At 66.1% G+C, this 57,671-nt stretch carries 51 protein-coding genes (2 of these 51 cut by a window edge); 42 read left to right on the top strand and 9 right to left on the bottom strand.

Features of this window, described 5'->3' with window-relative positions; all coding sequences use genetic code 11:
• A protein-coding gene (pknB, locus tag E3O06_RS15270; protein ID WP_134504229.1) for a Stk1 family PASTA domain-containing Ser/Thr kinase crosses the window boundary here: on the bottom strand, positions 1–1,155 show its 5' portion. It extends 813 nt beyond the left edge of the window; 1,155 of the gene's 1,968 nt are visible here — the first part of the coding sequence; the start codon lies at positions 1,153–1,155; the stop codon falls past the left edge of the window.
• 105 nt (positions 1,156–1,260) lie between these two features.
• Positions 1,261–2,589 carry a lytic transglycosylase gene (locus E3O06_RS15275; RefSeq protein WP_134504230.1) on the bottom strand — a complete coding sequence of 443 codons (1,329 nt, stop codon included), beginning with the start codon at positions 2,587–2,589 and terminating at the stop codon, positions 1,261–1,263.
• Positions 2,590–2,798: 209 nt separating this feature from the next.
• Here E3O06_RS15275 and E3O06_RS15280 point away from each other — a divergent pair, with 209 nt between their 5' ends.
• Entirely contained in the window at positions 2,799–3,131 is a 333-nt protein-coding gene (locus tag E3O06_RS15280; protein WP_369827365.1) for an Rv2175c family DNA-binding protein, read from the top strand.
• A 49-nt stretch (positions 3,132–3,180) separates the two neighbouring features.
• Here E3O06_RS15280 and E3O06_RS15285 read toward each other — a convergent pair whose 3' ends face one another.
• Positions 3,181–4,359 (bottom strand): polyprenyl synthetase family protein, encoded by a 1,179-nt coding sequence (locus E3O06_RS15285; RefSeq protein WP_134504232.1) that lies wholly within the window; start codon positions 4,357–4,359, stop codon positions 3,181–3,183.
• A 119-nt stretch (positions 4,360–4,478) separates the two neighbouring features.
• On the opposite strand from E3O06_RS15285, the gene E3O06_RS15290 reads away from it, so the two are divergent.
• From E3O06_RS15290 to E3O06_RS15395, 22 genes are all read left to right on the top strand, one after another.
• Entirely contained in the window at positions 4,479–4,856 is a 378-nt protein-coding gene (locus E3O06_RS15290; protein ID WP_134504233.1) for a DUF3040 domain-containing protein, read from the top strand.
• Positions 4,857–5,144: 288 nt separating this feature from the next.
• Positions 5,145–5,576, top strand: coding sequence for a division/cell wall cluster transcriptional repressor MraZ (gene mraZ / locus E3O06_RS15295; RefSeq protein ID WP_092110083.1), 432 nt, complete (start codon positions 5,145–5,147; stop codon positions 5,574–5,576).
• A gap of 99 nt (positions 5,577–5,675) precedes the next feature.
• Positions 5,676–6,632 carry a 16S rRNA (cytosine(1402)-N(4))-methyltransferase RsmH gene (rsmH, locus tag E3O06_RS15300; protein WP_134504234.1) on the top strand — a complete coding sequence of 319 codons (957 nt, stop codon included), beginning with the start codon at positions 5,676–5,678 and terminating at the stop codon, positions 6,630–6,632.
• Positions 6,629–7,198, top strand: a complete 570-nt coding sequence (gene ftsL / locus E3O06_RS15305) for a cell division protein FtsL (RefSeq protein ID WP_134504235.1) — start codon at positions 6,629–6,631, stop codon at positions 7,196–7,198. The genes rsmH and ftsL overlap by 4 nt, the downstream gene beginning before the upstream one ends.
• 27 nt (positions 7,199–7,225) lie before the next feature.
• A complete protein-coding gene (locus E3O06_RS15310; protein WP_134504236.1) occupies positions 7,226–9,049 on the top strand; it encodes a peptidoglycan D,D-transpeptidase FtsI family protein in 1,824 nt (607 codons plus the stop codon).
• A gap of 15 nt (positions 9,050–9,064) precedes the next feature.
• Positions 9,065–10,609 (top strand): Mur ligase family protein, encoded by a 1,545-nt coding sequence (locus E3O06_RS15315; protein ID WP_134504237.1) that lies wholly within the window; start codon positions 9,065–9,067, stop codon positions 10,607–10,609.
• Positions 10,610–12,019, top strand: coding sequence for a UDP-N-acetylmuramoyl-tripeptide--D-alanyl-D-alanine ligase (locus E3O06_RS15320; RefSeq protein WP_134504238.1), 1,410 nt, complete (start codon positions 10,610–10,612; stop codon positions 12,017–12,019).
• Positions 12,016–13,107, top strand: a complete 1,092-nt coding sequence (mraY, locus tag E3O06_RS15325) for a phospho-N-acetylmuramoyl-pentapeptide-transferase (RefSeq protein WP_134504239.1) — start codon at positions 12,016–12,018, stop codon at positions 13,105–13,107. The genes E3O06_RS15320 and mraY overlap by 4 nt, the downstream gene beginning before the upstream one ends.
• A complete protein-coding gene (gene murD, locus E3O06_RS15330) occupies positions 13,092–14,603 on the top strand; it encodes a UDP-N-acetylmuramoyl-L-alanine--D-glutamate ligase (RefSeq protein ID WP_134504240.1) in 1,512 nt (503 codons plus the stop codon). Before mraY ends, murD begins: the two co-directional genes overlap by 16 nt.
• A gap of 5 nt (positions 14,604–14,608) precedes the next feature.
• Positions 14,609–16,018: a putative lipid II flippase FtsW gene (ftsW, locus tag E3O06_RS15335; protein ID WP_134504241.1), complete on the top strand. Its 1,410-nt coding sequence runs from the start codon at positions 14,609–14,611 to the stop codon at positions 16,016–16,018.
• Entirely contained in the window at positions 16,015–17,109 is a 1,095-nt protein-coding gene (locus E3O06_RS15340) for a UDP-N-acetylglucosamine--N-acetylmuramyl-(pentapeptide) pyrophosphoryl-undecaprenol N-acetylglucosamine transferase (RefSeq protein ID WP_134504242.1), read from the top strand. The genes ftsW and E3O06_RS15340 overlap by 4 nt, the downstream gene beginning before the upstream one ends.
• A gap of 84 nt (positions 17,110–17,193) precedes the next feature.
• On the top strand, positions 17,194–18,603 hold the full coding sequence (gene murC, locus E3O06_RS15345; RefSeq protein ID WP_134504243.1) for a UDP-N-acetylmuramate--L-alanine ligase: 1,410 nt from the start codon (positions 17,194–17,196) through the stop codon (positions 18,601–18,603).
• 7 nt (positions 18,604–18,610) lie between these two features.
• Positions 18,611–19,735 (top strand): cell division protein FtsQ/DivIB, encoded by a 1,125-nt coding sequence (locus E3O06_RS15350; protein ID WP_134504244.1) that lies wholly within the window; start codon positions 18,611–18,613, stop codon positions 19,733–19,735.
• A gap of 255 nt (positions 19,736–19,990) precedes the next feature.
• Positions 19,991–21,196, top strand: coding sequence for a cell division protein FtsZ (ftsZ, locus tag E3O06_RS15355; protein ID WP_134504245.1), 1,206 nt, complete (start codon positions 19,991–19,993; stop codon positions 21,194–21,196).
• A gap of 80 nt (positions 21,197–21,276) precedes the next feature.
• Positions 21,277–21,990, top strand: a complete 714-nt coding sequence (locus tag E3O06_RS15360; protein ID WP_134504246.1) for a YggS family pyridoxal phosphate-dependent enzyme — start codon at positions 21,277–21,279, stop codon at positions 21,988–21,990.
• Between the two features lie 32 nt (positions 21,991–22,022).
• Entirely contained in the window at positions 22,023–22,577 is a 555-nt protein-coding gene (locus E3O06_RS15365; protein ID WP_134504247.1) for a cell division protein SepF, read from the top strand.
• Positions 22,578–22,585: 8 nt separating this feature from the next.
• Positions 22,586–22,879, top strand: coding sequence for a YggT family protein (locus tag E3O06_RS15370; RefSeq protein ID WP_241980259.1), 294 nt, complete (start codon positions 22,586–22,588; stop codon positions 22,877–22,879).
• Between the two features lie 157 nt (positions 22,880–23,036).
• Positions 23,037–23,651 carry a DivIVA domain-containing protein gene (locus tag E3O06_RS15375; protein ID WP_134504248.1) on the top strand — a complete coding sequence of 205 codons (615 nt, stop codon included), beginning with the start codon at positions 23,037–23,039 and terminating at the stop codon, positions 23,649–23,651.
• Positions 23,641–24,339, top strand: a complete 699-nt coding sequence (gene lspA / locus E3O06_RS15380) for a signal peptidase II (RefSeq protein WP_134504249.1) — start codon at positions 23,641–23,643, stop codon at positions 24,337–24,339. Before E3O06_RS15375 ends, lspA begins: the two co-directional genes overlap by 11 nt.
• The gene (locus E3O06_RS15385) at positions 24,336–25,286 is read left to right on the top strand and encodes an RluA family pseudouridine synthase (protein ID WP_241980261.1); all 951 of its coding nucleotides are present in this window, start codon (positions 24,336–24,338) and stop codon (positions 25,284–25,286) included. Before lspA ends, E3O06_RS15385 begins: the two co-directional genes overlap by 4 nt.
• A gap of 108 nt (positions 25,287–25,394) precedes the next feature.
• Positions 25,395–28,862 (top strand): DNA polymerase III subunit alpha, encoded by a 3,468-nt coding sequence (dnaE, locus tag E3O06_RS15390; protein ID WP_134504340.1) that lies wholly within the window; start codon positions 25,395–25,397, stop codon positions 28,860–28,862.
• Positions 28,863–28,915: 53 nt separating this feature from the next.
• Positions 28,916–29,716, top strand: a complete 801-nt coding sequence (locus E3O06_RS15395; RefSeq protein ID WP_134504250.1) for a lysophospholipid acyltransferase family protein — start codon at positions 28,916–28,918, stop codon at positions 29,714–29,716.
• Here the strand turns inward: E3O06_RS15395 and E3O06_RS15400 are convergent.
• A complete protein-coding gene (locus tag E3O06_RS15400) occupies positions 29,713–30,279 on the bottom strand; it encodes a flavin reductase family protein (RefSeq protein WP_134504251.1) in 567 nt (188 codons plus the stop codon). The genes E3O06_RS15395 and E3O06_RS15400 overlap by 4 nt on opposite strands.
• An 81-nt stretch (positions 30,280–30,360) precedes the next feature.
• Here E3O06_RS15400 and hisD point away from each other — a divergent pair, with 81 nt between their 5' ends.
• From hisD to E3O06_RS15435, 7 genes are all read left to right on the top strand, one after another.
• The gene (hisD, locus tag E3O06_RS15405) at positions 30,361–31,674 is read left to right on the top strand and encodes a histidinol dehydrogenase (protein WP_134504252.1); all 1,314 of its coding nucleotides are present in this window, start codon (positions 30,361–30,363) and stop codon (positions 31,672–31,674) included.
• Positions 31,675–31,686: 12 nt separating this feature from the next.
• Positions 31,687–32,205, top strand: coding sequence for a transcriptional regulator NrdR (nrdR, locus tag E3O06_RS15410; protein ID WP_134504253.1), 519 nt, complete (start codon positions 31,687–31,689; stop codon positions 32,203–32,205).
• A gap of 6 nt (positions 32,206–32,211) precedes the next feature.
• Complete coding sequence (locus E3O06_RS15415) at positions 32,212–33,249, top strand: quinone-dependent dihydroorotate dehydrogenase (protein ID WP_134504254.1); 1,038 nt, start codon at positions 32,212–32,214, stop codon at positions 33,247–33,249.
• Positions 33,250–33,467: 218 nt separating this feature from the next.
• A complete protein-coding gene (locus E3O06_RS15420; protein ID WP_134504255.1) occupies positions 33,468–34,553 on the top strand; it encodes an ABC transporter substrate-binding protein in 1,086 nt (361 codons plus the stop codon).
• Positions 34,554–34,662: 109 nt separating this feature from the next.
• Positions 34,663–35,508, top strand: a complete 846-nt coding sequence (locus E3O06_RS15425; protein ID WP_134504256.1) for an ABC transporter ATP-binding protein — start codon at positions 34,663–34,665, stop codon at positions 35,506–35,508.
• The gene (locus tag E3O06_RS15430) at positions 35,505–36,317 is read left to right on the top strand and encodes an ABC transporter permease (RefSeq protein WP_241980263.1); all 813 of its coding nucleotides are present in this window, start codon (positions 35,505–35,507) and stop codon (positions 36,315–36,317) included. Before E3O06_RS15425 ends, E3O06_RS15430 begins: the two co-directional genes overlap by 4 nt.
• A complete protein-coding gene (locus E3O06_RS15435) occupies positions 36,314–37,123 on the top strand; it encodes an ABC transporter permease (RefSeq protein ID WP_134504257.1) in 810 nt (269 codons plus the stop codon). Before E3O06_RS15430 ends, E3O06_RS15435 begins: the two co-directional genes overlap by 4 nt.
• A gap of 26 nt (positions 37,124–37,149) precedes the next feature.
• Here E3O06_RS15435 and E3O06_RS15440 read toward each other — a convergent pair whose 3' ends face one another.
• Entirely contained in the window at positions 37,150–38,172 is a 1,023-nt protein-coding gene (locus tag E3O06_RS15440) for an App1 family protein (protein WP_134504342.1), read from the bottom strand.
• Positions 38,173–38,320: 148 nt separating this feature from the next.
• On the opposite strand from E3O06_RS15440, the gene E3O06_RS15445 reads away from it, so the two are divergent.
• The 5 genes from E3O06_RS15445 to E3O06_RS15465 all read left to right on the top strand — a co-directional run bounded on the left by E3O06_RS15445 (position 38,321) and on the right by E3O06_RS15465 (position 42,425).
• A complete protein-coding gene (locus tag E3O06_RS15445) occupies positions 38,321–38,998 on the top strand; it encodes a TetR/AcrR family transcriptional regulator (RefSeq protein ID WP_134504258.1) in 678 nt (225 codons plus the stop codon).
• 179 nt (positions 38,999–39,177) lie between these two features.
• Positions 39,178–40,083 carry an ABC transporter ATP-binding protein gene (locus E3O06_RS15450; protein ID WP_134504259.1) on the top strand — a complete coding sequence of 302 codons (906 nt, stop codon included), beginning with the start codon at positions 39,178–39,180 and terminating at the stop codon, positions 40,081–40,083.
• Positions 40,080–40,766 (top strand): ABC transporter permease, encoded by a 687-nt coding sequence (locus E3O06_RS15455; RefSeq protein WP_134504260.1) that lies wholly within the window; start codon positions 40,080–40,082, stop codon positions 40,764–40,766. Before E3O06_RS15450 ends, E3O06_RS15455 begins: the two co-directional genes overlap by 4 nt.
• Entirely contained in the window at positions 40,763–41,518 is a 756-nt protein-coding gene (locus E3O06_RS15460) for an ABC transporter permease (protein WP_134504261.1), read from the top strand. The genes E3O06_RS15455 and E3O06_RS15460 overlap by 4 nt, the downstream gene beginning before the upstream one ends.
• Complete coding sequence (locus E3O06_RS15465) at positions 41,502–42,425, top strand: ABC transporter substrate-binding protein (RefSeq protein ID WP_134504262.1); 924 nt, start codon at positions 41,502–41,504, stop codon at positions 42,423–42,425. The genes E3O06_RS15460 and E3O06_RS15465 overlap by 17 nt, the downstream gene beginning before the upstream one ends.
• Before the next feature lie 358 nt (positions 42,426–42,783).
• On the opposite strand, the gene E3O06_RS15470 is transcribed toward E3O06_RS15465, so the two are convergent.
• From E3O06_RS15470 to E3O06_RS15480, 3 genes are all read right to left on the bottom strand, one after another.
• Complete coding sequence (locus E3O06_RS15470; RefSeq protein ID WP_134504263.1) at positions 42,784–44,736, bottom strand: patatin-like phospholipase family protein; 1,953 nt, start codon at positions 44,734–44,736, stop codon at positions 42,784–42,786.
• Positions 44,737–45,108: 372 nt separating this feature from the next.
• Positions 45,109–46,098 (bottom strand): M56 family metallopeptidase, encoded by a 990-nt coding sequence (locus E3O06_RS15475; RefSeq protein ID WP_134504264.1) that lies wholly within the window; start codon positions 46,096–46,098, stop codon positions 45,109–45,111.
• 25 nt (positions 46,099–46,123) lie between these two features.
• The gene (locus E3O06_RS15480; RefSeq protein WP_134504265.1) at positions 46,124–46,510 is read right to left on the bottom strand and encodes a BlaI/MecI/CopY family transcriptional regulator; all 387 of its coding nucleotides are present in this window, start codon (positions 46,508–46,510) and stop codon (positions 46,124–46,126) included.
• Between the two features lie 108 nt (positions 46,511–46,618).
• On the opposite strand from E3O06_RS15480, the gene E3O06_RS15485 reads away from it, so the two are divergent.
• Genes E3O06_RS15485 through cydC form a run of 4 tightly spaced genes read left to right on the top strand, consistent with a single transcriptional unit; the run spans position 46,619 to position 52,500 of the window.
• Positions 46,619–48,034 (top strand): cytochrome ubiquinol oxidase subunit I, encoded by a 1,416-nt coding sequence (locus E3O06_RS15485; RefSeq protein WP_134504266.1) that lies wholly within the window; start codon positions 46,619–46,621, stop codon positions 48,032–48,034.
• Between the two features lie 21 nt (positions 48,035–48,055).
• Positions 48,056–49,060 carry a cytochrome d ubiquinol oxidase subunit II gene (cydB, locus tag E3O06_RS15490; RefSeq protein ID WP_134504267.1) on the top strand — a complete coding sequence of 335 codons (1,005 nt, stop codon included), beginning with the start codon at positions 48,056–48,058 and terminating at the stop codon, positions 49,058–49,060.
• Positions 49,061–49,064: 4 nt separating this feature from the next.
• Positions 49,065–50,801, top strand: a complete 1,737-nt coding sequence (gene cydD, locus E3O06_RS15495) for a thiol reductant ABC exporter subunit CydD (protein ID WP_134504268.1) — start codon at positions 49,065–49,067, stop codon at positions 50,799–50,801.
• A complete protein-coding gene (gene cydC, locus E3O06_RS15500) occupies positions 50,794–52,500 on the top strand; it encodes a thiol reductant ABC exporter subunit CydC (RefSeq protein WP_134504269.1) in 1,707 nt (568 codons plus the stop codon). Before cydD ends, cydC begins: the two co-directional genes overlap by 8 nt.
• A gap of 1 nt (position 52,501) precedes the next feature.
• Here the strand turns inward: cydC and E3O06_RS15505 are convergent, their stop codons facing one another.
• Positions 52,502–53,137, bottom strand: coding sequence for a DedA family protein (locus E3O06_RS15505; RefSeq protein WP_134504270.1), 636 nt, complete (start codon positions 53,135–53,137; stop codon positions 52,502–52,504).
• Positions 53,138–53,226: 89 nt separating this feature from the next.
• Between E3O06_RS15505 and E3O06_RS15510 the strand changes: the two genes are divergently transcribed.
• The 3 genes from E3O06_RS15510 to E3O06_RS15520 all read left to right on the top strand — a co-directional run.
• Complete coding sequence (locus E3O06_RS15510) at positions 53,227–54,660, top strand: anthranilate synthase component I family protein (RefSeq protein WP_134504271.1); 1,434 nt, start codon at positions 53,227–53,229, stop codon at positions 54,658–54,660.
• A gap of 81 nt (positions 54,661–54,741) precedes the next feature.
• A complete protein-coding gene (leuS, locus tag E3O06_RS15515) occupies positions 54,742–57,369 on the top strand; it encodes a leucine--tRNA ligase (RefSeq protein ID WP_134504272.1) in 2,628 nt (875 codons plus the stop codon).
• A 113-nt stretch (positions 57,370–57,482) separates the two neighbouring features.
• Positions 57,483–57,671, top strand: partial view of a helix-hairpin-helix domain-containing protein gene (locus tag E3O06_RS15520; RefSeq protein WP_134504273.1) — the 5' end (the start) only. Its footprint extends 507 nt past the window's final position; 189 of the gene's 696 nt are visible here — the first part of the coding sequence; its start codon is at positions 57,483–57,485; its stop codon lies off the right edge, out of view.

Raw genomic sequence — 57,671 nt, forward strand, 5'->3', positions numbered from 1 at the left:
TCCGGGGCCGGAACCGAAATACCAGCCGGTTCCGCCGACCGCCGCCGCGATGAGGATGACGAGGGCGAACAGCCAGAACCCGCGGCGCTTGCGCTTGTCCGCCTTCTTGCTCAGCAGATCGCCGCTGTCGGGCGGGCCGACCGGACCGGTGCCGACCGGGTGCAGGCCCAGCAGGGTCGCGGCGGGAGGTTTTGTGGGAGCGAGCTTGGCGCCGAGAACCTGTGTCTCGGCATCCGCCAGGGCGTTGACGCCGGTGCGCATACTCGCGGGCAGCACCATGGTGGACTGCAGCGCCAGTTCCTGAGTGCCGCCGCGCACGAGGGCGCTCACATCGTGCAGCTGGTCGAGCATGACCTTGGCGTCCCGGGGACGGTCTTCGGGGTCGCGCGCGGTGGCCCAGAGCACGAGTTCGTCGAGTTCGCGCGGAATGGCGGGGACCCTGCTGCTCGGCATCGGCACGGTGTCGTTGGCGTGCTGGTAGGCGATCTGCATGGGAGCTTCGCCCACGTAGGGCTGCTCGCCGGTGAGCATTTCGAACGTCATGATGCCGAGGGCGTAGATGTCGCTGCGCGCATCGGCGATGCCGCGCGTGACGAGCTCGGGGGAGAGATAGGCGATGGTGCCGAGCAGGGCCTGGCCGGTCGCCGTGTTGTTGTTGACCGCGCGCGCCAGGCCGAAGTCGCTGATCTTGATACGGCCGTCGTCGGCGAGCAGCACGTTCTCGGGTTTGACGTCGCGGTGCACGATGCCGGCTTTATGAGCGGCGGCGAGGCCGCTGAGCACGGCTTCGAGAATGTCGAGGGTCTGCTCCGAGGTGAGCCTGCCGTAATCCTTGAGCAGGTCGCGCAGAGTGATGCCCGGCAGGTATTCCATGACGAGGTAGGCCATGTCGGCGTCCTGGCCCTGGTCGAACACGTTCACAACGTTGGGGTGGGCCAGTCGAGCCGCCGATCGGGCTTCCTGAATGAAGCGAATCTTGAATGCGTTGTCGTCGGCGAGATGGCCGTGCATGATCTTGATCGCGACCCGGCGTTCGAGCCGTAGGTCGGTGGCGAGGTAGACCGTGGCCATGCCCCCACGCGCGATGCGCGAGCGCACTTGATACCGGCCGTCGATTAGACGGCCGATCATCGGGTCGGTCGAGGGAACGCTCACTCCTTGATTCTACGGAATTCGGTGACGGCACCGGCGCGCGGCGCGCAGGAACCGTCCCGGTCGGGGGTCACAGGGCCCGGTCACGCGGTCGGGCCCGCACCGGGACTAGCCGATCTGGCTGAGCCAGGCCCGCGCCGACGCTTCCCACTTGGCGTAGTAGTCGGGGTAGGCCGAAATCTGAACAGCCTGCGCCGCCTGGGTCACGGTCATCGACTCCCAGCCGGGGATGTCGAGCAGGCCCCTGGTCACATCCGGGTTCGGGTTGCTCGCGCCGCCGAAGAAGGCGAGGCTGGCCCGCACCGGGTCCATTACCTGCTCCGGAGTGCCCCAGCCCGCGCTCGGGCGCTGCTGGAACAGACCGAGGGAATCCCGGTCGCCGTAGTCCACGTTGCGCAGCCCAGATTCCTGGGCCGCAGCGGCCAGCGCCACGATGAGACCGTCATCATTCACCCCCGCGCCTCGCCCGACCGACACAATGATCTGGGCGTTCAGGCGCATTTCTTCCGACATGGGGGTGACGACACCGGCCGTGGCCGCGGTGATCGGTGCGGATGCCGCCACGACGGATGCCGGTGGCGCGGTCACCGGCAGGGTCAAAACCTGCCCGGGGTAGATGATGCTCGACCAGCCCAGACCATTGGCGTCGAGCACGGCCTGCACGCTCACCCCGGCGGCGTTCGCCACGGCGGTGATGGTCTCGCCCGAAGCGATCGTGTGCGTGGCCGCTACTGCGGCTACCGGCGCCACGTATACTGCCGCCTCCAACGCGGGCGCCGCAGCGAGGAGAACAACCTGGCCCGGATAGATGACGCTGCTTCCGTCCAGCGCGTTGGCTCCGAGAACATCAGTGGTCTTCAGCCCGTGGGCGGCCGCGATGCCGCTGATGGTGTCGCCGCTCTGAACGACATAGCTGCCAGCGGATGCCGCCGGCCCGGCCGGGGCAGCGGCCGGCGGTGCCGCCTGGGTCAGGGTCAAAACCTGGCCCGCAAAGATCAGGGCGCGGGAATCGAGACCGTTCAGCGCCAGCACGGCCGCCGTCGACAGGCCGAACCGGGCGGCAATGCCGCTCACGGTGTCGCCGTCCACGACCGCGTACTGGGCCGGCGCAACCTGCACGGCGGCAACCGCGGCCACCGACAGAACGGGAGTCGTCTCGGCGAGCTTCGATTTGAGGGGCTTCTTCGCCAGGGCCTGAGCTTGGGCGGGTGCGGCCAGATTGAGGCTGATCGCGAGGGTGCTGACGAGCACGATGGGTACGGTCAGCAGCGCCGGGCGGGAACGCAGATCGCCGGGCTTCTTCGCCCGCTGCCTCGTAGCGTCAGTACCAATACCAGCAGCACCAACAACAACGGCGGCGACGTCGCCAGGAACGGTCTCACTTCGCCCGGCGGACGCCGCAGCATCCGTCGTTTTCGTATTCACCTTGGTCGACATGGTGCTCCGTTCATTGTTCGCACACGGCCGATCCGTACCTCAAGTTCGTACAGCATCGGGTGGAGTGCAGCAATCCCCACTGCGAGGTTTTCACAATTTTAAGGGGGAGTCAATTGAACGGGCAGCATGAATAGGAACTGATCACGATAAAAATCGCCCGGAGGTTTTGCCGCGGCCCTAAATCATGGGAAGCTAAAAGGGTGACTGACGTGTCTTCAGAGCCCGAGTGGCTGACTATTCCTGCCCTTGTCAACCTGCTCGGAATGAGCCAGAGCCGCGTGCGGCACCTGATCGACGACAAGTACCTGCTGGCCATCCGGCGGGACAACGTCGTATCGGTCCCTTCCCTCTTTCTGCGTGACGGCGCTCCGGTGCCCGAACTCCGCGGCACCCTGTTCGTGCTGGCCGACGACGGCTTCACCGACATGCAGGCCATGACCTGGCTGCTCGAGGTCGACGACAGCCTCGGCGTTCCCCCGATTGAAGCCCTCCGCGCCGGACGTAAGGCCGAAGTTCGACGGGTTGCCCAGGCCCTCGCCTGACCATCCTGACCGACCGTTCCCGCCCGAACAGGCAGCCCGCCGCACCCGTTCAGAACGCCCGGCGCGTGACCCGTTCGGTCAGGTCCAGCAGCTTTTGCCTGGCCTCAGCGCTGATCGGCGCGGACTCTAGCGCCGCGACGGCCTCGACCACCTGCGATTCAATGAGCGCTTCCACCCGCTCGACAGCACCGCTGGCGCTGATGACCTGCTGCAACGCACGAATCTGCCCCGCGTCGAGGGTGGGGTCGCCGAGCTGAGCGTCGAGCGACGCGCGGTCGGCGTCGCCCTGCCGCTCCCGCGCTAGGGCGATCAATACCGTGCGCTTACCCTCGGTGAGGTCGTCACCGCTCGGTTTGCCGGTCACAGCGGAGTCGCCGAACACGCCGAGCAGATCGTCGCGCAGCTGGTAGGCCATGCCGAGAGGCAGGCCGAACGCGCGCAGTGCGTTGAGCTGGGCGGTCGAAGCGCCGGCCAGTGCTGCCCCGATCACGAGCGGGGCCTGAACGCTGTACTTGGCCGATTTGTAGACGATCACCCGCAGGGCCCGGTCCAGCAGTTCAGCTTCCGGCTGGGCCAGCCAGGCGCGCTCCTCCAGAATATCGAGGTATTGACCGGCCGTGACCTCGGTGCGCATGTGATTAAACTCCAGCCGGGCCCGCCGGGCCGCGGACTGGTCGGCAAGCTCCCAGAGTCCCTCATCAAGCAGCTCATCGCTCCAGCCGAGCAGCAGATCACCGAGCAGAATCGCCGACGCCCGACCGAAGGAGACCGGATCGCCGGCCCAGCCCTCACTCTCGTGCAGACGTTCGAACAGTTTGTGGGCGCTCGGCGCACCGCGTCGGGTGTCGGAATTGTCGATGATGTCGTCGTGCACGAGCGCCGCAGCGTGAAAAATCTCCAGCGCGCTGGCCGCCGACACCACCGCTGCCAGCCCGTCCGCGGTGGGTGCCGGGGCAGCGGATGCGCCACCCTCGTCGGTCGAGACAGCCGCCGGTTCGCTCCCTGCCGGCCGGCCCCGGTTCGGGCCGGAATCCGGCGGTAGAACGCTCTGGGCACCCCAGTAACAAAACTGGGCCCGAAACCGCTTTCCACCGCTGAGAAACTGCCGTGAGTAGTCGATCAGGGGAGCCAGATCGGGGCTGATCAGGGTCACAATTGGTTCGCGGGACATGAGGTACTCGTCGATGCGAGATTGAACCAGATCGACCAGGCGTTTGCTTTCGGGCACCCGTATAGCCTAGCCATCACCGCGGGGTTAGAATTAGCTAGTCAGATATAAGCAATTCGAGCTTGTCCGGCTCGATTTTGTCAACCCACCCGCTCGATCCCGTAACTGGAGGGAATGAGATGCCGCTTTCGGAACAGGAGCAGCGACTCCTTGAAGAGATGGAGCGCAGTCTCTATCACAACGATGCTGACTTTGTCTCCAGCGTTGGAGTGTCGAGGCTTCGCCCGAACTATCGTTCCATCGCTATCGGCGTACTGCTCGCCGTCGCCGGCATTGTCGCCCTCATTGCGGGTGTCGCCATCGCGCAGTTATGGCTGGGCATCCTCGGTTTCATCGTCATGTTCGGCGGTGTGCTCATCGCCGTGACGCCCGGCAAGTCCATTCGATCCGTTTCCGGACCGTCCGCTCCCGGTCGCCGCCCGGCGCAGGCCAGGTCGAACCAAGGCTTCATGGATCGTCTCAACGATCGTTGGGATCGACGGCAGGACGGTCAGTAGCTCAACCGTCAGTCCGAAACCCCGCCCCTCCATCGGGCTCCCATAATTCAAGAGAAATGCTGTCTCGCAGGGCCGATCATCAGATCGGCCCTTTTTTTATGCCCGAAAACCGGCCGGAAGCATCCGGTCATGGGAAATATGCTCCATTTCCCTCCACTGGTAAACCCCAGTAAATTAGGGGACAAATAGCGGTCAATTGCAAATTATGCCGCTAAATCTTAGGTTGGTGGTTGAAGGTGGAGTAAAGTGGAGTAACACCTGAATCTGGCCGGAAGAAAGGGGTGACGCGTGTTCCTTGGCACCTACGCCCCCCGGCTCGACGAAAAAGGTCGCATCATTCTTCCCGCGAAGTTTCGGGACGAACTCTCCACCGGCGTGGTGATGACGCGGGGGCAGGAACACTGCATCTACGTGTTCAGCACCCGCGAATTCGAAACCCTGCACGACAAGATCCGCCAGGCCCCGGTCACGAGCAAGCAGGCTCGCGACTACCTCCGGGTGTTCCTGTCCGGGGCCAGTTCCGAAACGCCGGACAAACAAAACCGCGTCACCATCCCCGGCAACCTGCGCAGCTATGCGGGGCTTGACCGGGAACTGACCGTCATCGGTGCTGGCAGCCGGGTCGAGATTTGGGACAGCGAAGCGTGGGCCACATACCTCGCCGAGCAGGAAACCTCGTACGCCAACACGACGGAGGAGGTGATTCCGGGACTCTTCTAGCCCCTGATGTCTGACTCCCAGCCGTTTTTGCCCTGACACACTTCCCCGGTGCCAGGACGAAATGGAGGGGAATCAGGCCTCACGGACTATCCCGGCATTATGGCCAGCAACGAAATCCACACCCCGGTACTGCTCGAACGCTGCGTCGAGCTGCTCGCACCCGCGCTCGAACAGCCCGGCGCCGTGCTCGTCGACGCGACGCTCGGCATGGGCGGCCACGCCGAAGCGATCCTGTCGCGCTTTCCCGATCTCATCCTCGTCGGCCTCGACCGCGACACCGAGGCCCTCGCCATCGCCGAGGAACGACTCAAGGGTTTCGGCGACCGGGTGCATCTCGTGCACACCGTCTATGACGGCATCGGAACGGCCCTCGACGGCCTCGGCATCACCGAAGTCGCCGGCGTGCTGTTCGACCTCGGCGTCTCCTCGCTGCAGATCGACCGCGTCGAACGAGGCTTCTCCTATTCCAAGGATGCCCCGCTCGACATGCGCATGGACGGCACCGCCGGCCTGACCGCCGAGAGCATCCTCGCCGATTACAGCGAACGCGACCTCAAGCGCATCTTCCAGGACTACGGAGAAGAGAAACTTTCCGCCCGCTACGCCAAAGCCATCGTCGAAGCCCGCGAGACGACTCCCTTCGTGCGGTCGGCCCAACTCGTCGAGGTCATCACCAAGGCCACCCCGGTCGCCATCCAGCGGCTCGGCCACCCGGCCAAGCGGGTGTTCCAGGCGCTGCGCATCGAGGTCAACCAGGAACTGGCCGTGCTCGAACGTGCCATTCCCGCCGCCCTCGAACGGGTCGCCGTCGGCGGCCGCATCGTCGTCATGGCGTACCAGTCGCTCGAGGACCGCATCGTCAAGCGGGCCCTCGCCGCCGCATCCGGCTCCACGGCTCCCGCCGGGCTTCCGGTGGAACTGCCCGAACACAAACCGCTCTTTTCCCTGCTGTTGCGCGGTGCCGAACTGGCCTCCGACGAAGAAAAAGCACTCAACCCCCGCGCGACGCCGGTTCGGCTGCGCGCCGCTGTTCGACTGAGAAGGGCCGCCGCATGAGCGACAACCTGGCACGCGTGTCAATTGGGATCGACCGTGAAGCCTTCGACACTCCGGCACGGGAACGTCGTGGGTTTCGCCTCGTCGCGCCGGCCCCGAGCCGCCGGGCCCGCCCGCGCATCTTCTACGCTCTCACTGCGGTGGCCGGCGTGGCCGCCATCATCGTCGCCCAGCTGCTGCTCAGCGTCGGAATCTCCCAGGGCGCTTACGAGATTTCCAGCCTGCAGTCGAGCCAGTCCGAGCTCGGCCGCACGGCCGCGAGCGTGAGCGAAGACCTGGTTCGGGTGTCGTCCCCGCAAAGCCTCGCCGCCAACGCCGAGGGACTCGGCATGGTCAGCAATTCCAACCCCGTCTACCTGCGCCTCTCCGATGGCGCCGTCTTGGGCGCTCCGGCCTCGGCGTCGGGTTCGCAGGCCGGAGCGGCCAGCCTCGTCCCCAATGCCCTGCTGACCGGCAGTACCCTGCTCGCGCAGCTTCCGGAGGACGTGGCGTCGACGAAGGGTGCCGTGACGATCACGAGCGCCCCGGTGGTTCCTGCGGGACTCGCGGCGCCCACTACCCGATAGTTTCCCCGAGTCGACCATGATGGGCAGATGAGCGTGCGCAACAGCAGTGCCCGAAAGGCCGGAGCCCGAAACAACCCGACCAATTCCCGGTCCAGCCGTCGGCGCACCTTCTTCACCGTGGTTGTGCTGTTTGCGGTGATCGGAGTATTCCTGGTGCGGCTCGTGGACATCCAGGTGGTGCAGGCCGATTCGCTCACCGCCGACTCCGTGGGGAACCGCTCGGTCGGCCAGGTCGTCTACGGCTCCCGGGGTGAGATCGTCGACGCCAACGGTGTCGTGTTGGCCGGAACGGTCATGCGCTACAACATCACCATGTCTCCGGTGAACGCGACGCCCTTCAAGCGCACCGTCGACGGCAAGAAGGTCGAAGTGTCGGTGGCTGACGCCGCCGCCGAAATCGGCGCTGTTACCGGCCAGACCGGTGACGCCATTTTGCTGACCATTTCCACCGCCCTCGAGGCCAACGCGGAGGCCAACTTCGCCTACATCGCCCAAAAGGTCGACGTCGGCGTGCTGCGCGCCGTGCAGGAGCTGCACATTCCGTGGACGTACTCCGAGAACAGCCCGAGTCGGGTCTACCCGAACGGGGCCGTCGCCGGCAACATGCTCGGGTATCTGTCTGGGGACGGCGTGCCGCAGGCCGGCCTCGAATCCGGGCAGGACGCCTGCCTGGCCTCCACCAACGGCTCGGAAACCTACGAAAAGGGTGCCGACGGCGTGCGCATCCCCGGCAGTAGCGTCACGAGCACCGCAGCGGTCGACGGCGGCGACGTCGTCACCACCATCGACTCCGATCTCAACTGGTTCGTGCAGCAGACCCTCGCTGCGCGGGCGCAGGAGACCGGCGCGGCCTGGGCTACCGCGGTCGTGCAGGACGCCAAGACCGGCAAGCTCCTCGCCGTCGCCGACTATCCCTCGGTCGACCCGAACAACGTCGGCGGCACCGAGAACCCGGAGGACCGCGGCTCGCGCGCGTTCACCCAGTCCTTCGAACCGGGCTCGACCTTCAAAGCGCTCACCGCGGCATCCGTTCTCGACGCCGGCGTCGCCACGCTCGACACCGGTGTCGTCTCGCCCTACCGCTACCTGCCGTCCAACGGCGCCAACATCAACGACAGTCACTCCCACCCCGACCAGAACATGACGATGACCGGTGTGCTGATCGACTCCAGCAACACCGGTATGTCCAAGTTCGGGGAGATGCTCACGGATCAGCAGCGCTACGACTACATGAAGGCCTTCGGCGTCGGCACCGCCACCGAGACCGGATTTCCCCGTGAAGACGGCGGAATTCTGCACCCCGTCGACGAGTGGGACAACCAGACCAGCTACGCGACCATGTTCGGGCAGGGCCTGACCACGACCGCCCTGCAGGTCTCGAGTATTTACCAGACCATCGCGAACGACGGCGTGCGGATGCCGGTGCAGCTGGTCGAAGGCTGCCGTCAGGCCGACGGCACGATGACGAACGTGCCCGATGCGACCGGAACGCGGGTGCTGTCGGAGAGCGCGGCGAACGACACGAGCAACGTACTCGAGATGGTTTACCAGAAGAGCTGGGTATCGAGCAAGTGGAACATTCCGGGCTACCGCGTCGCGGCCAAGACCGGAACCGCGCAGATGCCGGACGGCAAGGGAGGGTACTCCAACGGGTATCTGGTTTCGGTGTCCGGCTTCGCCCCGGCCGACGATCCGCAGTATGTCGTCTCGGTCAGCATCGCCGACCCTGTTAAACTGAACACGTCTGCCGCACCGGCTCCGGTCTTCCAGGAGATCATGAGCCAGGTGTTGAAAAAGTACCGGGCGGTTCCCTCCGGCGCGACTGCGCCTGACCTCCCTTCCACCTGGTAAGAAAGCGAGCTCTGCGTGTCTGAATTGGCGCCGTCGGCTCTCCGTCCCGAGCACCCCGTTCCGCGGTCGTTGTCGGGATTGGTTGCCGAATTTGATCTAGAACTACGTGGAGACATCGACGGTCTCGAAGTCACCGGTGTGAGCCTGAGCTCGCGCACGGTGCAGCCCGGCGACCTCTACGTCGGCGTTCCCGGCCAGCACCTGCACGGCGCGACCTTCGCTGCAGCGGCCGCCGAGGCGGGAGCCGTCGCCATCCTGACCGACGAGGCCGGCGCGCTACTCGCCGCAGCCAGCGGTCTGCCGGTGCTCGTGACACCGGATGCCCGCGCCGCGCTCGGCGCTGTCGCCGCCTGGATCTACCGCACCGCGGACAATCCGGCGACCCTGTTCGCCGTCACCGGCACGAACGGCAAGACCAGCGTCGTCTACCTGCTCTTCGGCATCCTGAACCAGCTCGGCGTCGTCTCCGGGCTGACCTCCACCGCCGAACGCCGCATTGGCGACCTCGCTGTCACGAGTGCGCTGACCACGCCGGAGGCCAGCGAACTGCACGCCCTGCTGGCCCGCATGAACGAGGCCGAGGTGCGCGCCGTCGGCATCGAGGTTTCGGCGCAGGCGCTCAGCCGGTACCGGGTCGACGGGCTCGTCTTCGACGTCGCCGCGTTCACCAACCTCAGCCACGATCACCTCGACGACTACGCGGCAATGGACGACTATTTCCACGCCAAGCTCGAGCTGTTCCAGCCAGACCGGTCGCACCGCGGCGTCGTCACCGTCGACACCGACTGGGGCCGACGCCTCGCCGACGAATGCCGCATCCCGGTGACGACCATCACCAACCGGGCCGACGTAGAGGCGGACTGGCGGATGACTGTGGTCGGCGAATCCGCCAGCCACACCGACTTCGTGCTCGACGGACCCGACGGTCGCCGCCTGCACACCCGGGTGCCGTTGCTGGGCTGGTACATGGCCGCCAATGCCGCCCTGGCCATCGTCATGCTCGTCGAAAGCGGATTCGACCTCGACGCGATCGCACACACGCTCGGCCGGGACGGCGGCATTGTCGCTTTCATCCCCGGGCGCGCCGAGCGCATTTCCGGCGATCGGGGCCCGCTCGTCTACATCGACTACGGCCACAGCCCGGACGCCTTTCTCAACACGCTCGCGGCCCTGCGCAAATTCACGCCGGGCAAGCTGATCATGCTGTTCGGCGCCGACGGCGACCGCGACACCACGAAACGCGCCGATATGGGCCGGATCGCCGCCCAAGGCAGCGATATCGTGGTCGTGACCGACTTTCACCCACGATTTGAAGATGCCGCGAGCATCCGTGCCGTACTGCTCGAAGCAGCGCGCGCCGCCGTGCCAGACGGCGAGTTTTACGAGGTGGCCAACCCGCGTGCGGCATTCCGCACGGCGTTGTCACTCGCACACGAAGGAGACACCATTCTGTACGCCGGCCCAGGCCACGAGGACTACCACGAGGTACAAGGCGTGAAATTGCCGTATTCGGCCAGGGATGACTCCCGCCAGGCACTGCGCGACGCGGGGTGGCTGTAAATGATCGCCCTCTCCCTGGCCGAGGTCAGCCAGGCCGTCGACGGTGCGCTGCACCTCACCGACGGCGCTGCGGTCACCGACCTCGTCGACGGTTCGGTGCAGACCGACTCCCGGCTGATCGAACCCGGCTCCATCTTCGTCGCCAAGCCCGGAGAACTCACCGACGGGCACCTGTTCGCGCCCGTTGCCGCCGAACGTGGTGCCGCGCTGCTCATCGTGGAACGACTGCTCGACCTGCCGGTGACCCAGATCGTCGTCACCGACGCGGTCGCAGCCCTCGGCGGCCTGGCCGCCGCGGTCGTCGCGCGGGTTCGTGCCGCCGGGGCGCTCAAAATCGTGGCCGTCACCGGGTCCAACGGCAAGACCACGACCAAGAACCTGCTGCGCAGCATGCTCGAACGGGTCGGTCCCACCGTCGCCCCGCGCGGCTCGTTCAACAACCAGGTCGGCGCGCCGATGACGATGCTCGAGGTGACTGACGACACCCGGTTCCTCGTGATCGAGATGGGCGCCAGCAGCGAGGGCGCCATCGCGCACCTCGTGCGCCTGGCTCGCCCCGACGTCGGCATTGTGCTCACCATCGGTCTCGCCCACGCCGGCGAGTTCGGCGACCTCGACGCCACCGTGCGGGCCAAATCCGAGATGGTCACCGACCTGCTCGAAACGGATGTCGCGGTACTCAACGCAGACGATCCACGCGTCGCGCAGATGGCAGCGCTCACCCCCGCCCGCATCGTGCGGTTCGGCGAGTATGGCCAGGTCGACGTGCGCGCGAGCGACCTGCACTCCGGTCGCACCGGCACGACCTTCACCCTGCACCTCGCGAACGGGCAGAGCGCCCCGGTCGTGTTCCCCGTGCTCGGCGAGCACCACGTCATGAACGCGCTGGCCGCCGCCGCCGCCGCCGAGGTGCTCGGGGTGTCCCTGACGGACATCGTCGCGGCGCTCGAAGCGACCACCCGGGCCGAACGCTGGCGCATGGAGGTGCTCGGTGGCAAAGACGATGTCACCGTCATCAACGACGCCTACAACGCGAGCCCCGACTCGATGAGCGCCGCGCTCAAGACACTCGCTCAGATCGGCACCCCAGGGCGGCGCACCATCGCGGTACTCGGCGAGATGGCCGAACTCGGGGAACTGGCCGGTGAGGAGCACGATCGCATCGGGCTGCTCGCCGTGCGCCTGAACATCTCCCAGATGATCGTCGTGGGCCAGAAGGCTCGCCGCATGCACATCAGCACCATCAACGAGGGATCGTGGGACGGTGAATCGGCCTATGTCGACACGCCGGACGAAGCCTTCGAACTGGTGCGCAGCAGCGTGCATCCGGGGGATACGGTGCTCGTGAAATCATCCAACTCCGCGGGCCTGCGATTCCTCGGCGATCGACTGGGAGACTTGTTCTCGTGAGAGTCCTTCTGCTGTCCGGCGCGTTCTCCCTCGCGTTCACCCTGTTCCTGACGCCGCTGTTCATTCGACTGTTCAAGAAGTTCGGCTGGGGCCAGTTCATTCGCGACGACGGCCCCAAGAGCCACCACGCCAAGCGCGGCACCGCCACCATGGGCGGAATCATCATCATCCTCGGCGTTCTGATCAGCTATTTCACCGCCATGCTGATTGAACAACGACCGTTCACGCCGTCGCCGCTTCTCGTGCTGTTCATGATGGTCGGCCTCGGCCTGGTCGGATTTCTCGACGACTTTCTCAAGACCCGCAACCAGCGCAGCCTCGGCCTCGGCGGCTGGTCCAAGGTGCTCGGACAGGTCATCGTCGCCGGCGCCTTCGGTATCCTGTCGCTGCAATTCGTCGACCGCAACGGCCAGACTCCCGCCTCGACCAGCATCTCGTTCATTCGGGACCTGCCGCTCGATTTTATGAAACTCGGCACCTTCATCGGTATCGCCGTCTTCCTGCTCTGGATCTGCCTGATCGTCGCCGCGACGTCGAACGGCGTCAACGTCGCCGACGGTCTCGACGGCCTCGCCACCGGGGCATCCATTTTCGCCATCGGTTCCTTCGTCGTGATCGGCTTCTGGCAATCCAACCAGAGCTGCTTCGGGGGAGCGGATGCCGCCGACCAGTACAAGTGCTACCTCGGCCCCGACTCCTTCGACCTCGCAATCGTCGCCGCGACCATCGTCGGCGGCCTGATCGGGTTCCTCTGGTGGAACACCTCACCGGCGAAGATCTTTCTCGGCGACACCGGCTCGCTCGCCCTTGGCGGGGCGCTGGCCGCCCTGGCCATCCTCAGCCGCACCGAACTGCTCCTCGTGCTCATCGGCGGCCTGTTCGTGATGGAAGCCGGATCGGTGATCGTACAGCGCGCGTACTTCAAAATCACCCACGGTAAACGCATCTTCCTGATGAGCCCCATTCACCACCACTTCGAGCTCAAGGGCTGGGCCGAAGTCACCGTCGTCGTGCGGTTCTGGATCATCGGCGGCCTGCTCGTGGCCGCCGGCGTCGGCTCGTTCTACCTTGAATGGCTGTCACGCTAGTGAGTATTGATTCTGGTACAAACGACCGCTTGGATCACCTAACCAGCTGGCATGCGGATTGGAGCGGCCTGCGCGTGGCCGTCCTCGGCCTCGGCGTGACCGGCTTCGCCGCCGCCGACACCCTCGCCGAACTCGGCGCGGACGTGCTCGTGCTGGCGTCGCCCGGTCCCGACGAACGATTCGACCTGCTCGGGGTGCTTGGGGTGCCGTTCGTGCAGGCTGACCTGCGCGAGGTACCTGCGGAGCTCGCGGCGCAGCATCCGGAACTGATCATCGTCTCGCCCGGCTTCCACCCCGACCATCCGCTGCTTGCCTGGGCGAACGAACACAACGTGCCGGTCTGGGGCGACATCGAACTGGCCTGGCGGTTGCGGGACAAGGTCGGCGCTCCGGCCGAGTGGATGCTGGTGACCGGCACCAACGGCAAGACCACCACCGTGCAGCTCACCGCCACCATGCTCGCCGCGCACGGCAGTCGCGTCGCCCCCTGCGGCAACATCGGCGTGCCCGTGCTCGACGCCATTCGTGACCCGCAGGGCTGGGATGTGCTCGTCGTCGAACTCTCGAGCTACCAACTGCACCACCTGCCGCACAGTGGGCCCGGCGCCCTGGCACCGTGGGCCAGCCTCTGCCTCAACGTCGCCGACGACCACCTCGACTGGCACGGTTCCGCTGCCGCCTATCGCGCCGCCAAAGCCAAGGTTTACCTGAACACCGCGGTCGTCTGCGTCTACAACACAGCGGATGCCGCGACCCTCGCGATGGTGCAGGAGGCCGACGTGCAGGATGGAGCCCGCGCGATCGGTTTCGGCCTCGGCGTGCCCGGACCGAGCGAGCTGGGCATCGTCGACGGCATCGTCTGCGACCGGGCCTTTCTCGAGGACCGGTTCGAACGCGCCCTCGAACTGACCACGGTGCCTCACCTCGTCGCCGCCGGGCTCGGCGCCCCGCACGTGATCCTGGACGTGCTGGCCGCGAGCGCCCTCGCCCGGTCCTACGGCGTGTTGCCGGCGACCATCCACACGGCGCTGGAAACCTTCCACCTCGACGCGCACCGCATCGAAACCGTCGCCGTCGGTGACGGCGTGGAATGGGTCGACGATTCCAAGGCCACCAACCCGCACGCCGCCGACGCGTCCCTGGCCGCCTACGAGTCCGTGGTCTGGCTGGTCGGCGGGCTGCTCAAGGGCGTCGACATCGACCAGCTCGTGCACAAGCACGTCGGACGCCTGCGCGGCGCGATCATCATCGGTGTCGATCGTCTGGTATTGCGTGAGGCATTCGCGCGACACGCCCCCGACCTGACCGTGTTCGAGATCGACCCGGACGACACTGAACAGGTGATGACCCGGGCGGTGCGGCTCGCCGCCGAACTCGCTCGGGCCGGCGACACCGTGCTGCTCGCACCGGCGGCCGCTTCGATGGACCAGTTCGAGAGTTACGCGGAACGCGGCCGGCTTTTCAATCAGGCAGTACACGATCTTCTAGGCAGGTGACGCGGATGGTACAGGTGCCGCGCAACCCCGCTTCCCGCAACCCCGCCTCGCGCACCAGGCCGGCCGCACACAACCCGGAGAGCACGTCGCCTCGCGCCTCGCGCCCCACCCCCGGGGCGCGCCAGACCTCCGGGGCGCGCCAGACGCCGGGCGGGCGCCAGGCCGCACGCCCGTCGCGGGCGTCCGAGCAAGCGGCGGTGACGGAAGAGCCGGGCGGACCATCCGTTCGAATCAACCTCGGCCGGGTTTTCAAGGCGGAGGGCGGCAACTACTTCCTACTGCTCGGCACCACCCTGTTCCTGGTCATTTTCGGCCTCGTCATGGTGCTGTCCTCGTCGTCGGTCGATTCGTTTCTGGCCGACATGGGCTTCTTCGGCGGCCTGCTGAGGCAGGGAATGTTCGCCCTGATCGGCATCCCGCTCATGCTCGTCGTCAGCCGGCTGCCGCTCGCGTTCTGGCGGCGCGTAGCCTGGCCGTCGATGCTGGTCACCTGTTTTCTGCAGTTTCTGGTCGTGGGAACCGGGCTCGGCCGCGGTACCGGCGGTAACACCAACTGGCTGAACATCGCTGGTATCCAGTTTCAGCCGTCCGAGGGCATCAAGGTAGCCCTGATCATCTGGCTCGGCATGATCTTGTCGCAGAAGCAGCACCAACTCGATGACTGGAAGCACGTGTTCATTCCGGTCTTCGGAGTCGGCGGCGGCGCGGTGCTGCTGGTCATGATCGGAGGGGACCTCGGAACCGCCATGATCATGGCCAGCATCCTGTTCGGCGCGCTGTTCTTCGTCGGCGTCAAGCTGCGTCTTCTCGCCGTGCCGCTGCTGGTCGGCGTGGGCGCCGCCGTCGTTCTGGCCATCGTGAGCCCCAACCGGCTGACCCGCATCATGAGCTTCATCAACGAGGGGTGCACCGAGTTGAGCGGCGAGATCTCCTCGAGCTGCTGGCAGCCGCTGCACGGCACCTGGGCGCTGGCCAACGGGGGAGTGCTCGGCGTTGGCCTTGGCAACTCCAAGGCCAAATGGTCCTGGCTGCCAGCCGCCGACAACGACTACATCTTCGCCATTATCGGCGAAGAGCTCGGCCTGATCGGCTGCATCGTGGTGCTCGGCATGTTCATCCTGCTGGCCTTCGCTTTTCTTCGCATCATGAGAACGGCCACGACCGTGCAGGCGAAGGTCTCAACCGCCGCCGTCATGGTCTGGATCATCGGCCAGGCCTTCGTCAACATCGGCGTCGTGCTCGGAGTGTTCCCTGTGCTGGGCGTTCCGTTGCCGCTCATCTCGGCCGGTGGCACCGCCCTGCTCACCACCCTCGTCGCGATCGGTATTGTGCTTTCCTTCGCGCGCGGCGATCGCTCAAGCGACCCGAAGAGCGATTTTCACGATACCGAACTCAGTGAGGCAGACCGGGCATGACCACGTACCTTCTGGCGGGCGGCGGAACAGCCGGCCACGTCAACCCCCTGCTCGCTGTCGCCGACCGCATCCGCGCCACCGAAGCGGATGCGACGGTGCTGGTTCTCGGGACGGCCGAGGGCCTCGAAGCGCGCCTAGTGCCGACCCGCGGCTACGAGCTCATCGTCGTACCCCGGGTTCCGTTTCCGCGCCGACCGAACCGGGCCGCCCTGCGCTTCCTGCCGCGCTTCACCGCTGCGGTGAGTGCGGTCGCCGACGTTCTCCGCACGCGCCAGGTCGACGTGGTCGTGGGCTTCGGGGGCTACGTCTCGACTCCGGCCTACCTCGCCGCCCGGCGGGCCGGGGTGCCGATCGTCATCCACGAGGCCAATGCCAGGCCGGGGCTGGCCAACAAACTCGGCGCCCGCCTGACCCGGCACGTCGGCGTCGCGTTCGACGGCACGCCGATTCGGCACGCCCGGTTCGTCGGCATGCCGCTGCGGCCCGAAATCGAAGAACTCGACCGGTCGGCCAGGCGCGTCGAAGCGCTGGGATTTTTCACTCTGGCGCCGGACCGCCCCGTGCTGCTCGTGACCGGCGGGTCGCTCGGAGCCCGCCGGCTGAACTCCACGATGGTCGACGCGGCGCCCGCTCTCGTCGCTGCGGGCTGGCAGGTGCTGCACATCACCGGGCTCAAGGCTGAGGTCGTCGACCCCGGCCTGCCCGACTACCACCTGGTCGCCTACTGCGACCGGATGGACCTCGCCCTGGCCGCGGCCGATTTCGCCGTGACCCGGGCGGGAGCGGCGACGGTGAGCGAACTGTGCGCCCTCGGCATTCCGGCCGTGTACGTGCCCTACCCGGTCGGCAACGGCGAACAACGCTTCAACGCCTCGCCGGTGCTGGCGGCCGGAGGGGGCGTGCTGATCGACGACAAGGACTTCGTCCCGGCCTGGGTTCAGGGTGAGCTGGTGACCCTGTTGGGTGACCGGGCGCAGCTGGCGGCGATGGGGCAGGGGGCGGCATCCGTTGGAGCACGCGACGGGACGGCCCGCATGCTCGACCTGATCCACGGTGCGCTCGCGTCGCCGCGCGAGCGGCCGCACGCGTAACGTAGTGCCCGTACGAATTGTTTCATTAGCTGCATAGCTACTAGCGGCACAACCATCAGCTGCAACCGAGAAGAGCGCACCACCGTGATTAAACCAGACCTCACCCTGACCATTCCCGACCAGCTCGGGGTGGTGCACTTCGTGGGCATCGGTGGATCCGGCATGAGCGGCATCGCTCGCCTGTTCCTGAACCGCGGCTACACCGTTACCGGCTCCGACGCAAAGGAATCACCCAACGTCACGGCGCTGCGTGAGCTCGGCGCGACCGTGTTCATCGGGCACGACGCGGCAAACGTCGGTTCGGCCGACACGCTCGTCGTCACCGGCGCCCTCTGGCAGGACAACCCCGAGTACGTTCTCGCCAATGAGCGCGGACTGCCGGTGCTGCACCGCGCGCAGGCCCTCGCCTGGCTCATTCGCGACCAGCGCCTCGTTGCGGTAGCCGGCGCGCACGGAAAGACCACCTCGACCGGCATGATCGTCACGGGGCTGCTCGGCCTCGGCCAGGACCCGAGCTTCGTCAACGGCGGTGTGATCGAATCGCTCGGGGTCAGCTCCGCGAGCGGCGCCGACGATCTGTTCGTGGTCGAAGCCGACGAATCCGACGGCTCCTTTCTGCTCTACCGCACGGCGGTTGCGCTGGTCACGAACGTCGACCCCGACCACCTCGACCACTACGGCTCGCTCGAAGCTTTTGAGGCCGCCTTCGTCGAATTCAGCAGCAAGGCGAGTGAACTCGTCGTCATCTCCTCCGACGACGTCGGCGCGGTACGGGTCACCGCAACAATTGCGACAGCGGATGCCGCAGCCCGCGTGATCACGTTTGGTGAGCACCCGGATTCCACCGTGCGCGTGCACTCCATCACCACGACCGGGCCGGTGAGCTTCAGCGTCGCCTGGCAGGGCCAGGATTACAGCACCACCCTGCGCATCCCCGGCAAACACAACGCCATCAACGCGGCCGGCGCCTTCGCCGTGCTGGTCGGGCTCGGCTTCGACCCCGCAGCCAGCCTCGACGCCATCGCCGGTTTCGGCGGCACCCAGCGCCGGTTCGAGCTGCACGGCACTGTCGGCGGCGTCAGCGTCTACGACGACTATGCCCACCACCCGACCGAGGTCGCCGCAGCCCTCGCGGCGGCCCGCACCGTCGTGGGTGAGGGCCGCATCATCGCGGTACACCAGCCGCACCTGTACAGCCGCACCCGTCTGTTCGCCCAGGAATTCGCGGAGACCCTCGAGGCCTTCGCCGACCAGACCATTGTGCTCGGTGTCTACGGCGCCCGCGAAGACCCCGAGCCCGGCGTGACCGGCGCCCTCGTCTCGGAGCGGTTCCGCGATCCGTCGCACGTTGCCTACGTGCCCGACTGGCAGGATGCCGCCGACTACCTCGCCAGCATCGCCCGCGACGGGGACTTCGTCGTGACCCTCGGTTGCGGCGACGTGAATCGCATCGTGCCCCAGCTTCTCGCCTCGCTCGAAAAGGTACGCGGATGAGGCGGCGGTGAGGCGGCCGGCCGGCTTCGACCGCCCCGCGCGGCCGACACCCGAGCCGGCGCCGACCCCGAAACCCGCGGCGAAAGCGCCGCGCGCCAAGCCGACGACCGCCGCGTCTGACGCAGCAGCGCCGGTCCGGCCGCCGAAGAAGACGACTCCGGCACCGTCGAAGCCCACGGGCCGGCGCCGCGGTACGGCCGACCGTGCACGCACGCCGAAAGCCTTCGATCCTTCGGACACGACTACGGAACCGATCGTGCTCGCCGGGGGAGGCGCATCCGCTTCGCCGATCACAATGGTTCCCACGTCAGCTGCTGCTCGAGCCCGGCCGGACAAGCCCGATGAGCCGTCCGGCGGCACGGCGGGAGCACGAGCGGCCCGGTCGGTGCTGCGAGCGGCTCAGCGTGCCCGCAAGCGTTTTGAACGGGCCGAGGTACGGCGGTTCACCGGGCGCGCCCGGCGGCGGCGCACCGCGTGGATCCTCGGCCTCAGCTCGATCGTGCTCGCCTTCGGGTTCATCATCGGCGCGGCCTACTCGCCCCTGATGGCCCTGCGCACGATCGAGGTCGTCGGTACCAGCCGCATTCCGGCCACGGATGTCTCGGCGGCACTCGCCGATCAGCTCGGAACCCCCCTGCCGCTCGTCGATGCCGACGTGGTCAAGGGTGCACTGTCGCAGTTCACGCTCATCCAGAGCTATGTCACCGAAAGTCGCCCGCCCGGCACGCTCGTGGTGCGCATCATCGAGCGGGTCCCCGTGGGGGTGCTGGCCGGCCCGACCGGATTCGACCTGGTCGATGCCGCCGGTGTTGTCATAGAAACAACGCCGGAACGCACCGTGGGCTACCCATTGATCGACGCGCCGGACGGCATCGACAGCGCGGGGTTCAAAGCCGCTGCCGCGGTGCTCGCCGTGCTGCCGGACGGCATCCGCGCTCAATTGGACACGGTGACCGCCGTCACCACCGACGACGTCACCCTGAGCCTGCTCGGCGGCGAACGGGTGGTCTGGGGCAGCCCGGAGAAATCCGAGTACAAGGCCGTCGTGCTCGCCGCCCTGCTCGTGGGGCACCCGGCGGGCACCGTCAACGAGTACGACGTCTCATCACCGGACAGCGCCGTACTGCGCTAGTCGTGCCACACGCTGTCGGTAGCCGCTACGGTAGCTGGCGGAGCGGCCACCCGTTTCGGGCGCGGTCGCGGGCAGGGCGAATGCGTGAGGGCGCGGGAGGCGCTCGCGGCACCCGATTCGGTGAGTTCTTCGCGACACGCGGGCGCGCCTCCCCAGCCACGCGCCGCGCCCGCATACTTTCGTAATCAGGAATTGCATACTCAGCATAACTTTAAACTTCGACTAGAGGTTTAGGGTTCCACCCGGAGGCCGGACGTGTCAAACAATCAAAATTATCTAGCCGTCATCAAGGTAGTCGGCATCGGCGGTGGTGGCGTCAACGCCGTCAACCGCATGATCGAACTGGGCCTCCGCGGTGTCGAGTTCATCGCCATCAATACGGATGCCCAGGCCCTGCTCATGAGCGACGCCGACGTCAAGCTCGACGTCGGTCGCGACCTCACCCGCGGCCTCGGTGCCGGCGCTGACCCCGAGGTGGGTCGCCGCGCCGCCGAGGATCACGCCGAGGAGATCGAGGAGGCCCTGGCCGGGGCTGACATGGTTTTCGTCACCGCCGGAGAGGGTGGCGGTACCGGAACCGGTGGCGCCCCCGTCGTCGCCCGCATCGCCAAGTCGATCGGCGCCCTCACCATCGGTGTTGTCACCAAGCCGTTCGGCTTCGAGGGCAAGCGTCGCCAGGCGCAGGCCGAGACCGGTGTTGCCTCGCTCAAGAACGAGGTTGACACCCTCATCGTCGTGCCCAACGACCGCCTGCTGGAAATCAGCGACCGCGGCATCAGCATGCTCGAAGCCTTCGCGACCGCCGACCAGGTTCTCCTCGCCGGTGTGCAGGGCATCACCGACCTGATCACCACCCCCGGCCTGATCAACCTCGACTTCGCCGATGTCAAGTCGGTCATGCAGGGTGCCGGATCGGCCCTCATGGGTATCGGCTCCGCACGTGGCGCCGACCGCGCGATCAAGGCCGCCGAACTCGCCGTGGCTTCGCCGCTGCTCGAAGCCTCCATTGACGGCGCCCACGGCGTGCTCCTGTCGATCCAGGGCGGATCCAACCTCGGCATCTTCGAGATCAACGATGCGGCCCGCCTCGTGCAGGAAGCCGTCCACCCCGAAGCCAACATCATCTTCGGTGCCGTCATCGACGACACCCTCGGTGACGAGGTGCGGGTCACCGTCATCGCCGCCGGCTTCGACGGCGGCGAGCCCGGTGCCAAAGCGGTCGAGGTGCGACGTGCCGACCTCGTCGCGGCGGGAATCGCGGCCGGTGCCGGAACGGCCGTGGCCGGAGCATCCGCCGGCAGCGCGACCGGAACCCCGGCGACCGACTCGGGCAGCTACAGCGATGGCGAGCTCGCGGCCTCCGTCTGGGGCGGCACGGACTCCGCCAACGGCGTCACCGTGGCCGACCCGGCCTTTGAAGAAGAGGCCGACGACCTGGACATCCCCGACTTCCTCAAGTAAGTCACTCTAAATTCCGGGGCCGATCTATTCGGCCCCGGACCCCTTGCGTCAATCGCACGACACGGAACGAACAGAGCAGCATGAGCACGGTATTTCCCGAAGCGGCACCGGCCGATCTGGCCACCCGGCTGGGCAGCGTGCGCGCCGGCATCAGCGACGCCGCACGTGCGGCCGGTCGTGACCCGGCCGACATCACCACCATCGTGGTCACCAAATTTCACCCCCTCGCTCTGATTGAAGAGCTCTACGCCCTCGGCGTTCGCAACGTGGGGGAGAACCGGCACCAGGAAGCGCAGGCCAAGGCTGCCGAGCTGGTCGATCTCGACCTGGTCTGGCATTTCGTCGGACAGGTGCAGGGCAAGAAGGCCCGCCAAGTGCGGGCCTATGCCGACGTCATCCACTCGGTTGATCGTGCATCGCTCGTCACCGCGCTGGGCTCGGACGAATCGAACATTGACTGTTTCATCCAGGTCAATCTCACCGATGATGCGGCGCGCGGCGGTGTGGGTCCGCTGGACCTGCCGGCTCTCGTCGACAAGGTACTGGCCACTCCCGGGCTGCGCCTGCTCGGCCTCATGGCCGTGGCTCCGATCAGCGTTAGCGAAGGGCCGGAAGAGCCGCGGCGGGCCTTCGCCCGGGTGCGCGAGCTCAGCGCGCAGATTCGTCTGCAGGCCCCGGCCGCCACCGCACTGTCTATGGGCATGAGCCAGGACTACGCGGCGGCCGTGCTCGAAGGGGCGACACACCTAAGAATTGGCACCGCAATCACCGGCAATCGCCCGGTGCTCGGTTAATCTCGAAGTAGCAAACCAACACGGAGGTCGACATGTCCAACCCGCTCAAGAAAACCATGGTCTACCTGGGTCTGGCAGACGAAGAGCTGGAGTACCAGGCACCCGCCGGTACCAGTGCTTCCAACAGCGGCGCTTCCAGTAACGGTTCTTCCAGCAACAGCGGTGCCGCTAATCACGTCAGTGCCGTTCCGGCACGCGGCCACGACAATGCCCACTTCAGCGCGGCCCAGAGCCACGCTGGGCGAGCGCCGGTGACCCCCCTGCGCAAGACTTCGACCCCCCAAGATGTGGCTGCGTCCGAAATGAATGAAATCCTCACGGTTCACCCGCGCGCCTACAAAGACGCCCAGGTCATCGCCGAATCGTTCCGCGACGGCATCCCGGTCATCATCAACCTGTCGCAGATGAGCGACGGCGATGCTCGCCGCCTCATCGACTTCGCGAGCGGCCTGTCGCAGGGCCTGTACGGCAAGATCGAGCGCGTGACCGCCAAGGTCTTCCTGCTCTCGCCGTCCCACGTCGTCGTCTCCGGCGACAGCACCACCGAAGAGGGCGCTGAGGACAGCTCCTTCTTCGCGCAAGGCTAGACTTAAGTGTGACTGGTATACCGATCCTGGGGAATCTTCTCTATTTCCTGTTCTTCATGTACTTCCTCGTACTCTGGGGCCGATTCATCATCGACCTCGTACGCGGAGTCAACCGGGCCTGGCGTCCGCAGGGCTTCCTGCTCGTTGCCGTTGAACTCGTCTACACCCTGACCGATCCACCCGTACGTTTCTTCCGTCGCCTGGTCCCGCCGCTTCGCATCGGGCCCATCGCGCTGGACTTCGGCTTCACGCTGACGATGCTGTGCGCCATCGTGGGCATGTCCTTGTCGGGCTTACTGTAATCGTCCGACCGGGGCATGTATCCTTGTCGGATGACTGGTTGGCCCTGAGCCCGCACTCGCTCGTCGGCAGCCCGTAGTCAATTTCAATCCTTGAGTCACTCATCGGCTCAAGTCAGTCAAATGTTCACGTAAATTCAAGTTTTGAGGGTGAAAAGCCATGGCGCTAACTCCGGAAGATGTAGTCAACAAAAGGTTCCAGTCGACCAAGTTCCGTGAGGGATACGACCAGGACGAGGTCGATGACTTTCTCGACGAGGTCGTCGTCGAATTGCGTCGCCTGACCAAGGAGAACGAGGAACTGCGCGGCCAGGTCGGCGGGGACGCTGCCCCCGCAGCCGAGTCCGCCCCGGTTGCCGCAGTGGTTGCCGAGCCGGTCGTCGTCGAACCCGTCGCCGCCGCTCCGGTCGCCGCCACGCCGATCGACGAGACGGCCGGCACGACCAACCTGCTGCAACTGGCTCGCCGCCTGCACGAAGAGCACGTCAAGGAAGGCGCCGAGAAGCGCGACGCACTGATCGCCGAAGGCCACGCCACTGCGGCACGCGTCATCGCCGAAGCCGAGACCCAGCAGCGCATCCAGCTGCAGAAACTCGACCAGGAGCGCTCCACCCTCGAAGGCAAGATCGACGAGCTGCGCACGTTCGAGCGCGAGTACCGCCTGAAGCTTAAGAGCTACATCGAGGGTCAGCTGCACGACCTCGACGCGAGCTCGGTCGGCTCCACGACTGATAACACTGCGCCGAAGCCCAGCTTCCAGGGCTTTGGAGCCTAGGGCCCGAACGAAGAAGCGTTCGCGAGCGCTTATCGTTCTAGCCCTCGTCGCGCTGGGCATTTACGCGCTCGATCAATACAGCAAGTACCTCGTCGTCGCCTCGATGACCGAGGGTTCCGTGATTCGGGTTCTGAACGATGTGCTGCAACTGCATTTCGTTCGGAACCCGGGCGCGGCATTCTCGCTCGCGAGCGGATCCACCTGGATCTTCTCGATCATCGCCGCCGCCGTCGTGGTGTTCATCATTTGGTTCGCCCGGCGCATCCGCTCGCTGGCCTGGGGTCTGGTCTTTGGCCTGCTGCTCGGCGGTGTGCTCGGCAACCTGACCGATCGGCTACTGCGCGAACCGGGCTTCGGCGTCGGGCACGTGGTCGACTTCATCTCGACCCCCTGGCTACTGCCGGCGATCTACAACGTCGCCGACATGGCCATCGTCACCAGCATGGTCATCTTCATGATCCTGACCATCCGCGGCATCGGCCTCGATGGCAACAAGGTCCTGGTCGTCAGCAAGACCGCCCCGGTATCTGTCGAAACTGCCGTACCTGTCGAAACTGCCGTGCCTGTCGGAACTGCCGCGCCCCTCGAAACTGCTCATAACCAAACGGATGCTGTGACCCCCGATACCACCGCCAGCGACCCCCTGCGCCGCGACCGACCGACTCCAGGAGCCGAGGCCCTGCCGTGACCGGTCCCCTTGACCTGAGCAGCCCACCGGAACGGCGATCGCTGCCGCTCCCGGACGGCCTGGAAGGCGTGCGGGTTGACGCCGGTCTGGCCAAACTGTTCGGCTTCTCTCGCAGCTTCGCCGCCGAGGTCTCCGAGGCCGGCGGCGTCGTACTCGACGGCACCGTCGTCAGCAAGTCCGATCGCCTGCGGGCCGGCAGCTGGATCGAAGTGACCTGGCAGCCCAAGCAGCCGGTGCGCATCATCCCCATCGCCGTCCCCGACCTCACGGTCGTGCACGACGACGAGAGCATCGTCGTCATCAACAAACCGGCCGGAGTCGCCGCCCACCCAAGCGTCGGCTGGACCGGACCGACCGTTCCCGGCGCCCTCGCGGCCGCCGGCTACCGCATCGCCACCTCGGGCGCAGCCGAACGTGCCGGCATCGTGCACCGGCTCGACGTGGGCACGAGCGGGCTCATGGTCGTCGCCAAATCGGAAGGCGCCTACGTCGCGCTCAAGAAGGCGTTCCACGACCGCGAGGTGGAGAAGATCTACCACACCGTCGTGCAGGGTCACCCCGACCCGCTCACCGGCACCATCGACGCCCCGATCGGTCGCCATCCGCGGTCGGACTGGAAATTCGCGGTCATGGCCGACGGCAAGCACTCGATCACCCACTACGAGACGCTCGAAGCCTTCCCCTCGGCCTCGCTGCTCGAGGTACACCTGGAAACCGGGCGTACCCACCAGATCCGGGTGCACATGACCGCGCAGCGGCATCCGTGCGTCGGCGACGCCATGTACGGCGCCGACCCGTCGATCACCGCCCGGCTCGGGCTGAAGCGCCAGTGGCTGCACGCCAAGCAGCTCGCCTTCACCCACCCGGACAGCCACGAATGGGTCACCTACAACGCTGACTACCCGGCCGACCTCAACCACGCCCTCGCGGTGCTGCGCGGAGACTGACCCGGGACTCGCCCCTAACCGTTTCATCAACTCGTCGGAGTCATTGTGAGTAACCCGGTAACTGCCACCGACAATTTCGTGCACCTGCACGTGCACAGCGAATATTCCATGCTCGACGGCGCCGCCCGGGTGAAACCCCTGATCAAAGCCGCGGTCGAGCAGGGGATGCCGGCGGTTGCGATCACCGACCACGGCAACGTGTTCGGTGCGTTCGACTTCTGGAAGAGCGCGACCGACGCCGGCATCAAGCCGATCATCGGCACAGAGGCGTACATCACCCCCGGCACCGATCGCCGCGACAAAACCCGGGTGCGCTGGGGCACGAGCGGGCAGAACCGCGACGACGTCGGCGGCGCCGGCTCGTACACCCACATGACGCTGCTCTCCGAGAACACCGCTGGCATGCACAACCTGTTCCGGCTGTCGTCGAAGGCGAGCCTCGAGGGCTACTACTTCAAGCCGCGGATGGACCGCGAACTGCTCAGCCAGTACTCGAAAGGCCTGATCGGAACCACCGGCTGCGTCGGTGGCGAAGTGCAGACCCGCCTGCGCCTCGGCCAGTACGACGAGGCGAAGAAGGCTGCCGGCGATTTTCAGGACATCTTTGGCAAGGAGAATTTCTTCTGCGAGATCATGGACCACGGCATCGACATCGAACGCCGCACCATGACCGACCTGCTCAAGCTCGCCAAGGAACTCGACCTGCCGCTGCTGGCCAGCAACGACCTGCACTACACCCACGCCCACGACGCCACCGCCCACGCCGCGCTGCTGTGCGTGCAGTCGGCGTCGACCCTCGACGACCCGAACCGGTTCAAGTTCGATTCCAACGAGTTCTACCTCAAGACCGCGGCGCAGATGCGGCACCTGTTTCGAGACCACCCCGAATCCTGCGACAACACGCTGCTCATCGCCGAGCGCTGCGAGGTGGAATTCAACACCAAAGCCAACTACATGCCCCGGTTTCCCTGCCCGGAGGGCGAGAACGAGGAGAGCTGGTTCATCAAGGAGAACGAGATCGGGCTGGCCAAACGCTACCCGAAGGGCATCCCGGCGGATGTGCGCAAGCGCGCCGACTACGAAATCGGCATCATCGTGCAGATGGGGTTCCCCGGCTACTTCCTCGTCGTCGCCGACTTCATCATGTGGTCCAAGCAGCAGGGCATCCGCGTCGGCCCCGGCCGTGGTTCGGGTGCCGGCTCGATGGTCGCCTACGCGATGGGCATCACCGACCTCGACCCGCTCGTGCACGGCCTCATCTTCGAACGGTTCCTCAACCCCGACCGCGTCTCCATGCCCGACTTCGACGTCGACTTCGACGAGCGTCGGCGCGGTGAGGTGATCAAGTACGTCACCGAGAAATACGGTGAGGAACGCGTCGCCCAGATCGTCACCTACGGCACGATCAAGGCCAAGCAGGCCCTGAAGGACGCCTCGCGCGTGCTCGGCTTTCCCTTCGGCATGGGCGATAAGCTCACCAAGGCCATGCCGCCGGCCATCATGGGCAAGGACGTGCCCCTCACCGGCATGTTCGACAAGGACCACCCGCGCTACCGTGAGGCGGCCGACTTCCGCGCCGTCATCGAGAGTGACCCCGAAGCCCGCACCGTCTTCGACACCGCCCTCGGCCTGGAAAACCTGAAACGCCAGTGGGGCGTGCACGCGGCCGGCGTGATCATGTCGAGTGACCCCCTGATCGACATCATCCCGATCATGAAGCGTGAAGCGGATGGCCAGGTCGTCACGCAATTCGACTACCCGGCTTCCGAAGCCCTCGGACTGATCAAGATGGACTTTTTGGGGCTGCGCAACCTCACCATCATCGACGACACCCTCGACAACATCGCTGTAAACCGTGGTCACCGGCCCGTGCTCGAAGACCTCGGTCTCGAAGACCCGGCCGCCTACGAACTGCTCGCCCGCGGCGACACGCTCGGCGTGTTCCAGCTTGACGGGGGCCCGATGCGCGCCCTGCTGCGGCTCATGAAGCCTGACAACTTCGAAGACATCTCGGCCGTCATCGCCCTGTACCGCCCTGGGCCCATGGGCGCCAACTCGCACACCAACTATGCGCTGCGTAAAACCGGTGTGCAGGAGATCATCCCGATCCACAAGGAGCTCGAAGAGCCCCTCCAGGATGTCATCGGCACCACCTACGGCCTGATCGTCTACCAGGAGCAGGTCATGTCGATCGCGCAGGTGCTCGCCGGCTTCACGCTCGGTGAGGCCGACCTGCTGCGCCGCGCCATGGGCAAGAAGAAGAAATCCGAGCTTGACAAGCAGTTCGAGGGCTTCTCGAAGGGCATGCAGGACCGCGGGTACTCGATGGATGCCGTCACCACGGTCTGGAACATCCTGCTTCCGTTCTCCGACTACGCCTTCAACAAGGCTCACTCGGCTGCCTACGGTGTGCTCTCATACTGGACTGCCTATCTCAAGGCCGTCTACCCGGCCGAGTACATGGCGGCCTTGCTCACGAGCGTCGGCGACTCCCGCGACAAGCTCGCGCTGTACCTCAACGAGTGCCGCCGCATGGGTATCCAGGTGCTGGCGCCCGACGTGAACGAGTCGATCGGATTCTTCGCGGCGGTGGGCACCGACATCCGCTTTGGTCTGGGAGCCGTGCGCAACGTCGGTTTCAACGTGGTCGAGGCCATTCGCGGCGCGCGTGAGGAGAAGGGCCGCTTCGAGTCGTTCCACGACTTTCTGCGCAAGGTGCCGCTGCCGGTCGCCAACAAGCGCACCATCGAATCGCTCGTCAAGGCCGGGGCGTTCGACTCGCTCGGCGCGACCCGGCGCGGCATGGTCGAGATTCACGAATCGGCCGTCGAGTCTGCCGTCAAAATCAAACGCGAGGAAAGCAACGGCAATATCGGGTTCGACTTCGACAGCCTGTTCGACGAACCGCAGGACACCGAGCAGGTGCCAGACCGCCCCGAATGGAGCAAAAAAGAAAAACTCGCCTACGAACGCGACATGCTCGGGCTGTACGTGTCCGACCATCCGCTCGCCGGGTTGGAAATTCCGCTCGCGAAGCATGCCAGCACCACGATCGCCGACCTGATCGCGTCGGAGTCGACCGAGGACGGCGACACGGTCACCGTGGCCGGCCTGATCACGAGCGTGCAGCACCGGATCGCCAAGAAGTCGGGCAACCAGTACGGCATGATCCAGGTCGAAGACTTCGGCGGTGAAATTACCGCGATGTTCATGGGCAAGGCCTATCTCGAGTTCGCACCGGAGCTGATCAGCGACTCGGTCGTGGTCGTGCGCGGCCGGGTGAGCCTGCGCGACGACGGAATGAACCTGCACGCGTTCAGCGTGTTCCAGCCCGAGCTCGGCCAGGGTTCAGACCAGAGCATGGTCTCGATCACGGTCGGGGAGTCCCGCGCGACGACCGACACCGTGAGCGCGCTCGGCGAGATCCTCAAGCGCCACGCCGGCGAGGCCGAGGTGCGGCTCAAGCTGGTCAAGGGAGATGTGGCGCGGGTGTTCGAGCTGCCGCACCGGGTCAAGGTGAGCGCCGACCTGTTCGGCGAGCTCAAGAGCATTCTCGGCCCGAACTGCCTCACCTGATTCTTCGGCCGTGGCCGCAGATTACTGACAGGATGCCCGCCTAGGCTGGCACCATGCACAAGCGAGAGCCGATCTACCGGGCCGCTATCGGCGCCGGGCGCGCCCTGTTCAGCCTGCTGCGGGTGCGCCCGTCCGCCACCGGCCTCGAACAGCTGCCGGCCACCGGCGGCGCCGTGCTCGCCATCACCCACTTCGGCTACCTCGACTTCGCCCTGGTCGAGTGGGTCACCTGGCGGCACAATCGGCGGCACATCCGCTTCATGGCCAAGAAGGGTGCCTTCGACCAGCCGCTGGTGGGCCCCCTGCTGCGCGGCATGAAACACATCTCGGTCGACATGGAGAGTGGCGGTGAAGCGTACGCCCAAGCCGTGGTGGCCCTGCGCACCGGTGAGCTGCTCGGCGTGTTCCCCGAGGGCGGAGTCAACGCCTCGTTCACCGTGCGCGAACTCAAGACCGGTGCGGTGCGCATGGCGCAGGCCGCGAACGTGCCGATCATCCCGGTCGCCGTGTGGGGCGGACATCGGCTGATGACCAAGAACCACCGGTCCACCCTGCGGGAGCGGCTCGGCGTGCCGGTCAGCATCCGTTTTGGCGAGCTCGTCAGAGCGGATGCCGCCGGCCCGGCAGGCAGCAACGTCGCGGCCGCCACGCTGCGGCTGCACGACACCCTGCAGCACCTCGTCGACGCGGTGCAGGCGGAGTACCCGGTACCGGGTACCGGCCACTGGTGGCAGCCCGCGCACCTCGGCGGGACCGCACCGACACCCGAGCAGGCCGCGGTGGTCGAGGCCGAGCGTCGCCGGCGCAAGGCTGCCGCGAAGCTGGCTGGCGCGAAGGGAAAGACCCGGTCCTAGACGGTGGCGCCCGGCACCCGATAGGTGCGCTCGTGGTAGAGCAGGGCCTCATCGTCGGTGCCCATGCCGCCGCCCTCGATCTGCACGACCACGACAGCGTTGTTGTGCACCGAAACCCGTTCGACGATGCGGGCAACCATCCAGCTCGTCACGTCGGCCAGCACTGGGAGTCCGTAGGGTCCGGGCTGCCAGTGCTCGCCGACGAAGCGGTCCGCATGTGGGCCGGCGAGTTTCTCGGCGACCACACGATTGTGAGCGCCGAGCATGTGGATGACCACGCGGTCGGCGACGGCGATCGCCGCCCACGAGCTCGCCGATCGGGCCATGTTGAACGTGGCGAGGGGCGGCACAGCGGACAGCGACGCGAGGGACGTGGCCGTGAAGCCGACCGGGGTGCCGTCGGGTGCGAGGGTCGTGATTGCGGCGACCCCGGCGGCATGGCGGCGGAACGCGTGCTTGAACGCGGCCAGGTCGTCGGGGGCATGGGGGTCGGCGGCGAGCGGCGGTGCAGCGGGTAGAGTCGCGGGCCGAGTAGATACTGGGGGTTCAACGTTGCTTTGCATACTCAACCAACAATCTGTTTCAGAGCCAGCCTATTCCCGCCAGCGGCTTGTTCTGCAGGTTCACGGATAGGCTGGGTCACGATGATCCAGACTATTGACCTTCGCGGGAGTGAGCCGACACCGGCCGCGCTTCTGGCTTCCGTTCCGCGCGCCCTGACCAGCGTCGCCGTCGCCGCCGATATCGCGGCCGAGCTGATCGCCGACGTGCGCGAGCGCGGCGGGGCGGCTCTGCTCGACCAGGCCGAACGCCTCGACCGGGTGCGCCCCGGCCAGGTGCGGGTGCCCGCGAGCCACATCATCGACGCGGTCGCCGGTCTCGACCCGGCCGTGCGCACGGCCATCACCGAGACCATCCGCCGGGTGCGCCTGGCCAGTGCCGCGCAGGTGCCGCCGCACACGACGACCACGATCGAAGCAGGGGCCACCGTCACTCAGCGCTGGCAGCCGGTGAACCGGGTCGGCCTTTACGTTCCCGGCGGCAAGGCCGTCTACCCCTCGAGCGTCGTCATGAACGTCGTGCCGGCGCAGGTCTCCGGCGTGAGGTCGATCGCCCTGGCCTCGCCGCCGCAGAGCCACTTCGACGGCCGCGTGCACCCCACCATCCTCGCCGTCGCCGGCCTGCTCGGAGTCGATGAGATCTACGCGATGGGCGGTGCCGGAGCCATCGGCGCCCTCGCCTACGGTGTCGAAGACATCGGCCTTGAGCCGGTGCAGATCGTCACCGGCCCCGGCAACGTCTACGTCGCCGCCGCCAAACGACTCATCCGCGGGCAGGCCGGCATCGATTCAGAGGCCGGCCCCACCGACATCCTCGTGATAGCGGATGCCGCCGCCGATCCGCTGCTCGTCGCCGCCGACCTGGTCAGCCAGGCCGAGCACGACGAACTCGCCGCGGCTGTGCTGGTGACCGATTCGCCCGAACTCGCCGAAGCCGTCGCGGCGCGGCTCATCGCGCTGGCGGAATCCACTACCCACAGCGAACGGGTGACTGCGGCGCTTCGCGGCCGCCAGTCGGCGATCGTGCTCGTCGACAACCTGCAGGTCGCGGCCGCGTTCAGCAATGCCTTCGGGCCGGAGCACCTCGAGATTCAGACGAGCGATCCCGACGCGGTGCTCGAAACGATCGAGAACGCCGGGGCGATCTTCCTCGGCCCCTATTCGCCGGTGAGCCTCGGCGACTACGTCGCCGGATCGAACCACGTGCTGCCCACCGGGGGACAGGCCCGGTTCTCCTCCGGCCTCGGCGCCTATACCTTCCTCCGGCCGCAGCAGGTCGTGAGCTACAGCCGCGAGGCGCTGCAGGGAGTCGCCGATCACATCGCGGCCCTCTCCAACGCCGAGGCCTTGCCGGCGCACGGCGACGCCGTCACGGCCCGGTTCACGGCCGACCGCTAGGCTGGCAGCACTATGTTCTGCCCGTTCTGTCGCCACCCCGATTCCCGAGTCGTCGACTCACGCACGAGCGACGACGGACTGTCGATTCGCCGCCGCCGGCAGTGCCCCGAATGCGGTCGCCGCTTCAGCACCACCGAGACAGCGAGCCTGAACATCATCAAGCGCAGCGGTGTGGTCGAACCGTTCAGTCGCGAGAAGATCGTCTCCGGCGTGCGGAAGGCCTGCCAGGGGCGGCCCGTCACCGACTCCGACCTCGCCATGCTGGCCCAGAAGGTCGAGGAGACCATCCGCCAGACCGGTGCCTCCCAGGTTGACGCCAACGACATCGGCCTGGCCATCCTGCCGCCGCTGCGTGATCTCGATGAGGTCGCCTATTTGCGGTTCGCGAGCGTCTATCAGGGCTTCGACTCCCTCGACGACTTCGAGACTGCCATCACCCAGCTCCGCACCGAGCACACCAACCGTTCCCAGACCCGCACGACCGAGGATGCCCCTTCGGTCGGCACCGCCCCCACCGCCAACCAACCGTAGGGCCCGATGTATCCGCTGTTCTTCAAGCTCGTGCTCGCCCGGATCGATCCGGAGCGCGCCCACCACCTCGCTTTCACCGTCATCCGGTTACTGCCGACGCTTGGCATCGGGCGGCTCGTGCATCGGTTCACCCGCCCGCGCACCGACCTCGGCGTGAGCACCCTCGGCCTGCACTTCACGTCGCCGTTCGGTGTCGCGGCCGGTTTCGACAAAGACGGCGAGGCCGTGCTCGGCCTCGGCCAGCTGGGTTTCGGCCACGTCGAGGTGGGCACGCTCACCGCGCTCGCCCAGCCAGGCAACCCCACACCCCGCCTGTTTCGCCTCGTGGCCGACCGAGCGGTCATCAATCGCATGGGCTTCAACAACCACGGCGCTGCCGCGGCGGTCGCCCGCCTGACCCGGGTGCGCTCCGTGGCCGGCCGTCCGGTGCTCGGCATCAATATCGGCAAGAGCCGCGTCACCGCCGTCAAGGACGCGACGGCCGACTACCTGAACAGCGCTAAGACGCTCGCTGCCCTCGCTGACTATCTCGTGGTCAACGTGAGTTCACCCAACACCCCTGGCCTGCGCGGGCTGCAGGAACTCGATCAGCTCGCGCCGCTGCTGACCGCGGTCAAGGCCGCCGCCGGTGCCACCCCGCTGCTCGTCAAGATCGCCCCCGACCTCGAGGACGCTGAAGTCGCGCGCATCGCGGCCCTCGCCGTTGAGCTAGGCCTCGACGGCATCATCGCCACCAACACCACGCTCTCCCGCTGCGGCCTGCGAGCGGATGCTGCCACCATCGCCGCCGCCGGCGCCGGCGGCCTGTCCGGCGCCCCGCTGCACGCCCGGTCGCTCGCCGTTCTGCAGCAGATTCGCGCCGTCGTGCCGCCCGCGTTCTGCGTCATCTCCGTCGGCGGGGTGGACACGGCCGCCCAGGTGGCCGAGCGTCTCGCGGCGGGTGCCACCCTCGTGCAGGGTTACACGGCGTTCCTCTACCGCGGTCCGCTCTGGGCCCGCCAGATCAACCGTGGACTCGATCGCATTCTGGCGCGAACAGCTTAAGCCGGATCGACGCCCGATGGTGGGTCATCGAACGATACTCGCGGAGGATATCCTCCTGTTCTCGACATCCGTTCGAAACATTGTCGAACAGTATTCGATATGTGACCCGCCTACACTCCGATTTTGCGGGCGTCTTTATGTCCGAACAAGACTCGACGTCACCAACCACAGCAGCTGTATCTCCACAGCGCCCTTGCACCCCCGAGAGGAATTCCGCAATGACACCATCCAGAGGCTCTTTTACCCGCCGATCGGCCACCCGCCTGGTACGCGGCGTCGCGGTCGCCGCAGTCCTGACCCTCTCCCTGGCCGCGTGCGCTGGCAGCGACGCGGAAGAGGCCGGGGGAAACGGCGCGGCGGCAACGTTCGGGGATGCGAGCATCCAGTTCAGCTGGATCAAGAACGCCGAATTCATGGGTGAGTACCTCGCCGACGAGAGCGGATACTTCACCGAGGCTGGCTTCGACTCCGTTGACATGATCGAGGGTCCGGCTTCGATCGAAGCGGCCGTCATCTCGGGCAACGTCGACATGGGCATCGGCAACGCGATCTCGACCGGCACCATCATCGCCAACGAGGGTGCCCCGCTGAAGATCATCGGAGCAACGTACCAGAAGAACCCCTTCACCATTCTCTCGCTGGCCGACAAGGGCAACATCGCGACCCTCGACGACCTGAAAGGCAAGACCATCGGCGTGCAGGCCAGCAACCTGAGCCTCTGGGAGGCTTTCCTCGAGATCAACGACATCGACGAGGACTCGCTGACCACGCTTCCGGTGCAGTACGACCCGACCCCGCTGTTCAACGGGGAGGTCGACGGCTGGTTTTCCTACCTCACCAACGAATCCATCGACGCGGAACTGCTCGGACTCGACCCGGTCAACCTGCCGCTGGCCGACTTCGGCCTGCCGTTCGTGGCCGAAACGCTGACGGTCACCGACGACGCGATCACGAACGACAGGGAGAAGCTCAAGGCACTGCTGGTGGCCGAGATTCGCGGCTGGACCGACGCCATCAACGACCCGGAGGCCGCCGCCGAACTCACCGTCGACAGCTACGGCCCGACCTTCGACCTCACGCTCGAGAAGGAGACCCGGCAGGCCGAGATTCAGTCCCTTGACCTCGTCGTGAGTGCCGAGACCCTCGCCAACGGCCTGTTCACGATCAGCGAAGAGTTGCAGCAGCAGAGCATCGACACCCTCGCGGCGACCGGACTGACGATCACGGCGAGCCAGCTGTTTGACATGACGCTGCTCGACGAGGTCTATGCCGAGAACCCCGACCTGCTCGCCTACAGCAAGTAGCGGCAGCGGGCATCCGCCGCAACGAGACAGCGGATGCCCAGCCGGAACGTAAAATAAATATCTGACCCGAGGAATCACCCAGCATTGCCATCGCCGAGGAGCGAACCACGTGAGTAGTACTGATGCCGGAGTTCGTGACTCGACGACGACCCCGGCCGCCGGTGGCGAGGCTGCCGGAACCGGCCTGCACATCTCCCAACTGCACAAGGTCTTCGCCGTTGGGCGCAAGGAAGTCGTCGCCCTCGACAATGCCAATCTGCACACCGACAAGGGTAGCTTTCTGTCACTGCTCGGACCGTCCGGTTGCGGAAAATCAACCATCCTGCGCATCCTGGCCGGCCTGGAGCAGCCCACGAGCGGCACTACCCGGGTCGACGGCAAAAGCCCGCAGCAACTTCGACTGGGGCACCAGCTCGGCATCGCCTTCCAGGATTCCGCCCTGCTGCCCTGGCGCAGCGTGCGTGCCAACATTCGCCTGCCGTTCGAGGTTGCCCACCTCCCCGTCAACGACGCCTATATCGACGAACTGATCGCCCTCGTCGGCCTGCAGGGATTCGAGAAAGCCAAGCCGGCGCAGCTCTCCGGCGGCATGAAACAGCGCGTGTCGATCGCACGGTCGCTCGTGCTGAAGCCCTCGGTGCTGCTGCTCGACGAACCCTTCGGGGCCCTCGATGACATGACCAGGCAGCGACTCAACCTGGAATTGCTGCGCATCTGGACGCAGAAGCCCGCCACGACGCTCATGGTCACCCACGGCATCGCCGAGGCCATCTTCCTCTCCGACCACGTCGCGGTCATGAGTGCCCGCCCTGGTCGGGTCAAGGAAGTCATCGACGTCGACCTCCCCAGGCCCCGGTTGCCCGAGATGATGCGTTCGCCGGAGTTCCACGCCCTGCACGACCGCGCCTCCGACCTGCTGTTCAGCGATGCGGCCCTGGCGGGCGACGACCGGTGATCCGCAGCTCGCTGCGCGCCCTGCCGGCCTGGGCGACCGGCCTGATTGGGGCCGCGATCGTCGTGGCCCTGTGGTGGATCGGAGCCGTCACCGTGTTCGCCGAGGTCGGTTCGATGCCCGGCGGCGCGGTGCCGACCCCGCTCGATGTGCTCGTGCAGCTCGTCAGCGACGGGCCCGCCTTCTACCTGCCCCACGTTAGCGTCACCGTTCTCGAATCGCTCATCGGGTTCGCCTGGGGCAACGGACTCGCCCTTGTCCTTGCGGCGCTCGTACTGCTTCTGCCGCGCATCGAGAAGATCGCGATGCAGGTCGCCGTGATCACCTACTGCATTCCAATCGTGGCCATCGGCCCGATCGCGTACATCGTGATCGGCGCGCCGAGCGCGGGCGACCCGGCCGGAACGGCAGTGTTCCTCGCCGCCATGTCGGTGTTCTTCACCACGGTCATCGGGTCGCTCGTCGGCCTCAAGGCAGCGGATGCCGCCAGCCTCGACCTCATCACCGTCTACGGCGGCAGCAGATTCACCCAGCTGCGCAAGGTGCGCCTGATCGCCGGGCTGCCCAGTGTGCTGACCGCACTGCAGGTCGCAGCGCCCGCAGCCTTCATCGGGGCCATCCTGGGGGAGTACCTCGGCGGGGTCAGCCGGGGGCTGGGGATCGCCATGCTCGTGGCCGGGTCGACCGCCAACGTGGATCGGGTCTGGAGTCTCGCGCTCGTGGCCGGGGTCACCGCGGGTCTCGGCTACGCGATCTTCGCCGTCATCCTGCGTTTGGCGACGCCGTGGACGACCGGACGGGGCAGCCGATGAGTTTTGCACGGGTGGCGCTGGCGACGGTCGCGCGCGGCCTGCTGACCGGGCTCATCACGCTGGTCTTGGTTCTGGTCGCCTGGCAGGGACTGCTCCTGCTGCTGGACATTTCGCCGTTCCTGGCCAAGGGGCCCCTCGACGTGTGGACCTGGCTCGTGACCGTACCCGACGCCTCCGACAATCGGGCCCTCATCCTCGACAACCTCGTGGTGACCCTCGGCGACGCCTTTCTCGGGTTCGTGGCCGGTCTCACCTGCGCCCTGCTCCTCGCAGTACTTTTCACGCTGTCGAGGGGCATCGAACATGCCCTCATGCCCATCGCCCTGCTGCTGCGGTCGGTGCCGCTCGTGGCCCTCGTGCCGATCATCAGCCTCATCACCGGGCGCGGCCTCACGACCGCCGTGGTGATGGGGGCCATCGTCGTGTTGTTTCCGGCGCTGGTGAACATCGCATTCGGGCTGCGTTCGACGTCGCCGCAGATCAGCGACGTGATCACCGTCTATGGCGGCAGCGCCTTCACGACCCTGCGCAAAGTTGCACTGCCGAGTTCGCTGCCCTCCTTCTTTGCCGCAGTGAAGATCTCGGTGCCCGGGGCGATCACCGGAGCGCTCCTGGCGGAATGGCTCACGACCGGCCAGGGACTCGGCAACTCGATCGTCGCTGCCGTCGCCAAGGTGCAGAATTCCGAAGTGTGGGCATCCGTCGTGGTGATCACGATCGTCTCGCTGGCTCTCTACGGCCTGGCCCAGGTGGTCGAGAACCTGGTACTGCGGCGCATGAGCATGGAGCAGAGCACCGCGGGCTGACGCAGTCCTGTCTGGTTGCCGTGCGGTTACAGCAGGCCGTGCTCGGCGAGCTGGTTGGCAAGGCTCGATCCGTCGGGCCCGTACACCCACGGTGCTTCAGCGCCGTCCTCGATCAGCACGGCGTCGCGTGAGCGACCACCGGCGAGCACCGCTTCGCTCGGGGACAGCTGGCGGATGGCCACGGCCGCGACGCTGCCCGGATAGTCACGCTGGAAGTCGCTGTAGATGGCCTCGTCGTGCTGGCCGTCGTCACCGATCAGAATCCAGCGCATGTGCGGAAACTGCTCGGCGAGCCGGCGCAGGTTGTCCCGTTTGTGCGCGCTCCCGCTCCGGAACCAGCGGTCGTGGGTGGGGCCCCAGTCGGTCAACAGCAGCGCCCCGGCCGGGTAGAGGTTGCGGGAGAGAAAACGCGACAGGGTGGGGGCCACGTTCCAGGCACCGGTGGAGAGGTAGATCACCGGGGCTCCTGGCGTGTTCGACGCCAGGCGTTCCAGGAACACAGCCATGCCGGGCGTCGGAACCCTGGCATGCTCGTCGAGCACGAAGGTGTTCCAGGCGGCGAGCAGCGGGCGGGGGAGCGTGGTGACCATCACGGTGTCGTCGACGTCGGAGACGACGCCGTAGCCGACCGTTGGCGCCACGATGAAGAGCGGGGCCTCGGCCACGGCCGAGAATTCGGTGTGCAGCCGGGCGACGTGCCAGCCGGCCGGCAGCGACACCGGAACCACGGTGTCGACGACCCCGCCGCGATCCGCCTGCACGCGATGCGTCTGGCCGTCGATCTCAATCGTCACCGTCACGTCGTTGACGGGAACGCTCGTGAAGCTGCGCCAGCCTCGGATGCCGGCGTCACGGCCATCCGCTCGGGGGCGTTTCTGACGCTTCGAAGGTTTGTCGGGTTTGGCCAGGAGCACCCGGCAGAGGATGCGCACCCAGTCGGTCGAGCCGTAGCCGGTATAGGGGATGACGGTGGGCTGATACCCACGGCGACGGGCGGAATGCTCACGGCGGTCGTGCAGCCAGTCTTCCATGCGGGCCGCGCGGTGCATGATCCGCTCGGGACTGGGAGCACGCGGCGTGGCGTCTGGGGACTCTGGCACGCCTTCATTCTGCCATGTTTGCTGTGCATCCCCCGATCAGGCCTGTGGGATTGGGGTTTTACCCCATAGGATGGTGAATTATCTTCAAGGGGGATAAATGTCACTTGGTGGCCTATTGGGTGAAGAGGCCGGTGCAGCACTGCAGCAGGTGCGTACCGAGCCGATTCAGCAGCGCAGCGCTGCACGTCTGTCTGGTTTGCTCGATGCGGCTGCCGCCGTCGTGGACGAGGTCGGTTTCGACCGCATCACGACCGCGATGATCGCGGAACGTGCTGGTGCTTCCATCGGCACGGTGTACCGCTACTACCCCGACCGGGTGGCCGTCCTGCACGCCCTGCACGAGCGCGCCGTGGTGCGCTTTCGGCAGCGCGTCGTCGACGAACTCGGCGCCAGCACCCTCACGTCCTGGTGGGACGCGGTGGACTGTGTCGTGACCGCTTTCGTCGGCCTGTACCGCTCCGAGCCCGGCTTTCGCATCGTGAACTTCGACGACCGCGACGGCGCACCCGCCGCCGACGCCGTGGCGGATGCCGATTTCTTCGCACGACGCCTCGCCGATGTCCTCGTGAACGAGTTCGACCTGCCGGGCGGCGACGACCTGATCTTTCGCCTCGAGGTCGCCGTCGAGATGGCCGACGCGCTGCTCGCCCGCGCCTTCCACACTGACCCGGTCGGCGACGAGCGCTTCATCGCCGAGTGCCGTCTCGTATTGCGCAATTACCTCGACGGGTTCTACAGCCCGCAGGCACTGAACCTGCTCGCGGACGCGTCCTGACCTTCGCGCAATGCCGGGCAGCTTTACTGGGCTGCCCGGCATTTTTTCGTCGGCAGACCGGCCTGTTCGCTGCTGGATAAATCTTTCTGCGCAATCTGTTTTGCCTGTCGCCGCGAATAGTGATTGGGTTAGCATCTGCTGTGTGTTGACCCGAACGATGCGAGGAGCGCGCCACCAGGATGATTGAATTCCACTCGGTGACCAAACGGTTCCCCGACGGCACCCTGGCCGTCGACGACTTCAGTCTCGTGCTGCCCTCCCACAAGACCACCGTGTTCGTCGGAACGTCGGGGTCAGGAAAGACGACGTTGCTGCGCATGATCAACCGTATGGTCGATCCGACCAGCGGCTCCATCGACATCGACGGGGACGACATCGGTACCCTCGAACCGGTTAAACTGCGACGCGGCATCGGTTACGTCATGCAGAATTCAGGATTGCTTCCGCACCGCAGAGTCATCGACAACGTCGCCACCGTACCTATGCTGCGGGGGATGCCGAAGAAGAAGGCCCGCGAGGAGGCACTCGCGCTGCTCGACACGGTGGGCCTCGACCGCACGCTGGCCGACCGGTATCCGAGTCAACTCTCCGGCGGGCAGCAGCAACGCGTCGGCGTAGCCAGGGGACTCGCCGTCAACCCCAATATCCTCCTGATGGATGAGCCGTTCGGCGCTGTGGATCCCATCGTGCGCGCCGAACTGCAACAGGAGCTCCTGCGGCTGCAACAGGAGCTCGGCAAGACGGTGGTTTTCGTCACCCACGACATCGATGAAGCCTTTCTGCTCGGCGATCAGGTGGTCATCCTGCGCACCGGCGGCAAGGTCGCCCAGGTCGGTTCGCCGGCCGAGATACTGGCCAATCCGGTCGACGAGTTCGTGGCAACGTTCGTCGGCGCCGATCGGGGCAAGCGCTCCCTGCACGTCGAGAACCACGGCGACGGTGACATCGTGGTCGACGAGACCGGGCGCCTCGCCGGCGTGCTCGTGGACGCAGGCTCGTCGGGTCATTCCTCCGCTGCCAGCTCAGAGTCAAAGGCCGGTCCTCGAGGACCGGGTGCCTCGGCGCAGGGTGGGGATTCGCGGTGACCTGGATCTGGTCGAATCTGGACCTTGTTTGGGATCGCACGTTCGATCACCTCGTGCTCAGCGTGCCCTCGATCATTCTGAGCTTCCTCATCGCCCTCCCGTTCGGCTGGCTCGCCCACCGCTACCGCACCAGCCGGGCAGTGATCCTCACCACCGTCGGGTTGCTCTACGCGATCCCATCTCTGCCGTTGTTCATCGTGCTGCCCTTCATCGTGGGCACCAGCATTCGCTCGCCGCTGAACCTCATCATCGCGCTCACCCTCTACGGGGTGGCACTCATGGTGCGGGTCGTAGCGGATGGTCTCGGTTCAGTCGACCGCGACGTGCAACAGTCAGCCACGGCCGTCGGCTTCTCGGGCTGGACCTCGTTCTGGCAGGTCGAGTTGCCCCTGGCCGGTCCGGTGCTGCTGGCTGGCCTGCGCGTCGTGGCGGTCAGTACGGTGAGTCTCGCCACGGTCGGTGCGGTGATTGGTGCCCAGAGCCTCGGCAGCTTGTTCACGGACGGGTTTCAGCGGGGGATTCAGGCCGAAATCATCGCGGGGATCGTGGCCACCGTGCTGCTCGCCCTCGTCCTCGATGCGCTACTCGTGGTGATTGGACGATTGCTGATGCCGTGGACCCGGCCCAGCGCGATCGGCGTCACTTCACGTCACGATGTGGTGGCCAGGGAGGTGACTGCATGACCTTTCTCCTCGAGACGCTGGCCTGGCTCGTCGACCCCGCGAACTGGGTCGGCTCCGGCGGAATTCCGACGCGCCTGGCCCAACACCTGTTGTTCACGCTCGTGACCCTGGTCGTGGCCTCGGTGATCGCCGTGCCGATTGGGTTCCTGATCGGTCACACCGGCCGTGGCCGTGGGCTGGCCGTGGCCACCTCGGGTGCATTCCGGGCCATTCCCACCCTGGGCCTGCTCACCTTGGTGGCCCTCTGGGTGGGCATCGGGCTGAATGCCCCCTATGTGGCGCTGACCATACTCGCCATTCCGCCCATCCTCGCCGGTGCCTACACTGGCTTTGAGGCCATCGATCGCAAGATCGTAGATGCCGCCAGGGCCGTGGGCATGTCGGAGGCCCAGATCGTGCTCAGGGTCGAGGTGCCCCTCGGCTTGCCCCTGCTCATCGGTGGAATTCGCTCCGCAGCCCTGCAGGTGGTGGCGACGGCCACCCTCGCCGCGTATATCGCCGATTTCGGCCTCGGCCGGTACCTGTTCGCCGGCCTGCGTACCCGCGATTACGGCGAGATGCTCGGTGGATCCATCTTGGTGATCCTGCTCGCCATCGTGCTGGAGGGTGCGTTCGCCCTCGTGCAAAAGCTGGTCGTTCCGCGCGGCGTCACCGCGGGCCTCCCCACAGATATCCGGGACGGGTCATCCCGATCCCGCCCGGTGATGGAACCCACCATCGAGGAAGGAAACAGTCATGTTCACAGCACATAGAGGCCGGCTCACGCTTATCGGCGCCGTCGCGGTTGGGGCCGTCGTAGCCCTTGCAGGGTGTGCGTCGGGGGACCCCCTGGCGGAACCGTCGAGCAGCGCAGCCGACTCGACCATAGTGGTCGGGTCGCAGGCGTATTACTCCAACGAGATCATCGCCGAGATCTACTCCCAGGCGCTCGAAGCGGGCGGTTTCACCGTCGACCGACAGTTCCAGATCGGTCAGCGCGAGGTCTACCTGCCCGACATCGAGGCCGGCAAGATCGACGTTTTCCCCGAGTACACCGGAAGCCTGCTCCAGGCCCTCGACAAAGAGGCCGTCGGCGGCACCAGCGACGCGACCTACGAGGAGCTTCAGGCAGCCCTGCCAGACAACCTGCGCGTTCTCGATAAGGCGGATGCCTCAGACCAGAACTCCTGGACCGTCACCGACGCCTTCGCGAGCGAGTACAGCCTCACCGACATCGCCTCGCTGACCAACGTCACCGAGCCGATTACCGTCGGTGGCAACTCGGAGCTCGAGACCCGGCCGTACGGACCGACCGCTTTGACAGAGAAGTACGGAATCGATATCGCGGGATTCGTGCCGGTCGAAGACAGCGGCGGACCGCTGACCGTCAAGGCACTCGTCGACGGCGACATCCAACTCGCCAACATCTACACGGCCGACCCGAACATCAAGACCAACAACCTGGTCGCCCTCTCCGACCCCGACGGACTGTTCTTTGCGGACAATGTCGTGCCCGTCGTCTCCCAGAAGATCGATGACAGTGCGGCGGCGATTCTCAACCAGGTCAGCGCGGCCTTGACGGCCGACACCCTCGTCGACCTGAACGCGCAGAGCAAGAACGACCAGCTCTCCGCCGACAAGATCGCGACCGCCTGGCTCACCAAGGAAAAGCTCGTCTAGTCGACGTAACGCTAGGCAGCAGACAGAATGAACGCCGGCCCGGCCAGGAGCACCGCCGACACGGTGAGTGCTCCGGCCGTGGCCGTGTAGCGCAGTGGCGCGGTCGGGTTCACCAGCCGCGCCACGCGCGGCATCACCTGGTGGTGAGGCCCATTTGATGATCGGGACCAAGCCACCTCACGATACAAGATTTAGGTCGTCGAATAATGCAGGAACAGCGCGTGCAATGCGGGAAACCTGCATCTGCGAGGTGCTCATCCGGCCGGTAGGTTGATTCAAGACAAGCCCTATTCTTTCCTGATCAGGTTGGCATTCTCGGTCTATCGCGAAAATCGCGTGTCGATCGGTGGATTCAGGATCAGAACACTGGCTCATCAGTGGGTGACCCGGATCGACGCACACTGACGCCCCTATCAGAATGTATCTCTGAGTAGTAGCGCCTGGCGGCGAGATTCGCTGACACCCTGGAGAATACACTCGCGAGACGACCTGCTCCGATGAGGAGCAGCACAGCGGTTGCGGAGTTGAGAAAGACCAGCGCGTCAGACTGGCTGGACCAAGAGGCCTCGTCTGAATACACACCTATCGCGATTAGGCACGCAAGCGTCAGGCAGAAAATGGAAGCGACAAGGCTGCCTGCCCATTTTCGTGTGTCGGGGTGCCTGCTGAGAAGAGATTGGTTTCTCATTCGCCCTCGCAGCAGGCGGTTTGCCAGCGTGAGAGCGAGGACGAGCCCAAGTCCAATCGTCAGCCAGAAGAAAGATGGCGACAACCAGAAGAAAAAAACCGCCGGCGAGCCCCAGATCAGAATTAGCATTAGGTACAGCCTGCCGGTTTGTTGCCATCTTCTGGACAGCGTCACCGCGCTGGTCGCGACAACGTACTGTTCCGGATATGTGGCAAAACGAGGACTGTCCAATACCGGAAGTAGATCTTCCATAGCTGGCACGCTGAGCGCGCGGCTGTCGGGATAGAGGAGATCAAGTTGCGCGCTCGCTTGCTCGGCCGCGACGAGGACGGCAAGGCGTTGGCTGAGAATGCTGGTCTTGAACTTCGCCGTTGTTATTCCTAGAGGCGATGACAACCGGAGGACGGGATCGTGTGGATCATGGCCAACCCATCTCGGGACTGCAGGTCCAACCGAAGTCGCGGCCAGAATGGATGGCAATCCGGACTCGATCGCCTCAGGTAGCAACCGAATGGTGATTGCAACTACGCAGACGCAGGCTATGAGGCCGACGAGTACGCCGAAAAAGGAGACCACCAGAATTGCGGACTGCAAAGGCATGTATTGGGGAGGGTTAGCAGCCTCTTCAACGACCACGTCTGCCCACCAGAAGAGCAAGGAGACTGCGATGACGGATACGCCACCGACCCCAACTATCCATCTGAGTGCCGCCCAAGTCAGCAGCGCGCCGGTTGCCCCCATCCGTCGCGCGCTTCCTTGGTCAAATCTTGAGAAGCGCGGAGACGTTTGCCGGTAACTCTTAGCCGGGGTCGAAATCGGCGGGGGTGGCGGGGGCCACTGGATAGTGCCGTCAATGTAGGAATGATTATCTAAGGTCTTGAGCGCTGCTCCAGGACTGAATTCAGTGCGCTCTACGACGAAACCAAGGGTTGCTCGATCGGGCACCGAGGCAAGGCCAAAGTACGCCCTGAACGACGTGTCTTGATACACGAACGACGGGTAGTTAGCCCACGTTCCACCGTCGACCAGGCGATGGATGGCCATGTCATGGCCGTCACCGACCAGAATTCTGCGGGTCGGAAGCACTACGGGGATGGCAGATGATGCGACGACCGCTTCAGCAATGAGGAGGTCCGGTGTGATCGAAGCATTGAAAACGATGGGCTCGCGCAGAGCTAAGTCCATGGCAACAACATTGAGCTCGATTGAGGATCTTATGGCCAGGGCGGCGAAAGTTAGAGGTTCACTTTCGTCCATGCCCAGTTTTGCGCGCATGGCTCCATCTAGCCAATCACGCAGTTTTTCCGTTTTGAAGAGTCCGCGATCGACGTTTCCCATCCAAGTGAGAAAGTTTTTCTTCAAACTTGAGAGTCCGTTCGGCACCAGTATCGTAATTTCCATGGGGTCGTGCCCCGATGCGATGAGAGCGGCGGTTATCGCTCCGGCCGACGATCCAGCCACCGAGTCAAACCACACTCCCCGCGCACGAAGCTCGTGCAGGGCACCGCAATAGACGATTCCTTTCGCCCCTCCGCCCTTGAAAATTCCGCTCACCAAACGATCGAGTGGCGGGTAAGTGAAGGGCTTTAAGTCGGGAGCTAGGAGCGTCGTATGGGCAACCATGGTGCATGCTACTGCGGCGTTCCTGATTTGTCACCAAGACCCTACGCGTCAGGGTTGGGTGAGGCCAGCAACTAAGAGCAAGTCCGCCGCATGGCGTAGGGCGAGAACCAGGAAACCACCACCATGTCCAGCCCGTCGTTGATCGCCTGGCGCGACGATAGTCATATGACTTGTCCCGGGTCCCGATCCGGCGGTCCGAACTCGGGCTGAACACCCCCGCCGACGTGGCGCCGCGGCACGACGGCTCACGACCCAGCTGCAGCATCCAACTCCTCCGCGTACCGACTCGGGACGGACCCGACCACATGTCGCAACGAGTTCATGCCGATTCTGCATGTCCGGCAGTTGTCGTGCCCCTCGACTCCGACCGGTCTAGGCAGCAAACAGAATGAACGCCGGCCCGGCCAGGAGAACCGCCGACACGGTGAGTGCTCCGGCCGTGGCCGTGTAACGCAGTGGCGCGGTCGGGTTCACCAGCCGCGCCACGCGCGGCATCACCTGGTGAGCCGGATGCTCGGGCGCTGCGGCCGGTCCCGGTTCCACCAGTGAAGCGGATGCGGCGGCGCGCGCCGCAGCATCCGCTTCACTGCTGGTGGCTGCGGCGAAACCGGCCAGTGCGAAGCCCACGAGCGCGATCGCGCGGGCCAGGGTGTGATCATCGACGACGCGGCGGGCGTGATCGTCCGCGAGCATTTCGACCAGTAGGGCGACGGCGTTCTCGGCGCGATTGGCGATGGGGAACCACGGCAGAGCGCTGTGCCAGCTCTTGAAGGCAAGCAACACCAGATGGTGCCGCTGCACGAGGTGGGCTTGTTCGTGGGCGATGACCGCGCGCATCTGGTCCGCGTCGAGCAGGCGCAGCAGACCGTTGGAGAGCACGGTCGCTGAATGCCCAGCTCCGGGCAGGCAGTATGCGACCGGTGCCGGATGGTCGATGACGCGCATGCCCGGCTGGCCGTGCAGCGGATCGCTCAAAAGCGCGATGAGGGCGTGGTGATGGCGGCGCTGGCGCTCAGCCCGCACGAAGGTCGCCAGCAGATTGAGCAGCAGGTGCGTGCCGAGCAGGATGGCCGCGCCGAGTGCGAGCACGTGGATGACGCTCGTGCCCATCGGAAGGGTTCCGGCGCGCAGATCGCCTCCCAGGGCGGAAACGCTCTCGCCGAGAGCGTCTCCGAAGGGAACGAGGCCGTAAAGCAGGAGCGAACCGATCATGGACAGGCCACCCGACAGCGCGATGGCCTGCCAGAGCACGAGCGCCACACCGGGGGAGCGGGCCGGCCAGTCGGCGCGGGCCAGTGCTAACGGGACCGGCCCGGCCAACAGCACGGCGATGACGCCGAGCAGGGCGGCAGCGGTGATCACGAGGAGTGCCGACCGGCTGGGGGGTCTAGTCGTTGTCGGCGGTCGCCGTGCCGAGCAACTGGCGCAGGGTTTCCGCTTCCTGGGGGGTGACGCCGCCGATGAAGCGCACGAGTGCCGCCTGGCGATCGGGTACCTGGCCGAGCACCTCGTGCATCAGACCGGCCGTGTGGGAGGCCCGGGTCATGACGGCGGTATAGGCGTGCGGACGCACGGTGCGATCGCGGGTCACGAAGCCCTTGGCTTCCAGTCGGGACAGCACGGTCAGAATGGTGGTCGTCGCCAGTGGCTTCGCTGGCCTCTCCGAGATCTGGGGGTTGATCAGGGAGTCTTTGAGCTCGTTGGCCGTCAACGAGGTCGGGGAGTCCCACAGGATATCCATCATCAGCCTCTCGAGCACACCCAAACTTCCCATGTTGTTAACACTACGCTGCGAAACTGTGTTTTCTACGATATGTAGAAGAGTAGTGTTCTACACAGCGTAGAAAAGATAACGCGAGTAACACAAATTGCTGGAGGGCACATGAACGAGTGGTTGGATCCTTTACTCCTCTCACGGTGGCAGTTCGGTCTCACGACCATTTACCATTTTCTCTTCGTCCCACTCACCATTGGAATGGCGCTCACGGTCGCCATCTTCCAAACGGCCTGGGTACGCACTGATAAAGCTAAATATCTGCAGCTCACGCACTTTTTCGGCAAGATATTCCTGATCAACTTCGCCATGGGCGTCGTGACCGGCATCGTGCAGGAGTTCCAGTTCGGCATGAACTGGTCCGACTACTCTCGCTTCGTCGGCGACGTCTTCGGCGCCCCGCTCGCATTCGAGGGCATCACGGCATTCTTCCTGGAGGCAACGTTCATCGGCCTCTGGATCTTCGGCTGGGACAAACTGCCCAAGAAGATCCACCTCGCGACCATCTGGCTCACCGTGATCGGCTCGATCACGTCGGCCTATTTCATCCTCGCCGCGAACGCGTTCATGCAGAACCCGGTTGCTTTCGAGATGAACGCCGAAAAGGGTCGCGCCGAACTCACCAGCATCGGTGAGCTCCTGACCAACCCGATCGTTCTGGCCTCGTTTCCGCACACGATCTTCGCGTGCTTCATGGTCTCGGCCGGCCTGATCATCTCGGTCGCCGCCTGGCACCTCGCCCGCAACCAGCATTTCGAAACCATGCGGCCGGCGCTCAAATTCGGCATGTGGATGATGATCATCGCCGGAATTCTCACGACGCTATCCGGCGACCAGCTCAGCCTGATCATGACCGAAGTGCAGCCGATGAAGATGGCCTCGGCCGAGGCCATGTACGTCACAGCGACCGGTGCGAACGCCTCGTTCTCGATCTTCACCCTCGGTACGCCCGACGGCGTGAGCGAGCTGTTCTCGGTGCGCATCCCGTACCTGCTGTCGTTCCTGTCCACGCACACTTTCGACGGTACCGTCGAGGGCATCAACAACCTGCAGGCACGGTACGTCGACGTGTACGGCCCCGGCGACTACACCCCGACCATCTGGATCACCTACTGGTCGTTCCGCTGGATGATCGGCCTCGGCCTGGCACACATGCTGGTAGCGATTGCCGGACTGTTCTTCACCCGCAAGAATGCCGCAAAGCCGGCCCGCCCGTGGATGTGGAAGGTCGCCATCTGGAGCTTCCCGATGTCGCTGCTCGCCATGAGCGTCGGCTGGACCTTCACCGAAATGGGACGCCAGCCCTGGATCGTGTTCGGACTCATGCGCACGGAAGGCGGCATCTCACCCGGCGTGACCGGTCTGGAGATTCTGATCTCGCTGATCGTCTTCACCCTGCTCTACGGCATTCTCGCGGTAGTCGAGTTCAAGCTCATCCTCAAGGCCGTTCAGAAGGGCCCGGACGATGCTCCGGTTCTCGATGCTGAATCCGGCGTCGTCAAGCAAGCTGTCATGGTCTACTAGAACGGTTAGCAGGAATACAAGATGGATCTCACAATTCTCTGGTTTTGGATCATCGCCGCGTTGTTCATCGGGTACTTCGTGCTCGACGGCTTCGACTTCGGGGTGGGCATGTCCCTGCCGTTCCTCGGCAAGGATGACACCGATCGCCGCGTTCTCATCAACACCATCGGTCCGGTCTGGGACCTCAACGAAACCTGGGTCATCGTGGCCGGCGCAGCACTGTTCGCGGCCTTCCCCGAGTGGTACGCGACGATGTTCAGCGGCTTCTATCTGGCCCTGCTGCTTATCCTGGTGGCACTGATCCTCCGCGGCGTCTCCTTCGAATACCGGCATCAGCGCCCCGAATCAACGTGGAAAAAGTGGTTCGACGGCATGATCATCGTCGGCTCGGCCGTACCGGCCCTTCTCTGGGGTGTAGCCTTCGCCAACGTCGTGCGCGGCGTCAAGCTCGACGTCAACCACGACTACATCGGCACGTTCTTCGACCTGCTGAACCCCTACGCCCTGCTCGGCGGCGTCACCACGCTGCTGCTGTTCTTCGTGCACGGGGTGGTGTTCATCTCGCTCAAGACCGAGGGCGACATCCGCGTTCGGGCCCGCAAACTGGCCACCAGGGCCGGAATCGTCACGATCGTCGTCGCGGCCAGCTTCCTGGCCTGGACGACCCTCGCGTATGGCACTCCGGCATCCGCTATTTTCGCCGCCCTCGCCGCTGTGGCGCTGATCGCCTCCTTCCTGGCCAACCTGCGCGGGGCCGAACGCCTCGCGTTCGGTCTTATGGCCGGCACAATCGGTTTCGCCGTGCTGACCCTGTTCGCGTCGCTGTTTCCCGACGTCATGCCGGCCAGCAACGACCCGGCCAACAGCCTGACGATCGCCAACGCGTCGTCCTCGGCGTACACGCTCGGCGTGATGAGCTGGACGGCACTGATCGGAATGCCCGTCATTCTGCTCTACCAGGGCTGGACCTACTGGGTGTTCCGCAAGCGCATCGGCCGGGCCCACATTGAGGTCGCCGTACACTAAGGCAGTGCGCCCCCTCGACCCCCGCCTTCTCCGTTACGCCCACGCAGCGCGCCGATTTCTTCTGATCGGCGCGCTGCTCGGGTTCGCGCAAACCCTCGTCGTGATCGCGTTCGCCTGGCTGCTGACCCGGGCGATCACCCTGACGGTGGCGGGGGAGCCCCTCAGTCAGATCCTGTCGACCCTGGCCGCCCTGGCCGGGGTCATCGTGCTTCGCGCGGTGCTCATCTGGCTGCTGGAAGTCTCGGCCAATCGCGGCGCCGCCCAGGTCAAGAGCCAGCTGCGGGCCCGCGTCATGGCCACACTCGCCGAACGCGGCCCCGACTGGGTCGCCTCCCGGCAGAGCGCGCGCCTGTCCACCGTCGTGACGACCGGCCTCGACGCGCTCGACAACTACTTCGCCCGGTACCTGCCGCAGCTGCTGCTGACCGTGATCGCCACACCGATCCTGATCGCCGTCATGCTCTGGCAGGACCTGGCCAGCGGCCTCACCGTCATCATCGTGCTGCCACTGATTCCCGTCTTCATGATTCTCATCGGCCGGGTCACGCAGTCGGTGCAGCAGGAACAATGGCAGGCGCTGCAACGCCTGTCCACCGGATTCCTCGACGTGGTCGGGGGGCTCGGCACCCTGAAAATCTATGGCAGGGAACGGCGCCAGTTCGACCGGATCCGCAAGATCACCGAGGAATACCGCACCCGCACCATGAAGGTGCTGCGAGTGTCGTTCCTGAGCGGCTTCGTGCTCGAGCTCGCCGCGAGCCTCTCGGTCGCGCTCATCGCCGTGTCGATCGGCCTGCGCCTCATCGACGGCGCGCTGTTGCTCGGCGTCGGACTGTTCGTGCTGCTGCTCGCACCGGAGGCGTTTCTGCCACTGCGCCAGGTGGGCGCACAATTCCACGCCGCGGCCGACGGCCTCGCCGCCGCCGAAGAGCTGTTCGCGATCCTCGACGACGACACGACGGCGACAGCGGATGCCCCGGCCGGCGCCCCGGCGCCCGCCGCGACATCCTCCGCGCCCGCTGACCGGCGATCGGGGGACCTGCACCTGGCGGGCGTCACCGTTCGGCGTGGCGACACCGTGGTGATCGACCGGCTGGACGCCCGGTTCGCACCCGGGGAATTGAGCGTGGTGCGCGGCGTGAGCGGAGTCGGCAAGTCGACCCTCGTGGCCGCGCTGCTCGGTTTCGTTCCGCTGACCGGTGCGCTCACCCTCGGCGGCGTGGCGGTCAGCGCCGGAACGAGCCGGCCCTGGCTGGCCTGGGCCGGGCAGCGCCCCGGTCTGTTCCGCGGAACGGTGGCAGCGAATGTGGCGCTCGGCGCGGCATCCGCTGACGTGACTGTGCCAGTGCAGAGCGGGCCAGTGCAGAGCGGGCCAGTGCAGAGCGGGCCAGTGTACAGCACGCCAGACCCGGTTCTGGTCGCGCAGGCACTGCTCTGGGCCGGCGCCGCCGACCTGTCCCCGGCCACGGTGCTCGGGGTCAACGGTGAGGGTCTTTCTGGCGGCCAGGCGCAACGCGTCGCCGCCGCCCGCGCCATCTACCGCGCGCTCGCGACCGAGTGCCAGGTGCTGATCCTGGACGAACCAAGTTCAGCGCTCGACGCCGGCGCTGAGGCCGGTCTGCTCGCCGGGCTTCGTCAACTGGCTGACCAGGGGCGCGTCGTGATCGTCGTCAGCCACCGACCGGCCGTGGTAGCCGCCGCAGACCACGTGATCGAATTGCAGGAGCTCAGCCATGTCTGACGTCACCCTCCACGCGGCGGCCCGCGACGTGCTGCGCCTGGCCCAGCCGCGCGCACGCCGGTTTACGCCCGGCCTGCTGGCCGGCATCGGGAGCGCCGTCATGGCGGTGGCCCTGCTGGCCTGCTCAGCCTGGCTGATCACCCGGGCGGCTGAAATGCCGTCCCTCGCGTTTCTGGGAATGGCCGTTGTCGGCGTGCGCGCGTTCGCCATCTTTCGCTCAGTGTTTCGCTATCTGGAACGACTGACCAGCCACGACGCCGCATTCGCGCAGCTCGCGCACGTGCGCCTGGGAATCTTTCGTCGCATCGTTCCGCTCGCTCCGGCCGGGCTGGCGAGCACCGGGCGCGGCGATCTGCTCACCCGACTCGTGCGCGACGTCGACGACCTGCAGGACCTGCCGCTGCGCGTCGTGCAGCCGCTGCTGGTGGCCGGCATCACGGCCCTGCTCAGCGTTGTCGGCATCTGGCTCATCCTTCCCGCCGCCGGCCTCACCCTGCTCGCCTGCCTGCTGCTGGCCGGAGTGCTCGGAACCGTCTTCTCCACCAGCCTGGCCGCCCGGGCCGACCGGGAACTCGCACCGCTGCGCGGCGCCCTCGCCGACGAGGTTCTCGAAATCGTCGAGAACCTCGACGTGCTCACCGCCTTCGACGCCCTCAGCCCGCGGCTTGCTGCCCTCGCCCACACCGATGCGCGCCTGCGCCGGGCCACCCTGCGCCGGTCGGTCGGGGTGGGCGTTCAATCGGGGGTCGTGTCGCTGTTCGCCGGCCTCGCTACGCTCGGCGCGCTGTACTTCGGCATCCCCGATCTCACGACCGGCGGCGGGCTGCTCAGCCCGGTTCTGCTTGGCCCGACCCTCGTCGTCGCGGTGCTCGTGCCGATGGCAGTGTTCGAGGTCTTCGGCATGATTCCGCTCGCCATCGGAGCCTGGCGACAGGTGCGAGTGAGCGCCCAGCGCGTCGCCGACGGCGTTCCGGTTGCGGTGCCCGCCGAGATCCCCATCGACGTCAGCAACCCGCAGGCCGTGTTTGAGGCGGGCGCGGCCTCGACCTCGGTCGTGCTCGAACTGACCGATCTCGCCGCGCGCTGGCCCGGGCAGGTCGAACCGGGAGTGTGCGGGGTCACCCTGCGGCTCGCGCCCGGCGACCGCGTGCACCTCGCCGGGCCGAGCGGCGCCGGCAAGACCACCCTCGCCCAGACCCTCGTGCGCTTTCTCGACTACACCGGCTCGTACACACTCAATGGGATTGAGGCGCGGCTGCTCGCCCAAACCGAGGTGCGGCGCGTGGTCGGACTGTGTGAGCAGCGTCCCTGGTTATTTGACGACAGCATCCGTCAGAATCTGCTGTTCGCCCGCGATACCGCGACCGATGCCGAACTCGAGGCCGTGCTGGCCCGGGTCGGACTGGCCGAGTGGGCCGCCGGACGCGGCGGACTCGATGCCCGCGTGGGCGAGCGCGGGGCGCTCGTCTCGGGCGGCCAGGCCCAGCGCATCGCGCTGGCCCGGGCGCTGCTCGCGGACTTTCCGGTGCTCATCGTCGACGAGCCCACCGCCAACGTCGACAGCGCAGGGGCGGAAGCCCTCGTGCGGGACATCCTCACCGCGGCGGCTGACGCCCATCGCGCGGTGCTGCTCATCTCGCACACGCCTGTGCCCGACGACCTGGTGACCAGTCGGGTGACCCTGCCGGCGCGCAGCTGAGTCAGTCCATGTGGCGCAGTTCGCGGCGGTGCAGCCACTTCTTGATCAGGAACACCGCGAGCACGAACAGGGCGATCACGCCGACGAACAGGTAGCCGGCGAAGTGCAGCTGCCCGCTCAGTTCGCGGTAGCCGCCCGCCGCCGCCGAGCCGACGCTCACGTAGGCGAGGGACCAGATGACGCAGGCGGGTACCGTCCAGGCCATGAAGGTGCGGTACCGCATGCGGCTCGCGCCGACGGTCACCGGAATGAGCGAGTGCAAAACCGGCAGGAATCGGGAGATGAACACGGCAACACCGCCGCGCCGGTCGAGGTAGTTCTCGGCGCGAATCCAGTTGCGTTCGCCGATGCGCCGGCCGAGTCGGCTGCCTCGAATGAACGGGCCGAAGTGGTGACCGAGGGCGAAGCCGATGCTCTCCCCGGCCAGGGCGCCCACAATCACGGCCGCCACGAGAGTGACGAATTCGACCGGGCCGCTGACTGCCGTGCTGGCCACGATCACGATGGTGTCGCCGGGGATGACCAGGCCCACGAGCACCGAAGTCTCCAGCAGCATGCCCAGAAAGGCCAGCAGCGTACGAATGACCGGGTCGACGCCGGCGACGGTGTCCAGGATCCAGGTGAGGATGTCATTCATTTCTCCCAGCCTACGTGCTGCGCGCGATTCGACAAGGTCGTGCACCGGCGGTCGCCGACGTGCCCGCGCGGCGAAGCTAGGCTGGTCTGGTGACCGGCACCGTGCAGAGCAAGCTCCTGGCCGGCTGGTGGGACCCCGCGAAAGTTTTCGCGGCGCTCTACGCCGACGACCTTTATGCGTTTTGGCTCGATGCCGGCCCCGGCGCGCGCACCGGCGTCAGCTACCTCGGGGCGGCCTCGCCCCGTTCCCGTTTCGTCACTGCGTCGGTCGCGGACGGAACGGTCACCAGCCGGTACGTTCACCCTGCGGATGCTGCGCCGCCGGTCGTCACGCACGAGACGGTTTTCGAGTTCCTGCGTCGCGATCTGGCCGGGCACAGAGACGCGCCGACCGCGAACGTCGGGTTTGAGCTCGGCTGGGTCGGCTGGCTCGGTTACGAACTCGGCGCGCACACCGTCGGCACGCCCGTGCACGAGTCGCGCTACCCCGATGCGGCAGTGCTCGAAATCGACCGCCTGATCCGGTTCGACCACCACGAGCGCACGGTGACGCTCGTGGCCCGCACGACACCAGCCGACTCCGAAACGGCCGACGCCGACTGGTTCGACCGGACGGTTGCCGCCCTGGCGGCGATTGCAGGGGCGACCGGGCCGGCACGAGCGCCGACCCGCGCGGCTGTGCCGCCAGCATCCGCTGCGCCGCGCTGGCGTCACGGCCCCAGCGACTATGCCGCCTTGATCGAGACCTGTCTGGCGGCGATCCACGACGGCGACGCCTACCAGCTGTGCCTGACCAACGAAATACGGGTACCTGGTCGCTGGCATCCGGCCCTGACCTATGGTGTGTTGCGGGCTGGCAGTCCGAGCCACCACGGCGGTCTGCTGCGATTCGGTGATGTGGCGCTGCTCAGCGCGAGCCCTGAACAGTTTCTGCACGTGGGCCGGGACCGGCGCATCCGCACCAAGCCGATCAAGGGCACCCGGCCGCGCTCGGACGAACCGGGGGAGGACGACCGGCTCAAACTCGAACTGGCCAACAACGACAAGGAACGCGCCGAAAACCTGATGATCGTTGATCTCATGCGCAACGATCTCGGACGCATCGCGCAACTCGGCACGGTCGCGGTGTCAACGCTGCTCGCGGTGGAGAGCTACCCGCACGTGCACCAGCTGGTCAGCACCATCGAGGCACAGCTGTCACCGGGCGTCACCGTGGTGGATGCCATCGAGGCGTGCTTTCCGGCCGGCTCCATGACGGGCGCTCCGAAGCGGAGCGCGATGACCATTCTCGATTCACTCGAGTGCGGCTCGCGGGGAATTTATGCCGGTGCATTCGGCTACATCGGGCTCGGCGGCACCACCGATCTGGCCATCGTCATCCGTAGTATCGTGCTTGATTCCGCCGGGGCAAGCATCGGTACCGGTGGCGGAATCACCGCCCTCTCCACCGCCGCGGAAGAGATCGAAGAGACCCGGATCAAGGCGGCCGCACTGTTGGCGACCCTCGGTGTCGCCGCGCCCTAGTAATCTAAGGGGTGTGCACGTGCGCTTTGTCGCGCGTGCGTCCGAGGGCATGCTCCGCCGTGCACCCGAACCATCCCTGCAATGAATGAGAGTCACGTGGCACACGAGCACGAAAGCGTACGCATTGACGCGCGCGACGAGAGCGTACGCATTGACGCGCGCGACGAGAGCGACGAAGAAGTGTATGACTTCGCGGCGATCCAGGCGAAGTGGCAACCCATCTGGGACGAGCTCGCTCCGTTCAAGACCAGCGCCGAGGGTGACACCCGCCCCCGTAAGTACGTGCTCGACATGTTTCCGTACCCTTCAGGCGACCTGCACATGGGGCACGCCGAGGTGTATGCACTCGGTGACGTCGTGGCACGCTACTGGCGTCACCAGGGCTTCAATGTGCTGCACCCCATCGGCTGGGATTCCTTCGGGCTGCCCGCCGAGAACGCCGCCATCAAGCGCGGCATCGACCCGCGCGGCTGGACCTACGACAATATCGCTCAGCAGAAGAAGAGCATGAAGCTCTACGCGACCAGCTTCGACTGGGACCGTGAACTGCACACCAGTGACCCCGAATACTACAAATGGACCCAGTGGCTGTTCCTGCAGCTCTATAAGAAGGGCCTCGCCTACCGCAAGGACAGCTGGGTCAACTGGGACCCGATCGACCAGACCGTGCTCGCCAACGAGCAGGTCCTGGCCGACGGCACGAGCGACCGCAGCGGCGCCGTCGTCGTGAAGAAGAAGCTCACGCAGTGGTACTTCAAGATCACCGACTACGCCGACCGCCTGCTCGACGATCTCAATCAGCTCGAGGGGACCTGGCCGGCCAAGGTGCTCAACATGCAGCGCAACTGGATCGGACGCTCCATCGGAGCGGATGTCGACTTCGCGATCGAGGGTCGCGCGGAACGCGTCACCGTGTTCACCACCCGCCCCGACACCCTGTTCGGCGCCACCTTCATGGTCGTCGCGCCGGACTCTGACCTGGCGGCCGAACTCGTGGTCGAGTCCACCCCCGAGGAGCAGGAGGCCTTCCAGGAATATCTGGTGCAGGTACAACGCCGCACCGAGATCGAGCGTCAGTCCACCGATCGGCCCAAGACCGGCGTGTTCCTCGGCCGCTACGCGATCAACCCGGTCAACGGCGAACGCCTGCCCATCTGGGCTGCTGACTACGTGCTCGCCGACTACGGGACCGGCGCGATCATGGCCGTGCCGGCCCACGACCAGCGCGACCTTGACTTCGCCCGCGCCTTCGACTTGCCCGTGCGGGTCGTCGTCGACACCAACTCGCCGGCTACCGGCATTATCCCGGTGATCACGCAAGGCATGCTCGACGGCACTGAAGAACTGCCGGAGCTCGACCCGCTGAGCACCGGCATCGCCCTGGCGGGCGAAGGACGCCTGATCAACTCCGGTCCGCTCAACGGCCTGAGCAAGATCACCGCCATCAAGCGCATCATCGAACAGCTCGCTGCCGACGGCCTCGGCCGCGCCGCGAAGAACTATCGCCTGCGTGACTGGCTCGTCTCCCGACAGCGCTACTGGGGCGCTCCGATCCCGATCATCCACGGCGCCGACGGCACCGAGATACCGGTTCCCGAGGAGCAGCTGCCGGTGCTGCTGCCACCCGCCGAGGGCCTCGATCTGAAGCCCCGGGGAACCTCCCCACTCGGCGGCGCCGCCGACTGGGTCAACGTGCCGAATCCGATCGACGGCACACCGGCCCGGCGCGACGCCGACACCCTGGACACCTTCGTCGACAGTTCCTGGTACTTTCTTCGGTTCCTGAACCCGAGCGATGATACCAAGGCCTTCGACCCGAAGGAAGCCGAGAAGTGGGCGCCGGTCGACCAGTACGTCGGCGGCGTCGAACACGCGATCCTGCACCTGCTCTACGCGCGCTTCATCACAAAGTTCCTGTTCGATGAGGGCTATGTGAGCTTCACCGAACCCTTCACCGCGCTGCTGAACCAGGGCATGGTCATCCTTGACGGTGCCAAGATGAGCAAGAGTAAGGGAAACCTGGTCTACTTCACCGAGGAAATCGAACGCCACGGTGTCGACGCCGTGCGCCTCACGATGGCCTTCGCCGGTCCGCCGGAGGACGATATCGACTGGGCCGACGTCTCTCCCGTCGGCTCGGCCAAGTTCCTGGCCCGCGCCTGGCGCGTCGCCCGCGACGTCACGAGCGCGCCCGACGTGGAGTGGAAGACCGGCGACGTCACCCTGCGCCGCGTCACCCACCGGTTCCTGTCAGATGCGCCCGGCCTGGTGGAGTCGTTCAAGTTCAACGTCGTCGTCGCACGTTTGATGGAACTGGTCAACGCCACCCGCAAAGTCATCGACACCGGTGCCGGGCCAGCGGATGCCGCCGTGCGCGAAGCCGCCGAGGCCACAGCCATGGCGCTGAACCTGTTCGCCCCCTACGCGGCCGAAGACATGTGGGAGCACCTCGGTTACGAACCGTGTATCGCCCTCGTGCCGTGGCGCAAGGCCGAGCAGACCCTGCTCGTGCAGGAGTCGGTCACCGCGGTCGTTCAGGTCGACGGCAAGATGCGCACCCTGCTCGAAGTGTCGCCGAAAATCTCCAGCGAAGACCTTGAAAAACTGGCGCGGGACTCGGCCGCGGTCATCCGTTCGATCGGTGATCGGGAGATCATCAAGGTGATCGTGCGCGTGCCCAAGCTCGTCTCGTTCGTCACGCGCGCCTAACGCCCAACGCGGACGGGTCGGGGGTCTCCTCCACAAAGGTTCCCCCGACCGGGCTGTGCACCGATGTGCCGGCCGACGGCCAGCCGCTGCCCTGTGCCTCCTAGCCTGCGAGCATGCAGCCCGACCGTTCCCCCCTCGATCTGGAACGCCTCGCTGCCGCCGCCCGGGGGCGCCCGCGCCTCCGCGTCGGCGTCGGCGCGGCCGTCGTGCTGTTGTTATTGGCCCTCGTCGTGGCCGTCATAGTGTCGGCCATCGGCCAGCAGGCCGCGCAGCGCATGGTGGGGTCAGGAGCAGTTTCCCTT

The sequence above is a fragment of the Cryobacterium glaciale genome (assembly GCF_004402535.1).
Taxonomy (GTDB): Bacteria; Actinomycetota; Actinomycetes; order Actinomycetales; family Microbacteriaceae; genus Cryobacterium; species Cryobacterium glaciale.

Bases quoted from the DNA above. Each gene is read 5' to 3' on its own strand.
- E3O06_RS15375 (WP_134504248.1), top strand. From the start codon at position 23,037: ATGGCGCTAACTCCGGAAGATGTAGTCAACAAAAGGTTCCAGTCGACC.
- E3O06_RS15470 (WP_134504263.1), bottom strand. From the start codon at position 44,736: ATGGTTGCCCATACGACGCTCCTAGCTCCCGACTTAAAGCCCTTCACT.
- E3O06_RS15415 (WP_134504254.1), top strand. From the start codon at position 32,212: ATGTATCCGCTGTTCTTCAAGCTCGTGCTCGCCCGGATCGATCCGGAG.
- hisD (WP_134504252.1), top strand. From the start codon at position 30,361: ATGATCCAGACTATTGACCTTCGCGGGAGTGAGCCGACACCGGCCGCG.
- E3O06_RS15480 (WP_134504265.1), bottom strand. From the start codon at position 46,510: ATGGGAAGTTTGGGTGTGCTCGAGAGGCTGATGATGGATATCCTGTGG.
- E3O06_RS15340 (WP_134504242.1), top strand. From the start codon at position 16,015: ATGACCACGTACCTTCTGGCGGGCGGCGGAACAGCCGGCCACGTCAAC.
- E3O06_RS15395 (WP_134504250.1), top strand. From the start codon at position 28,916: ATGCACAAGCGAGAGCCGATCTACCGGGCCGCTATCGGCGCCGGGCGC.
- E3O06_RS15420 (WP_134504255.1), top strand. From the start codon at position 33,468: ATGACACCATCCAGAGGCTCTTTTACCCGCCGATCGGCCACCCGCCTG.
- E3O06_RS15465 (WP_134504262.1), top strand. From the start codon at position 41,502: ATGTTCACAGCACATAGAGGCCGGCTCACGCTTATCGGCGCCGTCGCG.
- cydC (WP_134504269.1), top strand. From the start codon at position 50,794: ATGTCTGACGTCACCCTCCACGCGGCGGCCCGCGACGTGCTGCGCCTG.
- E3O06_RS15360 (WP_134504246.1), top strand. From the start codon at position 21,277: ATGAGCACGGTATTTCCCGAAGCGGCACCGGCCGATCTGGCCACCCGG.
- E3O06_RS15365 (WP_134504247.1), top strand. From the start codon at position 22,023: ATGTCCAACCCGCTCAAGAAAACCATGGTCTACCTGGGTCTGGCAGAC.
- E3O06_RS15400 (WP_134504251.1), bottom strand. From the start codon at position 30,279: ATGCAAAGCAACGTTGAACCCCCAGTATCTACTCGGCCCGCGACTCTA.
- cydB (WP_134504267.1), top strand. From the start codon at position 48,056: ATGGATCTCACAATTCTCTGGTTTTGGATCATCGCCGCGTTGTTCATC.
- E3O06_RS15275 (WP_134504230.1), bottom strand. From the start codon at position 2,589: ATGTCGACCAAGGTGAATACGAAAACGACGGATGCTGCGGCGTCCGCC.
- E3O06_RS15460 (WP_134504261.1), top strand. From the start codon at position 40,763: ATGACCTTTCTCCTCGAGACGCTGGCCTGGCTCGTCGACCCCGCGAAC.
- rsmH (WP_134504234.1), top strand. From the start codon at position 5,676: ATGGCCAGCAACGAAATCCACACCCCGGTACTGCTCGAACGCTGCGTC.
- ftsW (WP_134504241.1), top strand. From the start codon at position 14,609: ATGGTACAGGTGCCGCGCAACCCCGCTTCCCGCAACCCCGCCTCGCGC.
- murD (WP_134504240.1), top strand. From the start codon at position 13,092: ATGGCTGTCACGCTAGTGAGTATTGATTCTGGTACAAACGACCGCTTG.
- nrdR (WP_134504253.1), top strand. From the start codon at position 31,687: ATGTTCTGCCCGTTCTGTCGCCACCCCGATTCCCGAGTCGTCGACTCA.
- ftsL (WP_134504235.1), top strand. From the start codon at position 6,629: ATGAGCGACAACCTGGCACGCGTGTCAATTGGGATCGACCGTGAAGCC.
- leuS (WP_134504272.1), top strand. From the start codon at position 54,742: ATGAATGAGAGTCACGTGGCACACGAGCACGAAAGCGTACGCATTGAC.
- E3O06_RS15505 (WP_134504270.1), bottom strand. From the start codon at position 53,137: ATGAATGACATCCTCACCTGGATCCTGGACACCGTCGCCGGCGTCGAC.
- dnaE (WP_134504340.1), top strand. From the start codon at position 25,395: ATGCTCGACGGCGCCGCCCGGGTGAAACCCCTGATCAAAGCCGCGGTC.
- E3O06_RS15450 (WP_134504259.1), top strand. From the start codon at position 39,178: ATGATTGAATTCCACTCGGTGACCAAACGGTTCCCCGACGGCACCCTG.
- E3O06_RS15440 (WP_134504342.1), bottom strand. From the start codon at position 38,172: ATGCACCGCGCGGCCCGCATGGAAGACTGGCTGCACGACCGCCGTGAG.
- E3O06_RS15290 (WP_134504233.1), top strand. From the start codon at position 4,479: ATGCCGCTTTCGGAACAGGAGCAGCGACTCCTTGAAGAGATGGAGCGC.
- E3O06_RS15320 (WP_134504238.1), top strand. From the start codon at position 10,610: ATGATCGCCCTCTCCCTGGCCGAGGTCAGCCAGGCCGTCGACGGTGCG.
- E3O06_RS15310 (WP_134504236.1), top strand. From the start codon at position 7,226: ATGAGCGTGCGCAACAGCAGTGCCCGAAAGGCCGGAGCCCGAAACAAC.
- E3O06_RS15435 (WP_134504257.1), top strand. From the start codon at position 36,314: ATGAGTTTTGCACGGGTGGCGCTGGCGACGGTCGCGCGCGGCCTGCTG.
- E3O06_RS15445 (WP_134504258.1), top strand. From the start codon at position 38,321: ATGTCACTTGGTGGCCTATTGGGTGAAGAGGCCGGTGCAGCACTGCAG.
- E3O06_RS15485 (WP_134504266.1), top strand. From the start codon at position 46,619: ATGAACGAGTGGTTGGATCCTTTACTCCTCTCACGGTGGCAGTTCGGT.